Here is a 57,671-nt window from a genome sequence, read left to right as displayed (position 1 = left end):
CTCGTTTTATTCAGACAAATGTTAGCGACAACAAGCCGCGCTTTAAGTACGTTAAAGTCATTACATCGCACTGAAAATGAACTGCGCTATATGCCAGAAGAGTTTCAGGAATCTATTCAAAACGAGCTTGATTCATTAACGCATTATCACGAACAAGTGTTATTAAAATTTATTGGTAAAGCAAAGAAACAACAATCCGTTGAGATGCTTGATGAAGTTGAAACAGGTAAACAAGAATTGATTGATATCTTTATGGATTATCAAAATAAGGACGATGAGGAAGCATATAAAATATGGTTACACCTCTTCCCTCTTATTTCTTCAATTATTAACTACAGTGAGGAAGTAGAGCATTTAGATTTACTTGTGGATAGCTTCTACACATACCATAAACCAGAAAGCGAACTCCAAATCGAAGATAAAAAAGAAGACGAATAAAAAACAGCTCCTTTTACGCTAAAGGAGCTGTTTCTGTTATATGCTGAAGTTGATATAGATTGTAATAAAATCCCCTCTTTTTCATTAACTCTTCATGAGAACCCTTTTCTTTTATTTCACCATCTTCAACATAAATAATTGTATCGACATGCGTAATCGTCGCTAATCGATGTGCAATAATAATTGTTGTCCGATCTGCAGCTAACGTTTGCAGTGCCTCTTGAATATATCGTTCATTTTCTAAATCTAAAGCGGAAGTTGCTTCATCTAATATAAGTAAAGACGGATTCTTTAGAAAAACCCTTGCGATTGCTACACGCTGTCTTTGTCCACCAGATAATTTCACACCACGTTCCCCAACGACAGTACCATAGCCCTCTGGCAACTCTGTAATAAAATTATGAATTTGTGCAGCTTTGGCAGCTGAAATCACTTCCGCCTCTGTAGCTTTCGGATTGCCATATAAAATATTAGCCCCGATTGTATCGCTAAATAACAAATTATCTTGTAGCACAATTCCAATATGACTACGTAAATTTCTCATATTATACTTTCTTACATCTATCCCGTCTATATAAACTGCACCTTCAGAAACATCATAAAAACGCGGAATTAAACTAGCAAGAGATGACTTTCCTCCTCCACTTGCCCCTACAAGCGCAACCTTCTCTCCCGGGCGCATAGTTAATGACAGATTATGCAATATTTCTTTTTCATCCGCATTATAACGAAAAGAAACATTATCAAATATAACTTCCCCATTTAACCTTTTCGTTTGCACCGCATTTGGCACATTAACAATATCATATTTTTCATCCAACAATTCAAACACTCGATCCATCGAGGCGAAAGACTGTGTTAATGTTGTAGATGAATTAACAAGGCGGCGAAGCGGACTATATAAACTATCCATATATCCAACAAAAGCAACCATAGTCCCCAGTGTTAACGATCCTTGAATTACCTCATACGCCGCAAAACCAATAACAAGTAATGGCCCTAAATCCGTTAACGTATTCACTGCCGAAAACGTTCTCGCCGTCCAACTCGTATGAGTTAGTGCTTTCGTTAAAAATTCATTATTTCTCTTTTCAAACTGTCCTCTTTCATACTCTTCTAATGCAAAACTACGTGTCACTTGCATCCCTTGAATACGTTCATGTAAATACCCTTGCATAGTTGCTAACGCTTGTGAGCGCTCTTTCGTCAATTTTCGAAGGCGCCCGAAAAAATATTTCACTGCAACTACATAAATAGGTAAGATTAATAAAGCAACAAAAGTTAATTTTATATTCATAGAAAACATAACGATAATAGCAATAACAATTGTTGCAGTATCTAACCAGACATTCATAAGACCAGTAATTACAAAGTCCTTCGTTTGTTCTACATCATGGATTACACGTGAAATAAGCTCCCCTGTTTTTGTGTTCGAATAATAACGTAAGCTCAATTTTTGCAAGTGCCCAAAAATGTATTTTCTTAAATCGTATAGTATTGTATTGGCAATGCGCTGCGCGAAATATTGACGATAATATTCTATCGGCGGTCTTACTACTGCAAAAATAAAAAAAGCAATCCCAATTGCGGTTATTAATTGAGACGTTTTTTCTTGAAGCGATCCCGTGCCTTGAATAACATCATCAATAATATACTTTAATAACCATGGCATAATAAGCGGGATACCAAACTTCACAAGACCAATAATAATTGTAATAGCAATAAGCCATCGATACGGTTTAACAAATTGTAAATATCTTTTTATACCTTGCACATAATCCCCCCTCTAATAGGACAAACCTGCCGGGAAATCCCCTGCAGGTTTGTTTTAATTTCTGTACATTAAATATCTTTCGTACCACATATCTACGAAATCCGGTGCGAATGGACCTTTCCTTTGATGAATCCACTGTGTTAAATGTGCTACATTTCGTTTTAAAATTGTATCAATAACAGGTGGGTACTGCATGATTTGGCTATGCTTCTCATACTCATCTTCATCTAAAAGTGTATATGTCATATCCGGATACACTTTAATATCTAAATCGTAATCGATATACTTTAATGCCTCAGAGTCATATGCAAAAGGAGAACTTAAATTACAATAATAATATACTCCTTCTTCCCTTAGCATTCCAATCACATTAAACCAATAATTGGCATGGAAGTAACAAATCGCAGGTTCGCGAGTAATCCATGTTCGGCCATCTGATTCCGTAACTACTGTACGATCATTCGCTCCGATCACAAGGCTCTGCGTCCCTTTTAAAATCGTTGTCTCTTCCCACATTCTATGAATGGAGCCATTATGTTTATAACTATGTATTTGTACCTTTTCTCCTTCTTTGGGAAATCCCATATATGCTCCCTTCTTTCAACTGCAAATGCCATTCTTAAGTTGTCTTAACTACCCCTTGAACTGCATTCACTTTTTTTCTATTATAACTTTTTTGTCAAAATTTTAAAACTAAAGCGATAAGACACTTGTTTTCATGAGGAATATAATGAAGTTTGTATTATTGAATACCACATCACCAACCCTTTTAATAAAGGAAAATCCTCTATGAGTTAGCAATACGTATTTTAGAAGATTAAACGAAGATATAACAAAAAGAAAAGTCCCCCTCATCTCTGTTTAAGAAAGGACTTTCCCCTAAAATCAACAACATATCTCACCCTTAATTTGAAATTATTTTTTCGGTCTCAAAAGATTGAATCACATTATTCGTTTGCTGTTCAAATTTTTCATGCAAAAGTTTTAATGCTATTTCTGTTCTGTATATTTCTTGACGGATAAAATGCAATTCTTTTTTATCGCTCGTATCCCTTCCACTCATTTCAATTTGCTGATACTTCTCTAAATGTGATTGTAACTTTAAAAGCTCATCCATCGTTTCCAACTGCTCTCCTACCAACTTATCAAAATCGTTCATCACTTACCCCCTTTTTAATTCATTCATCAGTTATAATTCCTATTACATATTTCTAATCGTTAACTTCTTTCTCCTTTGACTACATTTGTTGACTTATTAGAAGTTATGTCGGTCATTATATTTTCATTACAATGACCCGCGCACAAAGAAAACACTTCTCTTGAGTTAGAGAAGTGTTTTTCTTCGTTACTGATTTGAGCTAGAAGATTGTGATTTTTTTGCAGCTGATTGTGCGTTTGCTTGTTTCACTGCATGCACATCTGTTTCAGTTGCAAACTCTGTACCATAACTAGCATTTGCACTTTGAGCACCAGAAGCTTGTGCTTTCTTTGCTTCTGATTGTGCGTTTGCTTGTTTTACTGCTTGTACATTTGTTTCAGTTGCAAATTCTGTACCATAGCTAGCATTTGTACTTTGAATGCTAGCACCAGAAGTTGCCTTATTATAACCTTGTTGTTTTTTACTCATCTTTCTCACCTCCACAACAAATAATGTAACCAATCTATCTAGAAACTATCCGTAATTTTCTTTTTTATAATTTCCGCATATATCTCTTATCACTCATTCAAACTACATATGATGGAGGTGGGAATATGTATACTGGACGTGATATGACTGAGCTAACTATGATTTCCAAAAATGAATGGAAAGAGGATGAATTAGCTTATTTTCATCATTCATTTCAGCAAATTATGCCTTATCTAAATGTAGAGGGACAAACGATTTATAAAGAAGTTGTGAAAGAAATCGAGTCACGGGGCGGATTATAAACGTGTGGATTTTCAGCCTCAAAATACAAATTTATTTTCAATATAAAAAACGTGTTCCAAAGTTCTGGAACACGTTTTTTATTATTTATTGCATTGTAATTTTCTCAACACACTTTTCGTAAATTGTACGATGTGATTTCGAGAAAGGTAACTGTTCAAACGCTTCTTTCGACACAAACTTTAGTGTATCCGTTTCGACAATATTCCCTGTTACTTTTCCGTAAAATATAAATATATCCCAAGTACGATGTGTAAAAGTATGTTGTACATTCATCGCGTATTCATCAATTGAAACAGAGAGATTAAAGCTCTCCTTCATATAATCCGTAAGCTGTTGTTTCTGATTACGAATACCTTCACCTAGTTCAATATTCGGGAACTCCCACATATTAGCCAGTAATCCTGTACTTGGGCGTTTATTAATTACGTAATGGCCATCTTCAGTTTGAAGTACTCCTGCAACGAGCGGTACCATTGTAGGTGCTTTCGCTTTACTCTTCACTGGTAGTTCTTTTTGAACACCTTCAGCATACCCTCTGCAATGTTCACGTACAGGACAAAGTAAACAAGATGGATTTTTCGGTATACAAATTAACGCCCCTAATTCCATCAAACCTTGGTTAAAATAAGATGGATTTTCTGTCGAAATAATTTCACGCACAATCTCTTCAAAAACTTTTCTCGTCTTCGGTTTTGCAATATCATCCCACACTGATAAAATACGAGATAATACGCGCATAACATTTCCATCAACCGCTGGCTCTGGTATGCCATATGCAATGCTTAAAATGGCACCTTTTGTATATGGTCCCACTCCTTTTAATTTTTCAATTTTCTTTACATCGCTCGGTACTGTCCCGCCGTATACTTCTTTTACCTCTTTTACTGCAGCATGTAAATTTCGTGCTCTAGAATAATACCCTAAGCCTTCCCATGCTTTTAATACTTCTTCATCCTCGGCAGTTGCTAGCGCTTCAAGCGTAGGAAACTTCCCCATAAAATTTGCGTAATATGGTTTTACAGCCTCTACCCTTGTTTGCTGTAACATAATTTCCGAAACCCAAACACGGTATGGATCTTTATTTTTTCGCCACGGTAAATCACGTTGTTCTTTTTCAAACCAACCAATTAAATCATTTTGAAACTGTTCTATGTTAAACTCATTTAATATTTCAAGTGTCAAACTTGATCCCCCTCATTTTTTTGCATATACGTACTATTATAAAGATTTTAGGAAAAAATTTAAGTAAGATGACATAGGAAATAGAAGGCAAAGGACTTGAGGTATCGAATAAAAAGAGTTACATTAATAAAAAACGGAGGTGGATTTCTATGGACACAGCCACTCACCTTGTTATGGGCGTTACTCTAGGCAGTTTGGCAACATTAGATCCAGCTATAGCACAAAGTGATATTGGACCACAAGCAGTGATGCTTGCAACAATTGCCGGTTCCAATATTCCTGACATCGATACAGTTTTAAAATTGCGTAATAACGCTAAATATATAAGAAATCATCGCGGGATTACTCATTCCATTCCTGCAGTGATTCTTTGGTCACTCCTTATAAGTGGTATCTCTTTCGCCTTCTTTTCAGACGCTCCCTATCTGCATCTACTACTTTGGTCATTTATTGCCGTCTTTCTTCATGTCTTTGTGGATATTTTCAATGCCTATGGTACACAGGCATTAAGGCCCTTCACAAAAAAATGGGTAGCGCTCGGCATAATTAATACGTTTGATACTGTCATTTTCTTTATCCATATACTCGCTATCGCCTGTATGCTTGTCGGAGCACATAAAGGCTATACTGCTTTAGCAGCGTATATATTAATGTTTGTTTACTACATCGGTCGCATTATGATGCATCGAAATATTAAAAGTGTAGTATACAAACGTTTCAAAAATGTAGAGAAAGTAATTATTTCTCCTTCTTACAAATTTTATCATTATCATTTAGCCATCGTTACAACTGAACATTACTACGTCGCAAGATGGCACCGCGGTAACATCCTTGTATACGATAAATTTAATCGCGTACCGTTCCCGAATACCGCCATTATGCAAGCTGCTGTGCGAGATGAAAATATATCTGCTTTCTTATCTTTCTCGCCTGTATATCGCTGGGATATTTTCGATTATGATAACTATTATGAAGTTCGATTTATTGATTTGCGGTATCGAAGTAAAGATTATTATCCATTCGTCGCAATCGTTCAGCTCGATCAAAATTTAAATATTATTAGTTCATATACAGGATGGATTTTCAGCGAAGAAAAACTTCGAAAGAAACTGGAATTGCTTCCACATTAAAAAAAGCGACCTACGTCGCTTTTTTTTAATGTTTCAAATGATCTTCTTGATTGATTAAATGGCTATACTTCGGATTATTTGTACGCATTTCATGCAGGCGCCCTCCATGATTATTAATCCATGTTCGTACCACTTGTTCAGCCATTTTCTCACCTTGGTAACGACCTGATTTAGCATAAGTTGTTTGGAAGTCTTCCCACATTAATTCAACCCATGCACGAGCTTGTGCGTAAGAAAGGTTATCATTTTTATCTAATAATTCTTTCGTTAATGTTTCATAAATATCATTCATGTTCTATTCTCCTTTTACCTATTTATCCCGATTGATGCGCGCTAATAACCCGTGAGGGATGAAAAAAACCACTGGTTAAAGTTTCACTTTATTCCCTTCATTTCTAAAGAATAGTTTCTTCAATTTTGCACATTCTATAATTGATACTTCTTAAAGAGGTATCAACTGATAATGAGGGGGCGTTCTTAATGGGTAGACAAGCCGAATTTTGGTCTGAGTCAAAAAACAACAGCAAAATCGAAGGTCAACCGAAAGCGAAATCACGCTTCGCTTCGAAACGACCTAACGGCACAATTAACACGCACCCACAAGAACGTATGCGTGCTGCAAATCAGCAGGAAGAGTAGTACAAATTAAATTCCTACACGAGGTGATAAAGATGAGCTACCGTGACCATTTAGATAGTCGTTCTGAATTATTTAACCATACGTGGACTCGTCCAAAACATGCGAAGGCGCAAGTTAATGGACAGACGCAACAAACCCAGTCTCTCATTATACTGGCAAACGAATGTAAAAAACGCCAATTTTAGAATCTCCTATCTCCTTTAACGCCTACCAAAGATGAAAACCAGAGAGATTCGCTCTCTGGTTTTTATTTTTCTTGTAGCAAGGAAATTGGTATTCCAATCTCTTCATTATCATGTTGCTTATATCCCCAAGCAAATACTCCATTGAAATACGTAATTTTAAATACCACACCAGGTTCTTCTACTAATTCATATGTCTCACCAATATGGAATTTATTTATATCTATCATATAAGCACGAGCCATAGCCATTTTTCTCATTAATACATCGAATTCATTTACAATTCCAAGTTGCTCAGCCTTTACTGCTTGCTCCTTCAAAATCCCAATTTCTTCCCTTAGCTCATGTGGCGTCATTTCACTGTAGCGTTTTGGCATACCCATTTTATTTCCTCATCCCTCTTCACGTTTTATTTGTAAAAAAGTCTCTATCTCATCAATAGAGAATCCTTTTCGATATAACGCTTGCTTCACCTTATTTTCGAATGTCCAACCATCATACTTCTTATATTTCTCATAATATTTATTCCCATGATAGTGTAACGCCTCTTGTTGCTGTTCGTCATCTTTTTCGTCTTTCAGTTCTTCCAAACAAATTTGAATCACATCTCTAGAATATCCTTTACGAACAAGCATTTCATCTAACTTTAGCTTCATTTGTAAAAATGAATGCTTTTGATAAGATTTTTTCTTCTTCTCTATAAGAACCAAAGCATTCTCAATTTGCTTCTCCTTTGGATACTCTTGTAAACTATGTGTAATGATTAAATCCTGAACACCTTTACTTAATAGCCCTCTCCTAATAACAGTTGGACCTTTTTGATTCACATTACTTTGCGTTCGCACGTATGAAATAGCGTACTCTTTATCATTAATATATCGATCATGTAATAATTTCGAAACGACTTCAGAGATGATGGCCTGTCCCACTTCTTTTTTTCGTAAGAAATCTTCTATTTCTTGTTTTGTTCTCATTTGATAGGATAAATAGGAAATTGCTTGTAAATATGCTTTTTGTACCTCTTCATTGTACAAAATATTCCCTAACGCTACTTCATCAATTTCTAAGCCTTTTTGTAACCCATGTTTCATTAAGATTGATTGATTCACACTAAACCCGTACTCTTCACCTTGACCTTTATCAATATAAATATTAAATCGTTCTTTCGATCGTTTTTGCACTTCTATTTTTGTAATGACAGTCATACTCTCACCTCTCTATTATTTTAACATAGTCAAGGAACGTTTTTGCTTTTCAAGAATATATATAATGAGGAGGAAATGATTGTGAAAATCGCAATTTCTGGTGGCTCTGGCTTTATAGGCACATACCTTTCTAGTTTTTTTATTCAAAAGGGATATACTGTTTACATTCTTACTCGAAAAAAAACTGCTGAAACTTCACACACTAACCTTCAATACGTACAATGGACACCGGATTTACAGACCTTCCCCCTCTCCTCTATCGATGTAGTTATTAATCTAGCTGGAGAGTCTATTAATAGTAGATGGACAAAGAAACAAAAAGAAACAATTTTAAACAGTAGGATTCAAACAACAAGAGGACTCATTAAACAATTACAAGCACTCGCAACAAAACCACACACATTTATTAACGCAAGCGCTATTGGATACTATGGAACATCTGAAACAGAGTCTTTTACCGAGCAACAAGAAACTTCCGGAAATGACTTTTTAGCAGAAACAGTATTTTTATGGGAGCAAGAAGCATCTAAAGCACGTTCTCTTGGAATAAGAACAATCTACTCAAGATTTGGAGTCGTATTAGGTGCAGACGGAGGAGCTCTTCAAAAAATGCTACTTCCCTATCAATTATATATTGGGGGTACAATTGGATCTGGAAACCAATGGTTATCATGGATTCATATAGACGATGTCGTTCGCATGATTGATTTCATCATACACAAGGAAGACATTGACGGACCTCTTAACATTACAGCCCCCCTACCTATAAGAATGAAGGAATTCGGAGAAAATATTGCAACTGTAATAGGAAAACCTCATTGGCTACCTGTTCCTTCATTTATGCTTCAAGCTTTATTTGGTGAGATGAGTATACTTGTACTAGAAGGGCAACATGTACTACCTATTAAAGCAATTGAATATGGGTATCAATACACATTTCCGACAGTAAACCATGCATTACAAAATATACTTTCGCATACAATGTAGTACTTCTAAAATACAGTTTTACAGGGAGTCTATCCCCTCCAAAACTTTCATTTTCTAGGATCCGGAGCATTACTACACAAATAACCTTTCAGTTACTTTCCCTTAAATTCCATTAACATTATAAAGTAACAGAAATGAGGTACCTATGAAAATATTACTCAAACAAGCCATTGTATATCCTATTACATCCCAAAAGTTTCAAGGCGATGTACTCGTTACAGGAGAACGAATTACCGAGGTCAAACCTTTTATTCAGCCTACTCAAGATATGACCGTTATAGATGCACGAGCCCTTCATCTCTTACCTGGATTTATTGATGTCCATACGCACCTTGGTCTCTATGACGAAGGCACTGGTTGGGCTGGTAATGATGCAAATGAAACATCTGAAGTTTCAACACCACATATCCGTTCTTTAGACGGGATCCATCCTTTTGATATTGCATTTCAAGACGCTGTACAAAATGGGGTTACGACCGTTCACGTTATGCCCGGAAGCCAAAATATTATCGGCGGTACTACTTGTGTAATAAAAACTGCTGGAACTTGTATTGATCATATGATTATTCAGGAACCTGCTGGTTTAAAAATTGCCTTTGGAGAAAACCCTAAAAAGGTCCATAGCAACGGCACAAAAGAATCAATAACACGTATGGGAATTATGGGGTTACTTCGTGAATCATTCTATGACGCACAACACTACGGGCATGAAGCTGATTTTCGAATGCTCCCTATTTTAAAAGCACTCCGCCGAGAAATACCGGTACGTATCCACGCTCACCGCGCAGATGATATCACTTCAGCTTTACGCTTTGCGACAGAATTCAATCTTGATTTACGTATTGAACATTGTACAGAAGGACACTTTATTGTTGAGGAACTTTCGAAACATAATTTAAAGATTTCAGTTGGTCCGACTCTTACACGGCGTTCGAAAATCGAGCTTAAAAACAAAACATGGGATACTTATCATATATTATCGAAAAGTGGCATAGAAGTTTCTATTACAACAGATCACCCTTATACACCAATTCAATATTTAAATGTTTGTGCCGCTATCGCTGTTCGAGAAGGATTAGATGAAAAAACAGCCTTGGAAGGAATAACTATTTTTCCAGCTCGTAATTTACGTTTAGAGGATAGAATTGGAAGCATTGAAGTTGGAAAAGATGCTGATCTCGTGCTATGGACTCACCATCCTTTCCATTATTTAGCCAAGCCTGTACTCACCATGATTGACGGAAAAATAATTTACAAAAAAAATAAAAAAAACTAGTTTATTTTTTTGACTAGATAAAGTATTATACGATTATAAACTGAATGAAACCATAATCAATTTGTGTCGTGATTATCATTTTCAAATTGATGAATGGGGAAGGCAAATGGTGCGCCACCAGCGTTATAAACTGGTTCTAGTGGGTTCGATTCCCACCCCGAAATTTTTTAAAGATCGATATAAAAATTTCGAGGGTGGGTGTTTTTTCGTCATGCTACCCTCGTGTGAGGAGGAGTTAGTGTGTTGAAAAAACGCGACTTACACGACAGCCACGTTCTATACGAGTTGATGGTGGATCCAGCTGTCTTCCCTTTTGTGCGTCAAAAGGCTTATTCTTATGAAGAATATTTATTTTTAACGAAACAAACAATTGAAGCCGAAGAGCGTGGAGAATTAATCTCACGCACAATTTTAGATGAATGGGGTAACCCTATCGGTACAATTACTTTATTTGATGTGCAAGAAAAAGCCGGATTCCTCGGAACCTGGCTTGGCAAACCCTATCATGGTAAAGGATATAATAAATTAGCGAAAGATTCATTTTTTAGCGAACTTTTCTACGAATTAGATATTGAAACGATCTTTATGCGTATTCGTAAAATAAATATCCGGTCTATTAAAGCTGCCGAAAAACTACAATATGTAAATCTAGCAAATGAAACAAGAAAAGCCGTTTATGATGAAATTAACGCGCATGAAGATGTATATAATTTATATGAAATTCCAAAAGATCAATATACACTTGCAACAATGCGAGATACAACGTTCCAAGAAGCACACCAATTAAAAGAAGCGTAATCTAAAAATTCAGAAATAATAATTAATCATTACTAGTTTGACATATATGTATATCACCCCATGTCTTTGGAAACGATAGATAGTGACTTTAGGACACGAGGTGATTTGTAATGGATAAAAAGAAACGTGATAAAGCAAAAAACACATTATCTAGTACACAAGAAGTTCTCTATCAACGAGAATTTCGAAAAGCAGATCGTGCAGCGGGCTATCGCTCAAAAAGCATTTAAAGTGAAACTGAATAATTAGAAGGTTTCCCCCCTAATTATTCAGTTTCATTACATAAGATTTTCCAGTGGATTGGCAAAAAAGGTTCCTTATAAATAAGGAACCTTTTTTGTGGACAACTTTATCCACAAAAATCGTAGAATTGTGCATAAATTCCAAAAGTATTTTACGAATTCATTTATTAAAATGAATTCTAAACGTGAGAATTGTGGATAATTTTCTAAAAATTGTGGATTATGTGGATATAGTTGTTAATATTCCGACTTTACTGTCTAATAGAAGCGCGATCCTTTGTGGATAAGTTAATAATTCACGTTTGCTTTTTTTACAACAATACAAAAACCCTCTTTAAATGCTTAAAAGAGGGGTTTCATATTAAGTAAAAGATTCGGCAAGAGCTGGTGATTTAATAGGTATATGATTCGGCTCTGCATAATTTTCTGCCAAAATTGTATCCACAATATGACCAGCTGGCTCAGGACGATAAATACTTTTCATTGCTTCTTTCATCTGAAGAAGCTTCATATCATCTTGTAATAACGCCTCTGTTTTTGCAAAAACTTCACTATCATCACGAATTACAACTGCTGCCCCTTTTTTTTCAAAATACAACGCATTTTCATTTTCTTGTCCTGGGACAGGTTTATATAAAATGACAGGTACTTGTAATGCTGCTGCTTCGCTTAATGTAATACCACCTGGCTTCGTAATCATACAAGAAGTAACACGGAACAACTCATCAATGTTTTCAACATAACCAAATACTTTTAAAGCATCAGAACTTTGTTCCTGTAGTTCCATTAAATCCTGCTTTAAAGCTTCGTTTTTCCCACAAACGACAACTACTTGTAAGTTTGGTACTGACATAAATGACTGGCATAGCTCTTTTACACTCCCTAGCACACCATGAGCACCTGCTACAATTAGTAATATCTTTTTATCCTTACATAACTGATATTTATTATATATAATTGCTGGATTTATCTTTAGCTCAAAACTGCTACGAATCGGAATCCCTGTTTCAACAATTTGCTCTGCAGGTACACCGATATCAACCATCACTTTTTTCACATGATCGGTTGCTACAAAATAACGATCTACTTCTCGATGGATCCATATTTTATGCACGCAAAAATCCGTTAATACGTTATAAACAGGAATAGAAATACCTATTTGCTTTTTCAATTCTGGTACAGCGATGATTGGAAAGGTATTAATAACAATATCCGGTTTCTCCACCTGTAATAGCGTCTTCAAACGCTTTCTCCCAAAATTCGCATACCAAGATGCTATTTTTTTATCATAAATTTTCTCTACACCATAATAAAACAAACGATATAATTCTTTTCCTACCGTATAGCTTTTTAAATATAAATATTTTGTAATATCGGTTATAACTGGATGCGATTCTCCAAACAAGTCGCATACAATTACATCTTTGATTCCTTTTTGACGAAAGGTTTGTTCTAATGTTTTTGCTACTTGCACATGACCGTTACCGTAATGTGCAGTTAATATTAAAACCTTGGGGTTTTTTATCAAACAAATCCACTCCTAGCTTTTTGTTTCTCCTTATTGCATATACGACAATAGGAAAAACATTTTCCTTAAACATTACATACTCGGATTCCAATATTCCCCTGTTAGCTATGTACCTGTCGTGGATATGCAAAGCATATAAGATTGACCCCTTAATCCTATCTGTGCTCATATCTTTACATTATACTTTCCTATAAGAGCTTTCGCAATAACTTACAAATGTTCTATATTTCATGATACTCACTCTTTTACTTCTTAATTCTTTTTACTATTTTGATTTCCCTTTACAATTATGTAAATTTCTCCGCCTATCCTTTACAAAAATATGGATATTCTCTCTTCAGTATACTCTTTTCTAAATATATACTCTAGATTTTATTATAAAGAAACAAAAAGTCTAATCCAATATTTGGATTAGACTGCTTTTAAAATATGTTTCGCATGCTCAACATTTTCTTCTGTCGGTGGATTCACATCTGCAAGTGGATACTTATGTCCAAGTGCCTCCCATTTATAAACACCGAGTTTATGATATGGCAACACTTCCACTTTCTTAACATTAGATAGACTTTGAATAAAGTTTGATAATTTTTGCAGATCCTCTTCACCATCGGTAACACCGGGAACCAATACATGTCTTACCCAAATTGTTTTCTTTCTATCCGATAAATAACGAGCAAATTGTAAAATGTGTTCATTTGGTTTCCCTGTTAATTTACGATGTTTCTTTGAATCAATATGTTTCAAATCCAATAAAACTAAATCTGTATACTCCATTAAAATATCTAGCTTATTTTGGAATTCTGGTTCTTCAGAATAACAACCGCCAGAAGAATCGATTGTTGTATGGATACCAGCTTCTTTGCACTTTTTAAACAACTCAATTAAGAAGTCTAGCTGTAATAGTGGCTCTCCACCGCTAACTGTTATACCGCCTCCAGAAGCTTCAATAAATGGAAGGTAACATGTCACATCCTGCATCACTTCTTCAACTGTTATCTCTTTACCTTTACCGATTTCCCACGTATCAGCATTATGACAATATTGACAACGTAATAAACACCCTTGTGTAAATATGACATAACGAATCCCTGGGCCATCAACAGTACCACAAGACTCTACAGAATGTATTCTTCCTTTTACCATGTTACTTCCTCCTTTATTGAAACAGCCTCCCTCCGCTATATATTAAAAGCGGAGGGACACTTTTTTCACTTACATGCTTTCATGCATTGTACGGTTAATTACATCAATTTGTTGTTCACGAGTTAATTTAATAAAGTTAACAGCGTAACCAGATACACGAATTGTTAATTGTGGATATTTTTCAGGGTGCTCCATTGCATCCATTAATGTTTCACGGTTAAATACGTTAATATTTAAGTGGTGTCCTTCTTTTATTGCATATCCATCAAGCATAGATACTAAGTTGCGTACTTGTACATCATCTTCTTTACCAAGTGCTTTTGGAATAATAGAGAATGTATTTGAAATACCATCTTGTGCATCTTCATATGGTAATTTAGCTACAGATAATAATGACGCTAATGCACCTTTTGTATCACGGCCATGCATTGGGTTTGCGCCCGGTGCAAATGGTTCTCCAGTACGACGTCCATCTGGAGTGTTACCAGTTTTCTTGCCGTATACAACGTTAGATGTGATTGTTAAGATTGACATTGTATGAACAGAATTACGGTATGTTTTATGTTTGCGAAGCTTGTTCATAAATGTTTTCACAAGATTTACTGCGATTTCATCTACACGATCATCATTGTTACCGTATTTAGGGAAATCTCCCTCAATTTCGAAATCAACTGCAATACCATTTTCATCACGAATTGGTTTTACTTGTGCATATTTAATTGCACTTAAAGAGTCTGCTACTACAGATAATCCAGCGATACCTGTTGCCATTGTACGAAGAACATTTGTATCATGAAGTGCCATTTCAATACGTTCATAGCTATATTTATCGTGCATATAGTGAATTACATTTAATGTATTTAAGTATAGACCAGCTAACCATTCCATTGTCATATCGAATTTACGCATAACTTCTTCATAATCTAATACTTCAGAAGTAATTGGTGCGTATTCAGGACCAACTTGTGCTTTTGACTTTTCATCTTTACCACCGTTAACCGCATATAGTAATGCTTTTGCTAAGTTTGCACGTGCTCCGAAGAACTGCATTTGTTTACCGATTCTCATTGCTGATACACAACAAGCAATACCGTAGTCATCACCGTAGTCAGGACGCATAATGTCATCATTTTCGTATTGAATTGCTGATGTTTTAATAGACATTTTTGCACAGTAGTTTTTAAAGTTCTCTGGTAATTGTTTAGACCAAAGAACTGTTAAGTTTGGTTCTGGAGCTGGTCCTAGATTATCTAATGTATGCAAGAAACGGAACGAGTTTTTTGTTACTAACGGACGACCGTCTAGCGCCATACCACCAATAGATTCAGTTACCCAAGTTGGATCTCCAGAGAATAGTTCATTATAATCAGGTGTTCTTGCAAATTTCACAAGACGTAATTTCATAATGAAATGGTCAACAATTTCTTGTGCTTCTTCTTCTGTTAAAGTACCATTTGCTAAATCTCTTTCAATGTAAACATCTAAGAATGTAGAGGTACGTCCAAGGCTCATTGCTGCCCCGTTTTGCTCTTTAATTGCTGCAAGATAAGCGAAGTATAACCATTGGAAAGCCTCTTGTGCATTTGTAGCTGGCTTAGAAATATCGAATCCATGAGAAGCAGCCATCTGTTTTAACTCTTGAAGTGCACGCATTTGCTCAGATAATTCTTCGCGTAAACGCATTGTATCTTCGCTCATTACACCGCCAGTTAAATTAAAATCAGCTTTTTTCGCTGCAATTAAATGATCTATACCATATAGCGCTACGCGGCGATAGTCACCGATAATACGTCCACGTCCATATGCATCTGGAAGGCCAGTAATAACACCTGATTTACGAGCCGCTTTCATTTCTGGTGTGTATGCATCAAATACACCTTGATTATGAGTTTTACGCCAGTCTCTGAAAATACTGCTAAGTTCTTTATCCATTTCATATCCATACGCTTCACAAGCTTGTTCCGCCATACGAATACCACCATATGGTTGTAAAGAACGTTTAAATGGTTTATCAGTTTGGAAACCGACCACTTTTTCAATATCTTTATTTAAATATCCTGGTTCATGTGATGTAATAGAAGAAACAATTTTTGTATCCATATCAAGAACGCCACCGTTTTCACGTTCCTTTGTTGTTAAATCCATTACTTGATCCCAAAGTTTTTTCGTTTCTTCAGTTGCTTCCGCTAAGAAAGAGTCTTCTCCCTCGTAAACGTTTACATTATTTAAAATGAAATCGCGAACATCAATTTCTGCTTTCCATTTTTCACCTTTAAAGTTTTCCCACGCATTTTTTACATTTTCTAATACTTGAGTCATCCTAATCTCCTCCATTTTTGATTAGTACAGGACTAAGATTTTTTATATAACAGCTTACACACTTAGAATACTACTTTTTTTCGGAAGTGGACGAAATAGTTGTGACATGTTTGTGAAATGTTGAACAAACTACTATACTCGTAGTGTTAACCTCGTTTAAAAGTCTTTATAATTAACCCTTCCTTTAATTGTATTTTTTTGGTATTCTTATATACGAGTCCTATTTTGTAATATAAGAACGATACCCATTGTAGATCTGTAATACTCTTATCTCCTAATCTGTTATAGTTTTTATAACAGAGCAAAAAAGTGTACATATGTTGTACACTTTTTTTGTTACCACTATAAAGTGAAACTTTAATCAGTGGGGGTTTTGTCCATCCCCCACTGATTATCAGCCCTCACCAATCGGACTTTTACGGACAGTTATCTCCCACCTAACTTCCTCGCATTCGCCGAATTTTGAGGTGTGAGTCTTACTGCCCGTTAAAGCGGGATAAAACATCTCTTTTTCTATTTCCATCGTAAAATCCACCACGACTGTTTGTTAATGCAATTAATTGCTCTAATCCTTCTATATGATCACCAATAATTCGAAGGACAGCTGGAGGATGACCTATTTTTGCGAAATGTTCACTGGGACGAATACGGTTCATCTTATCAACATCGATACGACTTACACAAGCGATTTCAAAACCTGAAAGTACAGCTTTAACTTGTGCTACACAAGGTGACAATAATGATTTATACCCTATTTCCTTCAAACAAGTACGACTAAACGCATTAGGTACAGCAATAAGAGAGCCTACTCCTAAATCTTTTCTATCACAAGCTAAATTTAATGCATATTTAAATGCTGTTACAAGATGAAGTGGTACTCTCAAATCTAAATAATGATTTAAATCATTTAATGCGACATCCGTTCCATCTGCAATAGCTTTTGCAAAGGGATATAGCTCACTAGCTGGAATAACAAAATCACCGTCTATAAATAAAACAATTTCTCCTTTTGCAAAATAAGTTCCAAGTGAACGCCCCACATCGTTTCCAAGTGCTTCTTTATACACAATTGTTGTTGCTCCCTTGTCTTTTGCAATTGTTGCCGTTTTATCGGAAGAACCATTTACAACAACGATGATTTCAAAAGGTTCAATTTTGCGAAGCTCTTCTATAACGTTTCCAATTGTTTTCTCTTCATCTTGTACAGGAATAATTACCGATAATTGCTCTCCTTTATACAACTTAGATGTAACGCCCCATCCTTGATAAAAATCTTCAAAATTTAAAGTATGATAGACACTCTCTCTTTTCCTATTTCCATCATAATATCCTCCGCGCCCATCGCTGCCTACTATCCGCTCTGCTACAGCTTCTATATGATCGCCTATCATTCGTTTTTCGGAATGAGAAAGATTTGTGCCGTATGCAGCATGCTCGAGTGGACGAAATTTATTCGGAGTAATAACGTCAATTGCACAATGACGACTAATTCTCCATTTACTTTGTGCTAGGCGTAGATGAGCCACAATAGGATTAACAAAACATTCGTATCCAATACTTTGCACGACTTCCTTCGTCAGCGCATGAGGTACAGATAATAAAGAATCAATTTTTAATTCTTCACGCTCTAACATTGCATTTAATATTTGGCGCCATACTGTAATAGAATGTGGTTTTTGTTTCTTTAAAAATAATGCGTCTAAATTATTTAAAGCGATGTCCGCCTGATCATGCAAAATCGGATTAAGGAATAATTGTAATTTTGAAGTTTGAATAGCAAAATCACCATCTACAAACAGTAACACATCACCTATCGCATGTTTCGCACCAACTGCGCGTCCAACGTCGTTACCAAGTGACTCTTTATGTTGGATTACTGTACATCCTAAGCTCTCAGCAATCGCTTCTGTACCATCATTACAACCATTTGCTACTACAATAATCTCTACTGGATTTAATGGTTTTACCGATTGAACCACGTCTGAAATCGTATCCACTTCATTATATACGGGAATAATAACTGATAACGACTTAGCCATTGTTTTCTTCACGAAACCATTTAATAGTTTCTTTCAATCCTTGTTCCCACGTTACTTTCGCTTGAAACTGAACAAGTTCTCTTAATTTCGTTACATCCGGCTTTCGATTTGGAATTTCTTCAAATCCATGTGGATATACTTCCTCAAATGGAACGTGCACAATTTTGGAAGAAGACTTCGTTATTTTTTTTATATCTTCCGCTACTTCCCTTATATTTTTTTCATTCTCAGAACCTATATTAATAATTTCACCATTTACCTTTTCATCCATTGCACGAATTGTTGCCTCGACCGCATCACTTACATACGTAAAGCAACGTGTCTGCTTTCCATCTCCATACACGAGAATATCGTCACCTTGCAAAGCCGCACGAATAAATCGTGGAATTACTCCTGCGTACGGACCACCTTTCGCTCTTGGACCATAAATATTAAAATAACGAACAATCGTTACAGGTAAACCTTCTAATGCGTACCCTAAACATAATGTTTCCTCTAACGTTTTACAAATTGCATAACTCCAACGTATTTTGGAAGTTGCACCGTATAAACGATCTCCTTCTTCAGAGAATGGAGGTTTTCCCTTTCCGTATACTTCCGAAGTAGATGCGAAAACTACTTTCTTTTTTCCGTTTAATGCCGCTTGTAAAATATTTCTCGTTCCATCGAAATTTGTTTCAATAAGCTCTACACTTTTTTCCATTGTAGTTTTGACTCCCAAAATCGCAGCTAAATGAAACACCACATCATGTTGATTTACTAATTCGTAAATTGAACTTTTATCTAACACGCTTATTGGAATAACTGGAATCTCTTTCATTAACTCATTATGATATTTATTTTTTCCTTTATAGAAGTTATCAACAATAGTGACTTCATAACCTCTTTTCACCAACTCTTCAGCTAAATGCGATCCAATAAATCCTGCTCCACCTGTAATTAAACATTTTTTACTCATACACTACCTTCTTTATAATTCCACGTGTATCTATTAATCGCTCAATTCCTTTAAAGAGCTTCCAATCGATACTAGAGTGATCAGTTACAATTAAAATACAATCTGCTTGTTTAATTCTTTGTTCATCTAATGGAATGGATTGATATAGTGTATCCCCAATTTTCGCTGAAGAAATATAAGGGTCATGATATTCTACCTTGTACCCTTCTTTTATTAATAATTGAATAATTGGCAACGCCGGTGATTCTCTCAGATCATTTACATCTTTCTTATACGCAACCCCTACAATTAACACCGTTGCGGGTGATTGCACCATACCTTTTACTTTCCCGATTATTTTCTCTGGCATTTCTTCATTAATTACATGTGCCGCCTCAATTAATTGACTAATTGCTCCACTCTTTTTTATTCTCCATTGAAAATATAAAGGGTCTACTGGAATACAATGTCCTCCTATTCCTGGACCTGGCCAATATGGAGTAAATCCAAACGGTTTTGTAGATGCAGCTTCAAGTGCCTCATAAAAATTAATATTCAAACTTTCACAAAGTATATTTAACTCATTTACTAATGAAATATTAACTAAGCGCTGAATATTTTCAAATAGCTTACACATCTCGGCCACTTTCGGAGAGCTAACTGGAACGATTACATCAAATATAGTGCTATACAAATCCTGTACTTTTTGTTTACACTGCTCGGTTTGTCCACTAATAACTTTTGGAATTGTTTCGACTGAATACTGGCTATTCGCTGGATCAATTCGCTCTGGAGAATACCCAATATAATAATCTTCTCCTACCTTTTTACCTGTTTGAGAAATAATAGGAATGATAACTTCCTCCAGTGTACCTGGATATGTGGAGCTTTCAAAAATGAAGGTTTGTCCTTTTTGAAGGTGTTGTTGTATATAACGGGAGGCTGAAACGAGGGCACTTAAATCGGGTTCTTTATTCTCATTAATTGGCGTTGGCACAGTCACAATAACATACTCACTATTTTGGAACTCCGTAACACCTTTATCTGGTGTATTTACTATTAATTTTCTCTCGTTCAATAAATTTTGTAATACGTTAGAAGAAACATCAGGAATATAACTTTCTCCTTTAATTATTGATTCTATCTTCCTAGTATCTTTATCTAATCCAAGTACAGCATGTCCTCTTTCTGCAAAAAGGACCGCTAAAGGAAGGCCAACATATCCTAATCCAATAATAGTTACTTTACTACTAGCGTCCATCTGTATTTTCTTCTTCCTTTCTCAATTGTTGAATTATATCTCTATCCCGCTCTCCATCTGTAAATCCTCCGCGTTCGTCCGTATATTGTAATAAATACGCAATCGCCTCAAGCTGATCACCAAAAATACGGTCAAATGCCGGAATACGTCCATTTACAAACCCATGTTGCTCTGGACGTATTCGATTTGTTTTTATAACATCTACAAATTCCACTGCTGTAATAGAGCATTCGTCTAAAATAGCTTTCATTTGAGCTAATGGTGGAATGATAAGAGAATCATATCCAATTTTCTCTATTACCTTTTTATGCATAGCATGTGGCACTGCCGTTAATGAGTTGTTCCATAAATCTGGTCGTTTCGCTACCAAATTCACGAAATATTTCCCCATACTAATTGGATCTGCCGGGTGAAACATATCTAACAAACATTGCAAATCATTTAACGCCACATCATTTCCGTCTTCAATAGCATGCAAAAATGGAATTAGCTTTTTTGCCGGAATAGCAAAATCACCATCAACAAATAAACAAATATCTGCCGTAGCATGCATAGCCCCTATCGCTCGTGCTACATTATGTCCAAGTGCCTTCGCGAATTCAACTACAATAACATTCTCTAGCTTTGCTTGTTTAATTGTCTCACCATCTGCTCCATTCGCAACAACTATAATTTCATCTACACCTGCTTTTTTCACTTCTTGTATGACAGATCTTATAGTCATTCTTTCTTCTGATACTGGTATAATCGCACTATATTTCGCCTTTTCTCCTTGTAATAAAACTGGTTTATACTTCCCTATAAACTCTCTATCCCTGTTCCCCTCCGAAAAACCGCCGCGTTTACCATATGTTTCGATTACGTATTGCAAAGCACGCAAATGATCACCCATAATACGACTAGTCGCTTTCGGATAAGGAGAACCAGGTGATGTACCAGTATGCACAGGACGAACCTTATTCGTGTGAATTACATCGACCGAAGCCATATCAACAATATCTACTCCTCTAGACATCGCCATCGCTTGAAATAATGCGGGATCTGCTAAATTCCACCATCCAAGTCTCTCGATAACTTCCCGGCTCATCGCATGTGGAATTGCGATTAAAGAACCAACAACAAGCTCCTTTTTATTCAAATAGCGATTCAACATATATTTTCCGACCGTCGTATAATGTGGTCTCATCTTTAAATAAACTGACCATGTTAAATTATTCACAACAATTTGATGCCCCTGCTGAATTCCTTTCACGAAACGTTGTAGCTCTTTACTCTCAATAACGATGTCACCATCTAAAAACAATACAATTTCGCCTTTTGCTTCCCTAGCTCCAATTGCCCGTCCAACATCATTGCCAAGCGAATGTTTATAATAAATCACATGGCAATGATGTTGGAATGCTATTTCTTTTGTCCCATCTGTTGATCCATTATCTACTACGATAATTTCATACGGTTTCAACTTCTTCACTTCTACTAAAACTTGAGATAAAGTACTTGCTTCATTATGCACTGGAATAACAACTGATACTCTCATACCTGTATCACTCTTACCCTTCCAAGCGAACATAAGCAATAATAGGAATACGTACAAGTACATCTTCCGGTGGTCCATAAGAAGGAGCTATACGAACACTTACTGCCCCGTCCGTCACAGATAAAAGAATACCTGCAACAATTTCAACAGCTGTCACAACTTGCACTAATTCACCAACATGGTTACGCAATTCATCAGTAAATAACATCTATAAGTCTCCTTTCTTACGCTTCTTTCATTGATATAATACTTGTAAATGGTAATAAAACTTCTGTTCCTATTCCTTCTTGCAGCGTTAAGAAATCATCACCAACTGCTACAATAACACCTGTTAACTGTCCAACTGTCACAGTAATTTCTACGTTTTTCCCTAAATATTGCTTTGCAATTTCTTTAAAAGGTGATGTATTGCATTCTTTTAAAATATTACAAATAATAGATTGAAATTGACTTGATTCTATAAATTCTTCCGTAGCTTGCTTAGAATTTCTTTGAATAAACTTCGCGAAGTTTTGTGAAAATAAAAGTCGTTCCACAGCAGGCAGTAACTTGTCATCTAAAAAATAACCTAATTGTCTATTAAACAGTCGGGATAATTTATGCCAATATTTTCTGAACAGACACATATGCTTCTTCTCCTCCTATTAATATTAAAGTATATAAATTTACATCCATACATCTTAATCTATACAATGCCTACTTTTTTTGTGATAGGTAAGGCATACATTTTCTAGAACATGTTAATTATTTTTGTATTATATAAATAATAAAAAGCAGATGGTTTCCCATCTACTTTTTATTTTATCCTTTAATTTTTGATTGTAATAATTGCAGCTACACTGTAATACACTGCTCGTGGCAATCCCCCTTTTCCATTTATTTCATTATCACACCGCACATATATTTCCTCCACACGAAAAAAACTGTCCAAAAGGACAGTCTTTTACACTTCTATATTTCTTAGCATCGTATAAATGTCGTTATTCACTTTACCAAATGATTTAATGTTGTTTTGAATGTTAGATAGTAAAACAACATACACACTTCCATTTTTACTAAATCCATTTAAACAATTCCACCCTGGCATTACACCGTGATTCGAATAACTTCCCGGATCTACATACCATCCAAATCCATAATCCTTTTTCACAGCTGTAAACATTTGATTATAACTCTCTTTTGAAATTAATTTTCCAGAGAATAGCGCTTCATTAAATAAATATAAATCATGTGCGCTTGTATATATATCACCGCAGCCATATAGCTGTGACATGCTCGGAATATTAGGTGTTGTCATATTATTATTTACTATTTTATAACCAGTTGATGGGAATCTTGTTTGTTCTAACGCTTTACCAAAACCAGAATGCTTCATACCAGCAGTAGCAAAGATATGCTGTTTAATATATTCTTCTAATGGTTGTCCACTTACTTTTTCAACAATGTAGGCAAGTATGGAGTAATTCGAATCTGAATACTTCCATTTCTCTCCTGGAGCCCCAATACGCTTTTGGTTTCCTATTCGCTTTATCAATTCCTCATGAGAAATATCATCTTTTCCCTGCTCATATTCAGGAATTCCTGATGTATGTGTTAATAAATGTTTTAGCTGAATACCATTACCTTGAGGAAAATCCGGAATATACTTCGCTACCGTATCCTCTACTTGTAATTTATTTTGATCTTTCAATTGCATAATAGCAGTCGCTACAAACGCCTTCGAAATAGAGCCAATATAAAAAGTTGTTTCTGAATTATTCGGTACTTGCTTCTCTTTGTTCGCCATACCGTATCCTTTATTTAAAAGGACTTTCCCATTCTTCACAATAACGGCTGTCCCACTAAAACCTGTGCCCTGCAAATATTGATCCAATTGAGCGTTCTCATTAATTTCTTGAGGTGGTCCTTCTGCCTGCTTCTCAATTACTTGTGCTTGCTTTGCTAGCTCTTCCTGTTCCTTCTGCTCTTTTTGTTTTTGAGCTTCTTGCCTTTTCATTTCTTCTTTCTGTTTTATCTCTTCTTGTTTCTTCATTTCTGCTGCTGCTTTTAAAGTTTCCTCTTTTTTATTATGTGCAACAATTTTTGCATACATGAAATATACAAGTGAAAATAATAGAACGAGAATGATTGCTCTTTTTATGTATACAATCGGGCGACGTGCTTTCCCATTAACAGTATTTTTTTCCTGATCCATGATTACCTTTTTCCCCTTATTTACCGATAATTTAATTCATCTACATAAGACTTTTTTCAAATCACTTCCGTAGATTATAGACACTCCATTCTATGTCATCCCTACTTTATCACGCACCGAACATATTACCAACCTATATGTACAAAAAAGAAAAAGAAAATTTACAAAAGTAAGATTCCCTTTAAAAATTCAAAATAAAAAAGAGGATATCCTACAAAAGACTGGTGTTATCAATCTTTTGGGATATCCTCTTATTTAAACTATTTATACGTGTTTTTTCATATCATCGGCAACAGATTCAACATTTGTACCTACGATAACTTGTACACTTGTATTACTTAATTTCATAACGCCCTTTGCTCCAGCACGTTTTAATGCTGGCTCATTTACTAAACCTGCATCCTTCACTTGTAAGCGTAGACGTGTTGCACAGTTATCAATAACTGTTAAGTTTTCTTTTCCGCCTAAAGCTGCTACGTAAGTTTCACCAATTGAACCTGCAACTGGTGCATCCCCCTCTTCAGCTAACTCATCTTCATCTTCACGACCAGGAGTTTTTAAGTCGAACTTCTTAATTAAGAAGTAGAATACTACAAAGTAAATTGCTGCGTAAATTAAACCGATTCCCGCTAATAATACTGGTTTTGTTGCAATACCAAAGTTTAAAACGTAATCGATTGCACCGGCACTGAATGAGAAACCATCATGAATGCCAAGTGTCGTTGTAATGAATAAAGAAAGACCTGTTAATACTGCATGAATACCATATAATACTGGTGATAAGAACATGAATGAGAATTCAATTGGTTCTGTAATACCAGTTAAGAATGAAGTTAATGCTAGACCACCTAACATACCTGTAACCATTTTACGTTTTTCTGGTTTAGCAGCCGCAATCATTGCGAAACATGCTGCCGGTAAACCGAACATCATGATTGGGAAGAAACCAGTCATAAACATACCTGCTGATGGATCTTTTGCAAAGAAGCGTGCGATATCACCATGAACAATATCACCCGCTGCATTTGTAAAGTCACCAAGTACAAACCAGAAGTATGTGTTCATTACGTGGTGTAAACCGATTGGAATTAATAAACGGTTTAATAATCCGAATAAACCAGCACCAACTGAACCTAAGTTCACGATGCCGTGTGCTACCGCATCAATACCACTTTGAATTGTTGGCCAAATTTGACCGAATACTAATCCTAAAAGAAGCATTACAATAGAAGTAATGATTGGTACGAAACGTTTCCCCGCAAAGAAACCTAACCATTCTGGTAATTTAATCTTATGGAATTTGTTATATAGTAACCCCGCAACAACCCCAGCAATAATACCACCAAGTATGGCCATATTTATTTTTGGCGTTAACGCCGCCGCTTTTGAAACTTTTGTCATTGTATCCGCTAATTTAGTTGGATCTGCTGAACCGACTAAATCCTGAACACTTTTTAATTTATCATTCAGCTCTGCTGCTGAATATGCCTTACTTAGAGCGTTCGTTGTATTTTGTAAAACAAGATATCCGATTGCCCCAGCAAGTCCTGCTGCTCCACTACCATCAATAGACAAACCGATCGCAACACCAATTGCAAAAATAAGTGCTAAATTATCAAAAATTGCTGCACCGGCCTGTGCCATAACAGGAATATTAAATACATCTTCTTGTCCTAAACGAAGCAATAATCCTGCTGCTGGTAGTACTGCGATTGGAAGCATTAACGCTTTACCAATACGTTGTAAAAACTGCAACATTTTAATTCCCCCTATCAAATTTATGAAATCGTTATCATTATAAGCACGCTTTAGAAAACGCTTTCTATTACATAACCATAATAACATATAGTTGTATAGATGTGTAGTTTTTATTTCCGAACTTTTTATGGATAATTTTTCTATTTACAAACTGTTATATAAAAGGAAATTTCTCCTTGCTATCTATACAATATACAGACAAAAAAAACTTATTATATCACAAATAACTTTCGTTTTATCATTCCACTTTTTCATGTTATTATTTATTTCCGAGCATATCGGGAAAAGTAAACTTAGTTAATTCGAAATAGGAGCGTTGGTACTATGCAGTGCATTGAAACAAACAACTTACAGCAGTTGTTAGAACAAGTAAAACCATATACGAAAAAAGGAAAACTTGCTACTTATATCCCCGAACTAGGAAATGCAGATCCAGATGATTTAGGGATTGCCATTTTCCATAAAGAAACAGAATATATCCATGCTGGCAACTCACAAACGCTATTTACTCTTCAAAGTATTTCCAAAGTAATTACACTTGCACTTGCCCTTTTAGATCGTGGTGAAGAATATGTATTTTCTAAAGTTGGAATGGAGCCAACTGGTGACCCTTTCAATTCTATTATTAAGTTAGAAACGACAAGTCCTTCCAAACCTCTTAATCCAATGATTAATGCAGGAGCACTAGCTATTACAAGCATGTTAACAGGAAAAGATAACGAAGAAAAAATGAAGCATATTCTTCATTTTGTACGTGAAATAACAGATAATCCTACTATTAATTATTCTTCTACAGTTGCCAATTCAGAGTTGGAGACTGCTTACTTAAACCGTTCACTTTGTTACTATATGAAACAAAACGGAATTATCGATTGTGATATTGAAGAACTTATGGACTTATACACTCGTCAATGTGCAGTTGAAGTAAACTGTATCGATTTAGCACGTATTGGCTTAATTTTTGCAATGGATGGATATGATCCATATAAAAAGAAACAGATCATCCCTAAACATATTACAAAAATTTGTAAAACATTTATGGTTACTTGCGGGATGTATAATGAATCTGGTGAATTTGCAATTCGTGTTGGAATCCCTGCAAAAAGTGGTGTAGCGGGCGGCATTTTCGGCTGCGTAAAAGGCGAAATGGGAATCGGTATTTTCGGACCGGCTTTAGATGCAAACGGAAATAGTATCGCTGGTTTTAAAATTCTTGAACTTCTTTCTGCTCAAGAAGGTTGGAGCATTTTTTAATCGAGAGTTATCCTGCTATACTAGCAGGATTTTTTTATTTCATAAAAAATTCAACTTCATCAGATATCAATACCCATACAAAAACAGTGCTGAAAGTTTCTTCTTTATTATGCATATTTGCTCCCCCCTCCCGAATAATATAGTACAACCTAGCGCTATAAGTGGAGGTGTGAAAGATGAAACTAATATTTCAAATGGAAAAACAACCTGTTCTTGAAAAAACAATTCTTCTTTTTATATTGAGTATTGTAGAAAGCTTGAAGCTAAAAGTTGTTTCACTCGACGAAGCTCACCGGTACATATTCAATTTAGAAGTACTTGAACTATTAATGGATCGGAACATCGATGATCAAGTACTTGAACTTATTCATTTCGGAATGGGACTTGAAGACATTCATCATGTACTTCCTGAAGAACTTGAGCATACTATCGAGGAATTAAAGTGGCTTTGCATCCAAGTGTTAAGTGAATACAGTATGCATGAAGAATCGGAACAATTAATTGAAGATATACGCTAAAAAGCACCTATATAGGTGCTTTTAATGTTTTTTTAAACTATTTTTATACGTTTCAATATTTACTGGTAGCTCTTCCTCTTCTAAAGTATGTTCATTTACATCTTTATGAATGAACGCACCTTTAGGTGGTTGATGATCATGCCCTTTTTTCTTATGATCAAATGCTTTCCCGCGTCCCATACGGATCCCCCCTTTCTTTAAAAGAAATCCGTATTAGTATGGAAAAAAGTACGTCGATATATGCAACCCCTTGCTGTATTTCCAAGGAAATACTCGAATCTTGTTTTCTATTCTCCTTACAACAACTGGTCTATCCCAATAAGAATCAATAACACGCCCGCAATAACCGTAGCCCATTTCCCTAAGTATTCAGCTAAAAATCTTTTACCAACATACGTAAAACCACTAATACAAATAAAACTAAAAACCCCAGAAATACATGCCGTAAGCCAAAGATTTAAATTTGTTACTCCAGCATCAAATCCACCTGCAATATTATTTATGGATAATGCAACTCCTAAAACAATTGCTTCAGAAAAACTAATTGTTTTAGAACCATCAAAATCTACTTTTTCTGGATCACGTAAAATCCCCATAAGTACACTACCATCTTTAGATCCTGCGGTGTCTTTTTGACTCAAGAAAGGCTGACATAAAATAAACACCCCAATGATTCCTAAAACACTTGCTCCAATAATATTTGCTATAAATTCCGAAATAAATAATGCGATCCAATTCCCAAAAAAGCCAGCTAGTAAAGTAAATAAAAATCCCAAAAATGCGATGATAAAATTGTTAAGCCACGAAATTCGAATTTTACGAATGCCATATGCAATCCCAACACCTGCATTATCTAAATTAGACGCAATTCCGATTAAAAAAATTGAAAATAAACCTGCCGTACTCATCGTACAGTCACCCCTTTTCTCACTTTTCAATGCATATTATGAAAATGTTGAGCAACTGTGCCTGTCTGTTTCATATACTTGTAATAAATGCTCAACATTTTTTCAACGATAGACAATAGAAAAGGAGTGCCTACATTATGCCCAATAAAAATCCAAATGAGCGGCTCGGTAAATTAATAAAGAAACTGGTAAAGGAGCGCGCTCTATCTATGCGCCAACTAGGAACACTGACAAATATTGATCCTGCAACAATTTCAAGAATAATTAATGGCAAACAACAACCGAAGCAAAACCATTTGCAAAAATTCGCAAAATGTCTGCAAGTTCCACCGCAATTATTACTTGATGAAATGTACCCTGACTCTCCACACATAAATAAGGAAAAAGCAGATATGTACACATCTCTCGATACAATTCAGCAAACATTACAATCCTCTAACCTATTCGACTTCGAGTACACAACAACTCGTGTGAAACAAGAACTTGAAAATTACGAGCGCTATGCTCAAACTACTGAAGGCGAAAAACGTATTCACGAGAGTTTCAAAAGTAAACTAGAACAAATTGATAGTGCCGGCCCTTTCATTGAACAATTAACAAGTATGTACCAACAATTTTGTACAGAAACCATTTCAAACGAAGAACGTGCAATTATCGGGGGGGCCTTACTATATTTCATTTTATCAACAGACATTATCCCCGATTATCTTTTTCCAATTGGCTATTTAGATGATGCAATTGCTGTTGAATTAGCGAAAGAGAAATTAATTGAAATAAAACGAAAAACATAGAAAAATAAAGAACTATTTCAGTTGTTGTTTATATTCAACTCTGAAATAGTTCACTAAAAAATCGTACAAGTACACCTGTACGATTTCAACATACTAATCTATTTTTTTGTATGACACCATTCATATATGAACGCTGTTATTACTTTTGTAAATTCAATTAACTGCTCAACTTCAACTTTCTCATTTACAGAGTGTGCTTCTTCTAGTGTGCCTGGTCCATAAATAATCGCTGGAATGTGGAACTCACTAAACCAACCGCCATCAGTTACCGTTGCTGACATATCTAAAATTGCATTTTTAGATAAAATAGATTCATGTACTGAACTTAGCGTTTTTACAGCAACATGTTCGCTATCTACTTCTAAAGAAGGAAAAATTTCGCCACGATCCACAATCATTGATTCTCCGCCCCACTTAAATTGTGGTGGATTTTCACTTAACCATGGATCTGCAGCTGCTACTTTCCCAATATACTCTTCAATTTCTTTTATTATTTGTTCATGTGTTTCATCTGGATAAAAATGTACGGTTATCCACAATCGGCACTCATCCGCAATAAATGCTGCATGCCGTCCGCCTTCAATAACAGCTGGATTAATTGTTGTTGTTCCAGATGGATAGCCTTCATATGTTTTCATGACTGCCCAATGACGCTCTAATTCTTGTAAACTTTGCACGATTTTCATCATTTTTTCAATCGCACTCGCTCCAAATAGACGTCCTCCAGCATGGATCATTTGTCTACGTGTTGCATCATGAAACGTTTGCGGGCTTTTCACAGTAATCCATCCAGTAATTACGCCGCCCTGTCCTTGCATATGTAAATCGCTCGTATCCACCACTACTGCAAAATCAGCATCGTAACCTCTTTTGCAGCATTGAAGTGTACCTGCTTCTCCAACTTCTTCTCCAATTACCGATTGAAAGATTAAATCTCCAGGTAGTTCAATGCCAGCTTCTTGTAAAAGCCGAATAGCAAATAACGCTCCAGCCAGCCCACCTTTCATATCTGCCGCACCGCGTCCAACTAACCAGCCATCTTTTATAAATGGATCAAATGGATTTGTTTCCCACGCCTCATCTCCCGACACTTCAGCTACATCCATATGACCATTAATAATAAGACTTTTATGTGTGTCACTTTCTATCCCTTTTTTTACCCCAACAACGTTCGGATCATTTGGATATACATCCCATTTATCAATACTAAAATTTCGTTTTCTTAAAAACTCTGCAACAAATTCTTGCGCCTCATTTGTATTTCTCGCCGGTGGTGCAGGTGTTTCAAAACGAATTAATGTTTTTGTAAGTTCTAGTAATTCTTCTTTCCTTGAATCTATTTGTTTTAACAACTGCGAAACTTCTGGATTCATCACTAATTCCCCTTTGCATACGTAGTACGTTTCCAGCTTTATTTTCACAAAAAAAGAGACTGTTTACAATTGTACAGTCTCTAAATTAAGCATAAGTTTCAAATATATTTATAAGCTTTCTGCTTCTGTTGTATTTACTTTTTCAACATTTTCTATTTTACTTCTCTTATTTTTGGTAGCACGGTAAAACAGTAAACAAATAATCATAAATGGAATACCACAATACAATGCCATTCTTTGTTCCGGAATAAAAGCCATACCAACGATTACTGTTAAATTTAATACTAACGCAAGAAGTGGGACAAATGGATACAATGGTGTTTTAAATTTCAAGTCCTTAACATCCCCGCCCTGCTTAATGTATGACCTTCTAGCTAATAAGTTAGATAGAGCAATAGATGCCCAAACTAATATTGCTCCGAACCCTGCAATTGAAAGAAGCCATAAATAAACTGTATCTTCCGCATAAATACCTGATAGTAATGAGAGACACCCTACAAACGTACTTACAATCAATGCATAAATAGGAACACCGTTTTTAGATAACTTACTAAAAATCGGGCTAATCATTCCTTGATTCGACATAGACCATAGCATACGGGAAGTTGCATATAATCCTGAATTCGCAACTGATAGTACCGCTGTAATAATAACGAAATTTATAATATCGGCCGCATAAGGAATACCAATTTTATCAAATACAACTACGAATGGGCTTTCTATCACTCCAGCTTGCTTCCAAGGAAATAGTCCCGCAAGAATAAAAATAGATAGTACAAAGAAAATAAGTATGCGCCAAACTGTATTATTAATTGCCTTCGGGATAGTTTTCTCTGGATTTTCACTCTCACCAGCTGCAATACCAACTAGTTCTGTTCCTTGGAAGGAAAAATTAACTGCAATCATCGTAATTAAAATGGCTGATAATCCATTTGGGAACAATCCACCATAATCAGTAAAGCTAGAAAACATCGGCGCTGGTTCATTTCCTTTCATATCTAGAAAACCAAACATTGCTGCCCCGCCCAAAATAATAAATGCAATGATTGTAATTACTTTAATACTTGCAAACCAGAATTCAACTTCCGCAAAACTTCTTGAAGATAACGCATTAATAGCAAAGAGCAACACTGCGAACACTACACACCAAATCCATGACGGTACATCGGGAAACCAGCGTTTCATCAAAATACTAACTGCAATTAATTCAATGCCTATCGTAGCGGACCAGTTTAGCCACGACATCCATCCCACTACATAACCCGCTGCAGGGGAAATGTGCTTTGTAGCATACGTTTGATAAGATCCTGCGTCAGGCATCGCAACCGCTAATTCTCCTAGACAGAGCATCGTTAAATACATAACAAACCCGCCTACAAGATACGCTACAATTGCTCCTCCAGGTCCAGCTTCATGAATCGTATAACCTGATCCTAAAAAAAGCCCAGTACCAATAACACCTCCGAGTGCAATCATAAATATGTGCCGACTTTTCAATTCCCTTTTTAATCCTTGGTTTTGATCCATTATATAAATCCCCCCTTTTCACTTTGCAAATCCATTTAATGTAAGAGTTTTAAAAATTCTTCATAGTAAAAATAATTATTTAAAAGAGCAAAAATACATATTACTTATATTAATCACTACCTGTTATTAAAAGGTCATCCCTCACTGTTATTAATAATTTTTGATCAGCGATAGCTTGTCCTTCTACCACTTCTAATGATTCGATATAACCACTGATTCCCACTTTAATTTCCACTTGCTGCTTATCTATTGTTTCAATTAACGCTAATTTTTCCCACTCATATACGTAAGAACTTTCAGTAACGAATAATTTCTCTACTTTCCCGTAACAAGGACTATACACACCTTCTATAACCATCTTCACTTTATAAATTCCTCCCTCTTATTAATTGGCACTGAAACGTTGCATAACCTATAAAGATTCATAATCCCCCTACTCTTTAAATTTAGAGATTTCAACTACTATTCATGCAAAATACGTACCAACCTCAACACCTATGTAAAATTGGGATTTCTTACGAAAAAAATCTACATAACCGCAAAATTTTTCTATCATTTGAAAAGTTTTAAGAGAAAATAGCAAAAAAATTTTGCGATTTTATAAGAATTTTAATAAAATTATAAAAAGTCAGTCTTCATAGGGTATAACGAGGAGAAGATAATACATGCATACAGAAGAAATCAATTTTAAAAAGATTATTGAAATGAATATGCTATATGAAACTTTACTTAATGAACTAGATATTGGGATTCATATTATTAATGAAGAAAGTAAAACGATTATCTATAACCGTAAAATGATGGACATTGAATCAATGGATCGTTCTGATGTGCTAGATAAAAATCCTTTAGAAGTATTTGCATTCGAAGAAAATAAAAATAGTACTCTTATAGAGGCGTTAAAACTTGGAAAAACAAACAAAAATATAAAACAAACTTATTTTAACAATAAAGGACAAGAGATTACGACGATTAACGATACTTTTCCTATAATAGAAAATGGAAAGATTAAAGGCGCTATTGAAATTTCAAAAGAGATTAGTCATTTAAAGCAAACAATGAAAACGAACCTTTCTCGCAAACAAAATATTAAGTTTACCTTCGATCACATAATTGGTGATTCTAGAGCTATTCAATCGGTCATTGCAGAAGCAAAGAGAGTAATACGTACATCCTCCTCCATATTTCTCATCGGAGAAACAGGGACTGGTAAAGAGCTATTTGCGCAAAGCATCCATAATGAAAGCCAGCGTTCAACAAAACCATTTATTTCGCAAAACTGTGCCGCTATACCAGAAACCTTAATGGAAAGTCTACTATTTGGTACAAATCGAGGTGCTTTTACAGGAGCAATAGATAAACCTGGTTTATTTGAAGAAGCAAACGGCGGGACTTTGTTATTAGATGAGATCAACTCATTAAGTCCAACACTTCAAGCTAAATTGCTGCGAGCTATACAAGAAAAAACAATACGAAGAATTGGAGGCACACAAGAAAAAGAAATTGATGTTCGTATTATAGCAACTATTAATGAAGACCCTCTTGAAGCCATAGCATACAATCGATTAAGGCAAGACTTATATTACCGATTAAGCGTTGTTACTTTATGTCTTCCACCTTTACGGGAACGAAAAGAAGATATTGTATATCTTGTTCAACACTTTATTGAAAAATACAATATCCAATTTGATCTTAGCGTAAAAGATGTAGATTTAAACGTAAATAACTTCTTCTATAAATACGATTGGCCTGGTAATGTGAGAGAACTAGAACATATAATTGAAGGCTCCATGAACTTAATAGAAGATGAGGATATCATTACAGCGTTCCATATGCCAACGCACTTTCGCGAACTAGCAAAAAAGGAACTCAATATGCAGACTCCGCTAACTAGTCACAATACTGATACACCACAGACTTTAAAACATATAATCGAAGAAATGGAAAAGAAATATATCTATCAAATTCTTAAAGAAAATAAAGGTAATATCTCACAAGCCGCAAAATTTTTAGGATTGAGCAGACAAAACTTACAATATCGAATTAAAAAACTGCATTTACACATATGAAATAAAGTGAAACTTTAATCAGTGGGGGTTTTGTCCATCCCCCACTGATTATTAGCCCACACCAATTGAGCTTTTACGGGCAGCCCGACTCCCACCTAACTTCCTCGCATTCGCCGAATTTCGAGGTGGAAGTCTTACTGCCCTCAAATAGCGGGATGAGTCTTTCTCCAAGCACAAGTAATCACTTGGAAAAATATGTTATAATATACATGTGACATGATAGAAAGGGGCGATATATATGAGTAATGATAACAAGTTAAAGTTATTACACTATTTAGGCCTTTTCCCTACCATCCTATGTATAATGCTATTCATTGATATGAGCAGCTTTCCTTATGCAAAGCTATTAGGCACAATTAGCGGCTCCTTTGCAGCTATTATGCTTGCTTCTTTTTGGAATTTGAAGCTACGTATGAAGAAAGAAAAATCTTCTTAATTTCAAAGTACAAAAAAAATCGAGCCTTATTAGCTCGATTTTTTTACTTATTATTAAAATTTAACACTCTCCAAATACAACCCGCTCGCCTCAGCCAGACAATTAATTTGATTACGTTGTTTTTCCTCTAAAATGTTTGGAATTGCGTCCGCCTCTAATTGTCCTAATCCAACTTCAATTAATGCTCCAACAATTTTTCGGACCATATTATGAAGGAAGCCGTTACCACTTACTCTAATTTGTACAAAACCTGCCTCTTCAGAAACATCAAGTGTGTACACTTCTCGAACCATAGACTTTTTCTTAGATTTCGCATTTGAAAAAGCAGTAAAGTCATGTGAACCAATTAAATATTGTGCTGCTTTCTGCATGCTCTCAACATTTAATTTTTTATTAACGTGCATGCTATATTTACGCATAAATGGATGTGTATGCTCTTCATTCCAAATTTTATATAAATATGTTTTCGCCTTAGAATTGTAACGAGCATGGAAGCGATCTGAAACTTCTTCTACACTCGTAATACTAATATCATTTGGTAAATATTGATTTAAATACTTTTTCACTTTATGTTCTACTAATTTCTCATCACTCTTAAAGTTAGCTACTTGATTCAAAGCGTGTACACCAGCATCCGTTCTACTACAGCCGATAATTTCAATTTCTTTTCCGACCATTTCAGATATTATACTTTCGATTTTCCCCTGAATCGTATTGTCATTATTGCCAAGACGCTGCCACCCTTTATAACGCGCACCGTCATATTGAATCGTCAATTTATAATTGTTCATTATATTCTCCTTACTTCCATTCGCTAAATAAAATATACCCTCACATAGCTCCTGCTTTGTGAGGGACATATCCTTATTGAATGTTACTTTCTGACAAGTTTCACTACATTTTCTACATGAGCTGTATGCGGGAACATATCAACTGGTTGTACATACTCCACTTCATAGCTCTCCATTAATGTTTCCACATCACGTGCTAATGAGGATGGATTACAAGACACGTAAACAACTTGTTTCGGTTTCACTTTTAAAATCGTTTCAAGTAATTTATCATCGCAACCTGTACGCGGTGGATCGACAACAATGACATCTGGACTCCAGCCTTCTTTCACCCATTTCGGTAACCATTGTTCCGCTTTACCAGCTTCATACTTTGCATTTGTGAATCCGTGGCGTTTTGCATTTTTCTTTGCATCTTCAATCGCTTCTGGAATTACATCCATACCACGTACTTCCTCTGCATCATTCGCAAGCCAAAGTCCAATCGTACCGACTCCACAATACGCATCCACAATCTTCTCGTTTCCTGTTAAAGCAGCCGCTTTCTTCGCTTCATCGTATAAAACAACCGTTTGTTCTGGATTTAATTGGAAGAATGCGCGTGCTGATAATTCAAATGATAAATCACCTAGTGTTTCTTGAATTACTTCTTTTCCAGCTAATTTAAATGTTTTATCACCGAAAATAACAGATGTTTTACGCCAGTTTACGTTTTGCATAATTGATTTAACACTTGGCATTTGTTTTTGCACTTCTGCAATAAATTGATCTTTATTTGGTAATTCTTCTTTTGTTGTAATAAGTGTGACTTGCACTTCCCCTGTTTGAACTGCAGTACGTGTCACAATTGTGCGTACTAAACCCTTTTGTTTTTTCTCATTGTAAATAGAAACATTTAATTTTTCTAATATACGTCTTACAACTTTTGTCGCTTCATTCGTTGCTTTATGTTGAATCATGCAATGAGAAATATCAATTAATTGATGTGAGTTTTGCTTATATAACCCTGTAATAACCTTTTCGTCTTTACGCCCCACTTGCAATTGACTTTTATTACGATAATGCCATGGATTTTCCATACCAAGCGTCGGGCGAATTTTTTCTTCCAGACTGTTATTCATGTACTTTTCGAATGCTTGTACAACGATATCACGCTTTTGATTTAATTGTTCTTTATAATCTAAATGCTGCAATTGACAGCCACCACACTCCTCATATACTGAACATGGTGCTTTCACACGATGTGGTGATGATTTACGAACTTTCTTCACTTTCGCTTCAGCGAAGCCACGCTGAATTTTCGTTGTTTCAGCAACAACTTCTTCTCCTGGTAATGCCCCTGGAATGAAAACAACTTGTCTCTTAAAATAACCAACGCCTTCTCCGTTAATCCCCAGACGTTTAATTGTCACAGGAAACGTTTGACCAACTTCCAACTTACTCTCTTGTTGCTTTTGTATCATTATTACACCTCTACTCTATACTTTTCCATAAATATAACGCTGCATAACTGCAATATGGTTCACACTCTTGTTTCACTTTTTCTAAAAATGCATCATCAGGCTTATTATCTAATTGAAATATACCTTGAAGTGCACGCCTAATCCCGATATCTGCTTCTGGAAACATGTTTTTCCGGCCAAGCCCAAACATTAAAAAGTTTTGCACTGTCCATGCTCCAATACCCCTTATTGGTAACAATTGTGCCGATACTTCTTCTTCTGTTTCGTTTTCTATCCTTGCTAAATCTAATTTACCGCCTGCAATATGTTTTGCTAATCCTACTATATATTCGGCTTTTCGCTGACTAAACTTCTGCTCTCTCAATTCCTCTATTGAAATATTCGCTACTGTTTCTGGTGTTGGGAAAAAGAAAACGCCGTTCTTCTCTGTCCCATATCGTTTTACAAATTGATCTGTTAGCACCGTAGCAAATTTCAAATTTATTTGTTGATGAATAATACAACGAAGAAGACAAGCGAAATAATCAAATTCTAATATAATTGGAGTATAAGCATATGTTTCAAACAGTGGACGTAATGATGTGTTTAAAAAATGATCTTGTATATTTTGAAACGGCTCATTCCAGTGAAAAATGGACCTCATTCGTTTCATTACTTTCTCTTGATATCCTGCCTGACTGGAAATCCAAAACTGTGGATTTTGAACAGTACCAATCCCTTGCAAACGAATAACAATTTGTTCTTCGTCTATAAAAAGCGGGACATAAATTATTTTCTCGTCTAATTGAATGACGTTTAACGGGTCGAAAGATAAACGCTTTAGCACTTCTTCAAAATGGTACGGATATTCTAACGTAACATGTTCGCTCCACATACGTTTCCCCATCCTTTTTACACATCATTATAGCATGAGAAAACCGCAAGCATACATGCTTACGGTTGATTGCTTTTTACTAAATCATCTAGGCTTTTAAAATGATACCCTTTCTCGCGCAAATCATCAATGATTTTCGCAAGTGCTTCTGCATTATCTTTTGATATTGCATGAAGTAACAAAACAGATCCTGGATGAATCATAGTCATTACATTATTATGAGCATATTGCCATCCTCTTTGCTGATCTACTTTCCAATCGAGAAATGCAAGCGACCAAAATACGTTATAATATCCCATCTCTTTCGTAAGAGCTAGCGTTCTTTCACTAAACACGCCTCGCGGAGGACGTACATATTTCACTTCTTTTTGCCCAGTCACTTTTTTAATTTCTTCCGTTACACTTGTTAATTCTTCACGAAGTTTCTCGTCATTCACTGTCGTAAAATCAGGATGACTCCAAGAATGATTCCCGATAATATGTCCTTCATCTTTCATTCTTAATAATAAATCTTTTTGCGTTTTTATATAGTGTCCCGTCACAAAGAAAGTTGCTGGTACTTTTTTCTCCTTTAATACATCTAAAATCTTTCCTGTATATCCATTTTCGTATCCATTATCAAATGTTAAATAAATATCTTTTTTCTTCGTATCTCCTAAATAAAACCCACCATTTTTTTGTAGTAATTCTGTATATAGTTTCCCTGCATCTGGCACCGTTTCATTTTTAGGACGTGGGATTCCCCAGTTATGTGGTGTATTCGTATAAGCAAATGTTGAAACTGGAACAAGTGCCATCATAATTGAAAAAATGAGACCTATATATAACCATTTATATTTCATAAATAGTCTCCTTTCCATATATAATCGTACCTGTAGTTTCTGTTTCCCTGCTTTCTTTCATGCTGAACATGTTTTTCTATATATACCAAAAAATGCACCTCGAATAATTCGAGATGCATTTCTCTTTACTTAAATACAGGTTCTTTAAAGCTCGCCAATTTTTCAAGTGATGTTTTATCAACATCAGCATGTAGACTTTTACCATGAGAATCCATCGTTACAACTGCTTTAAAACCATCGATACGTAAATGCCACATTGCCTCTGGGATACCGAATTGTAAGAAATCAACATCTTTCACTTCTTTAATACATTCAGCATAATATTGTGCTGCACCACCAATTGCATTTAAGTACACACCACCATGTTCTTCTAAAGCCGCTAATGTTTTAGCACCCATACCACCTTTACCAATTACAGCACGAATACCGAACTTTTTCATAATATCACCTTGATATGGCTCTTCACGAATACTTGTCGTTGGACCTGCCGCTTTAATTTGCCAATTGTCATTTTCATCTTTCACTACAACTGGACCACAGTGATAAATAATTTGTCCATTTAAATCTACTGGACAATCGTTATCCATTAAATGTTTATGAATTGCATCACGTCCTGTGTACATCATGCCGTTAATTGTAACAACATCCCCGACACGAAGTTCACGAATTTGCTCTTCTGTAATTGGAGCTTGTAATACGATTTCACGCTGCTCTGTTTGTTCTTGCGCAGCGTCTTGTTGAAGTGTATCTTCACCTTCTTGGTATAACCAATCCATAATTTCACCTGTTTCAGGATGAATTGTTACGCCAAGACGACGATATGCCCAACAATTATACGCAACAGATACGTAGAAGCTCGCTGGCAAACGATTATATACTCCAATTTTACAACCTAATAAAGTTGTTTCTCCGCCAAATCCCATCGTACCAATGCCAAGCTTATTTGCATTCTCTAATACATACTCTTCAAGCTTTTGTAATTCTGGAACTGAATTTACATCATCTAATGTACGGAATAATTGATTTTTTGCTAATTCGTAACCTGATGTGCGGTCTCCCCCGATACCGACGCCGATTACCCCTGCGCTACACCCTTGCCCTTGTGCTTGATATACTGCATGAAGAAGGCATTTACGAATTCCTTCTAAATCACGCCCAGCTCGTCCAAGTCCTTCTATTTCACAAGGCAAGCTATATTGAATATTTTTGTTCTCACAGCCCCCGCCCTTTAAAATTAAACGTGCATCAATGTAATCTTTTTCCCATTGTTCAAACTTAATAACAGGTGTACCTGGTCCTAAATTGTTTCCGCTATTGTCTCCAAAAAGAGAATCAACAGAGTTTGGACGAAGTTTACCATCTTTTGTCGCCCGCTCAAGCGCACTATAGATAGCTTCCTTCAGTTTTAATTGATTCACACCAACTGGTGTATAAATTTTAAACGTTGGCATCCCTGTATCTTGGCAAATTGGCGAGATATTATCATCTGCCATTTTAATATTATTCGTAATTGTGCCAAGTGCCATCGCCGAACGAGTTCCTGCATTTTCTCGTTCTTTCGCTTGTTGAATTGCGCGACGAACATCTTTCGGTAAGTTCGTTGACGTTTCAACAATTAGTTGATACATGCTTTCTTGAAGCTTTTCCATTGTTACTTCCCCCTCAATTGTGAACGCTACCAAAACGTTATGAAATGAAAATTCCATTGTTATACTCTTCAGCTTTTTATTTATCCCGCTATTTGCGGGCAGTAAGACTCCACCTCAAAATTCGGCTAGAGCAAAGAAGTTATGTGGGAGCCCTGCTGCCCGTAAACGCCCGATTGGTGAAGGCTAATAATCAGTGGGGGATGAACAAAACCCCCACTGATTAAAGTTTCACTTTATTTCACGCCATTAAAGATTAAATGAAATTTTTCACAACTTGATTATACCTTTTTTTCTATATTCCTTCTATTATCCGTACAGAAAAAGGCTGCCAATTTTGTAGTGGCAGCCTTTTTAATATATTATTCGTCTTTTTTAAATTGCTCACATTTCAGTTCTAATTCATCTAACATTGCAAGAAGACGATCTACATCTTCTAATTCTACCTCTTCTGGTTCAATCGTATCAATTACTTCAATGAACATATTTAAACGTTCTTTTAAATATACTAGTTGTGAATCTTTACCTTGAATTGCTTTTCCCATGAAGGCACTCTCCTTTTAATTCGAGTTGCTTTTATTATACCGCAAAAATGATTGCTATGGGCATGTAATTTCATCAATTTTGTCACAGTAATTCATTATAATGTAAGCCCTCTCTCTTTTTTCACAAAAAAGTTTCACTTTATAAAAAGCACATATTCTTCTATTATAGAGAATGGACAAATTGTTATTTCAATAGTCAAAGGAGTATTTCATATGACAATATCACAAATAATGAAGCCGATTACTCCTTCTTACGATCCATGGGAAGCGTATATGGACCTTGAAGAGTACGGCAAACTACTATTAACAAACGTTGAGTTTACAACGACGACGTTATGCAATATGCGTTGCGAGCATTGCGCTGTTGGTTACACATTACAGCCGAAAGATCCAAATCCGCTTCCGATGGAGCTTTTATTAAAACGATTAGATGAGATTCCTTATTTACGTTCTTTAAGTATTACAGGCGGAGAACCTATGCTTTCAAAAAAATCCGTCGACAACTATGTAACACCACTCTTAAAATACGCCCATGAACGAGGCGTTCGCACTCAAATCAACTCAAACTTAACTATAGATTTAGCACGTTACGAACAAATTATTCCCTACTTAGATGTATTGCATATTTCACATAACTGGGGAACAATTGATGATTTCGTTGAAGGCGGATTTGCAATGATGGAGCGTAAACCTACTTATGAACAACGTGCAAAATTATTTGAACGAATGATTACAAATAGTAAAGCTCTATCAGATGCAGGCGTTCTCGTATCAGCCGAAACTATGCTGAATAAACGAACTCTACCACACATTGAACATATTCACCGTCAAATTGTTGAAGAGATGGGTTGTAAACGACACGAAGTACATCCGATGTATCCGAGTGACTTCGCTAGCACACTTGAAATTTTAACAAAAGACGAAATTCGAAAGGCAATTGAACATTTATTAGAGATTCGTGATGAAAATGTATGGATGTTATTTGGAACATTACCTTTCTATGCATGTAGTGATGATGAACGCGATTTAGTTACACTAAAGAAATTACATGAAAGTAAAAATGTAACTGTACGTAATGATCCAGACGGTCGTTCTCGTTTAAATGTAAATATTTTCGATGGAAATATTATCGTGACCGATTTCGGTGATGTCCCGCTTCTAGGTAATGTACAAACAAATACACTACAAGAGGCTTATGACAAATGGTGTGACTCAAAAACAGCAAAATCATTAAGCTGTCATTGTCCTGCTGTGAAATGTCTTGGACCAAATGTTCTTGTGAAAAATAGCTACTATCCCCAAGAAGATTTCTTATCAAAAACATCAAACCTTATGTTATAAATAAAAAACGTCAGCCTGTGTGCTGACGTTTTTTATTTCATTGTGAATGCGATGAAGAAATAAATTTAAAGAATAAATGATCATGAATTGGAATAGCCGCTCCAATCCCTTGAGATGTAATGTTTTTCACGACAAGCCTTTTTTGATTTCCTTTTAACACAAGGTAGACTTCTCCAAACGTTACTTTTCCTTTTTCATTTACTGCTGGCGTATAAGCGTATAAATATCCGAGTTGACTTGGACTAATATTATAAACACGCTCATGCCCTGTACCATAACCAATTGTCGTTTTAAATGAAAGTGGTAATTGTACTTTTTCAAGCGCTTTTAGAAGCATCATTTTTTTCACATCTGTAGCATCTTTCATATCCGCTGTTAAATCGCCTTCGATTGTCTTTTGAGTTTCTTGCTTATAGCGAAGTGGATATAAGCGATTTCCTCCACGATTATCGTACACATTGCGATTCACCTGCTTATATTCCCAATTAATCGATGTGTCTATTGATTCATAATTTAATGCCCATTGCCCTAAATAAATTTTCGCCCGGTACCCTACAGCAAGTGGTGCATTTGAAATTGTCGTTTCATTAAACATCCGAATTAAATCTGGGTTTTCAATTTTGATATTTGCTGTTTTCAATAGTTCTTGCGCAAACTTACTTGGCTGTAAACGCGGCAAATCTTGCGCGTCATTTGGAAATGTATTATCTTTTGAAATATTTAAAACAGATGAAGGCATTTTTACTTCTACCGTTGTCTTTGCAAAGCTACTGTTAGGAAATAATAAAATAAACGAGACCATGGTTGAAAGACATATGCTGTATACTCGTTTCACCTGTCTGGCTCCTTCCTATGTAAAGGTATATAAATTACTGTATTTATCCCGCATTAACGGGGGATGGACACCCCCCACTAATTAAAGTTTCACTTTATTATTTTCCCTCTGAAGCATTGTTATTCCTATTTTTCATAATAAATAAAAACCAATTCCCATAATGACATACGCGGCTAATAAAGTGCCTCCTTCAAACCAGTTTGTATCCCCATCATTTGAAATAGCAATAGTTAAGAGAACAGCTGTGATCATAGAAACAAGTTCTGGTATTGTAAATACTAAAGGCATCTTTTGCGCAAAAAGCATCGAAAGAAGTACTAACACAGGAGCTACAAACATCGCGATTTGTAATGTAGAACCTACTGCAATTTCCACTGCGATATTTACTTTATTTTTATATGCCATAATAATCGCAGATGCATGTTCTGCTGCATTGCCAACAATTGCAACGATAATAACCCCTATAAATAACTCTGACCAGCCAAATGACTTTGCGACCGTTTCAAAAGTATGTACGAGGGCCTCTGACACATAAGCAACTGCAAGTGTTGCTATCGCTAAAACGAGTAGCGCTTTACCTTTGGACCACTCTGGCTCTTCCTCATGCGCTACTTCATCACTTTTATGTTGATATACACCACGGTGCGTAACTAACTTAAATAGCAATGCAGCAAGGTACATAATAATCATGATAATAGAAACGCCAATACTTAATTGATACGTCTTTCCAGCATCCATCTTCATTGAAAAAATCTCTGGAATAACAAAGGCTACGACAACAGCAAATATTAATAAAGCTGAATTATGTCTTGCATCATAAACATTGAAACTTTGTCTTTTATACTTAAGGCCACCTATAAAGAAGGATAACCCTCCTACCAGTAATAAGTTTCCAAGTACAGAACCAGTTAAGGAAGCTAAAACAACTTCCGTTAATCCTGCCTGAAGTGCAAAAATTGAAATGATAAGTTCAACGGCATTACCGAAAGTTGCATTTAATAAACCACCTATTCGAGGCCCAGAAACGATTGCTAAACTTTCTGTCGCCCTCCCCATAAAACCAGCTAATGCAATAATAGTAATGCAGTATACAGCAAACATAATAGTTTGTGGCCAATGAAGTGTTTTTCCGATTACAGAAAGTGGTACACCTATAAGCGCTACTATAAGAAATATTTTATTAAACATGCTTTTCATCCTTCCATCGTATGTATTTCTCCTCGATATTATTATTATTCATCTCCTAACTTGTCCGATTTCATCACAATTACGTTTAAAAAATCGGATTGAAGAAAACAGTATGAAAGATATTTAAATTATCTTGTTCAGACAGAAAAAATTACGAATTATGAAAAGAGGCTAAAAATATGCACTTAAAAGAAAAAATCGCAACTATTATTCAAGGTCAACGTACTGGTGTATTATCTACTGTACGTAACGATAAGCCACATAGCGCCTTTATGATGTTTTTCCACGAAGATTTTGTACTATATGTTGCAACAGATCGAAATTCAAAAAAGATAACAGATATCGAAAAAAATTCCAATGTACATGTACTACTTGGACGCGAAGGAAAGAAATTAGATGAAGATTACATTGAAGTTGAAGGTATAGCTTCCATCGAAGAAGATCAAACATTAAAAAACAAATTTTGGACTAATAGCTTAAAACGCTGGTTACTCGGTGCGGAAGACCCTAATTACGTACTAATAAAAATCAATCCCGATACAATTTATTACATCGATGGTGCTGGTACGACCGAGCCCGAGTTTTTACGACTATAAAATAAAAACAAGCCCCCTTAGGTGGGCTTGTTTTGTCGAAAGGTTCTTCTGAAAAAAACAATAAAATAGGTGGAACTTTCTAAAGATTCTGTTATATAATAGCAGTAACTTAAATAAACTGTATTAAAACAGATTGAGGGGAGAAATAAAAATTGATGAAAAGAGAAGAACGAAAAAACATGATTGAGTTTATTGAAAAGAAAAAAGGGATTGAACGTGACGAATTATTATTTATGACGGATGATGAAGTAGAGCATATTTATAATGTAACGTACTTTTTATATGAAGAAATAGCAGAGTAGTATAATAAACCCCCACCTTATTAAAAATATACGGCGGGGGTTTATTTCGTTATTTATCCCGCTATTTGTGGGCAGTAAAACTCCCACCTCAAAATTCAGATGGAGCAAAGAAGTTAGGTGGGAGTCGGGATGCCCCCCCACTGATTATTAGCCTTCACTTTATACATGAGAATGATTTTCATGTATAATAATGTAAGATTGGAGGAATTTCACTATGAGTTCATGGCTATTATTCGCACTATTATCAGCAATTGCTGCTGCCCTCGTATCTATTTTTGGAAAGATTGGCTTAGATGGAATCGATGCCAACGTTGCAACAACGATTCGCTCTATTATTATGGCATTATTTATGGTAGGAGTTATTATTATACAAGGTAAATTTCAAAATATCGGTGATGTCCTCCTAAATAAAAAAGCACTGCTATTTATCACATTAAGTGGAATCGCTGGTGCTTCGTCATGGCTATTTTATTTTCTTGCATTAAAAACAGGAAAAGTTTCACAAGTAGCACCTATCGATAAATTAAGTGTAGTATTTTCCATTATTCTCGCGATGATTATATTAGGTGAAAAGTTAAACTTTATGACTGGTATTGGTGTAGTCTTTATTACAGCTGGTGTATTATTTATTGCTTTCAGCTAAAAAACCGCTATTATTAGCGGTTTTGTCTTTTCCTTATGTAAATCCACACAATCAATGTTACAATTGCCGAAACTAATAAAATCCATATTCCATAATGATGTAAACTATATTCAACAAAGCGCCACTTCTCTCCCAGTTTCCAACCTAGGCCAATAAAAACACTTATCCAAATTAGTGCACCACCGTAAGCATACAAACAAAATCGCCACAATGTTAAATTTGAAACTCCAGCAAAATATGCTGTTAAATGACGTACTCCCGGTATAAAGTAGCCAATCATTAAAAGAAATGGACCGTATTTTTCAAATAAATTATGTGTTTTTTCAATATGATGTTCCTTAATTCTAATTTTCGGACCATATTTTTTTAAAACAGGGAGCCCAAGTTTTAAACCTAATATATAACTTAATGTAATGCCAAGCATTGCACCTGCCATTCCACTTAAAAAAGCAGCTGTTCCTGACATAACTCCTTTTGAAATGTTATAGCCAATAAAAGTCAATAAAAACTCATCCGGTATAGGTAATCCAACAATCCCGCCAGCTAAAGCTATAATAATTCCAAAATATCCATAATGTGCGATTAACTCGCCAATATGTTGTTCCATTCGGAAGACACATCCTATACACGATCGTTATTCCATATTGTGCCCATTCTATCTTTAAGACAAACATGGTATACATATTCACTATACATTGTTTTTATAATGAACTCTACTTCTATTCCATTCCTTAAACAGAGATTTAATCAGTGGTTTTTTATCCATCCCCACTGATTATTAGCCTGAACCAATCGGGATTTTACAGGCGGCAGGGCCCCACTTAACTTCCTTGCATTCGCTAAATTTTGGAGTAGGAGTCTTACTGCCTATAAATAGCGAGATAAAAAATAAAAATTCATAGGCTTATTTTTTTGTTACAATAAAGGAAAGTTACTTTTTGCAACGGTTTAACTCTCAGGAAAAATGATATATCTAGCAAAAACATAGTTTGGTCTATATAATGCAACTTCTACCTATTAGAGTAACATGCACCCTTTTACATACAACATCATTTTTCTAAATTATACAGGGGGAACGAACATGACCATTGAAAAACAATTTATCCAAAAGATTTACTATAAAACATTTTTAACAGAAGACTCTTCCATTCCGGTAGCGGAAGTACTCGGTGAAGCATATATAAATGAATCAAAAAATGAATTCTCCAATATATCTAATATTCGCTTCGCACAAGGTGAAGTTTATTTTCAAACTAACGACTTTGAAGCCGCTATATTCAAATGGGAGAAAGTAAATAATGAACTTGCTCTCTGGGCTATGAAGAATATTGCAGATGCTTATTTCGAATTAGATTTCTTGCCAAAAGCAGAAGAAATTTATACATCTATCCAAACAGAAGATACAACTCTTACGATGGAAGTTTCCCTACAACTTCTTTCTCTTTATATAGAGCAAAATCGTTTAGGACTAGCATTTAAGACGATTAGCGAAGCTGTTGCATTTCAACCAGACTATCCAAATATTACTGCAATTGCTCGATCGTTCTATGAAAAACAAGAAGATTGGAATAACGCTATTGAACTCGCTGTTCAAGAAGGAATTCGAACAAAATCATTACACTGGTTCGATACTTTAATCAATTATGTGAACAGAGGCTTTACTAAAAAAATTAAACCTGAGTATTTCTATGAATCTTTAAAAGCCTTATATACAATTGATCAAGTTCAATTTAAAGGACTTGTTATTTCACTTTGGAACAGCTATGAAAATGAATCATTCCATCTACCTTGGATTCAAACAATAAATCACCTATTCTTACATATTGAAGTAGATGCTAATGACGATTGGAATGAAATTTCTACTCGCTATCAAGAGACGTACTTCGAATTGATTACTGGACAACATTTCATGCACGAATTACAAGGACTTGTACCAGATTTATTAACAAATTGGTTTAGTTTAACGAGAGCGGAAGATTCTTTACTTGTCTCCGCAGCAGTATTAGCATGGAATGAAGTTTCACCGACAACTCTAGAATCATTACTCGTAAAAAGCGCAGGTGCCTTACTTTCAAATGCATCAGCTCATGCAAATGTTGATATAGCAGACGTATCAGCATTATTTGAAACGATTGCTGTATGGGCTGAGAAGAATGATGTAGATTTAGGTCATCAATTCACACTACTTGTTCGTGAGTTATACGATTTAAATGTTACACAACTTCTAGTAGCAGGAGCTAGCGATTATGATAAATCAGCCTTTATTAACTCTATACTAGGAGAAAATATATTAAATGAAGCTATAACAACTTCAATTACATTTAAAGATGATAGTCAAACTGAAATAACTGAGCTTACAGAACTAGATATACGAAATATACCAAACTTTGACGAACTTCATAACATACTAGCGGTACCTTCTCAGTCAGAACTAGAAAGAAAATGTATTGAAGTTAAATTACCAAGTAGATTTTTACGAAAAAATAAGTTTTCATTCCTTGTCACACCTACTGTGCATGGACAACTTGACAAAAACAGCTCTCACTTTGAATACTTACAGGCAGCAGATAGTCTCATCTATGTACTAAATTCAGCTTCACCATTACATGATGAAGAGCTCGATACATTATTATATATTCGTGAGCAAGTACCAAATTTACAAATTCAATTCGTCTTACAAACAATTGATACGAATACTAGTGAAAATATCACGAACAGCATTAAAAAGAAAATACTCGTACATTTCCCAGAAGCACAATTTTTCCCTTACTCTCCTTCACAAGAGAGTAGTGAACAGCTAGGTAACGTAACAGATTCTATTCTTTCTAACCTTACTCAGCGTAACGTGGAAAAAGAACGCATTGAAAAATTATTATGGTTTATCCAAAAAACAATTGCATACCTTGTAAATGAACGTGTGGAATTAGAAAATACGTTAGTGAAATCGGTTCGCTGGAATAAACATATTTTAGTAAAACTTGATGGTTTTATTAATAATCTTACTGCCATTCAAAAAGATAAAATTCGTTCTATTACAGAATCTTATCTCTTAACGAAAGAAGAGATTACGCAGGATATACATTCTCAAATTCCTGAATTGTTGCAGAGTTGCTCTGACCTCGTTCAAGAAGATAGTGATTTCAAATTGGTCCATGAAGAACTAAATGTAGCAATGAATGAAAGAATTCAAAAACATGTACAGCAAATGCTTCTTCCTAAATTTACTCAATCTATTCAAGAATGGATTGAAACTGCTCATAATGAATTCATTCAAGCTCAGGCTTATTTAGATGAAATGGGCGATACCTTTAATAAGCTCTATGAGGAAGAGCGTATTAAACTTCCTTGTGATTTCAAATTACTAGATGACTGGGATAGAGATGTTGCAAGAATGACGAATAGAATTACAGTAGCTAACATCAATATTTTATTACGCTTTACACCGACACAATTTTTCTTAAAGAGTGCAGGGAAATTATTGGGTAATATGCAAAAAAATCAATCTATGCTATCAAATAAATATAAACAATATATTGAAACAGAAGATTATACAGAAGTTGCTCAGATGATTTCAAAACAATTCTTCCTTCAATTTGAAATATTTGAAGGTGCGCTAGAACGGGATATCATGATGTTCTTTAAAGACCCCCTTAGCATATTGAAACAAACCGTAGAAGCGGCTCAACTTGAAATACAAGAAGATGAGCAAACATTAACAAAGCTAAGAACGAACCCAGAAACTTATCATGATCCTTTAACACTCTTTAAATTGCAATTGTTACAACGAAAATTCATGTTAAATATCGACCAAAACAATGAAAATATTGCTTCACAAGAAACAATAAATAAAACACCAACTGTTTAAATAAGAAAAACCAAGCAACTAATTCGCTTGGTTTTTCTTATTTCTAATTTACAATTTTCACATGTTCAAATGGATAATATATCGTCATGAGCTTTCCTAATACTTCTGTTCTATCAATGAGCCCTAAGCCGTTCCTACTATCCCTACTAACTAAACGATTATCTCCCATCACAAAAATTTTATTTTTAGGAATTGTAATCGGTCCAAAATCTTCAGTTAAATTGATAAGTAATTTTTCTGCCTGTTTTTTATTATTCTTTAAATACTCTTCGTTTTTCACTTGATGATTAACATATAATTGATCATTCTTCATCTCAATTACATCTCCTGGCAATCCAATAACTCTCTTCACGTAGAAATTATCTGTCTTCACGACAATAATATCCTCTCTCTCATAACTTTCAAATCTCTTTGCAAGTTTATTAATAATTACTTTATCTCCATCTTGTAACGTCGGCCTCATCGATGCTCCTTTTACAGTCGTAGGAAAAAACAAAAAGATTTTTGCCAAAAACACCAATAAACATGCAATTGCAATTATTTCAAAGAATTCACGCAAACGTTTTTTCTTTTGCATCATTCCACCATCTCATCATCTTTTTATTTTTATTATAAGTACTCCGACTGGTGAATTTCCACAAAATTCTGAATTACAACATTAGAATATTACAAATATAAAAATAATAATCCCTATAAATTCACTATTTTTATATACTATATTTCCCATATGAAATCCATGCTTAGAAAGTATAAAATACTGCACAAATTAAACAAATAAATATAATAGCATAGCAATAAAAAAGATACTCTCAAAATAGTCTATTAACTATTTTTGAGAGTATCTTTTTATAATCCTACATATACAATACACATCTGCGCTGCGACATATGTAAACCAAATCCAAAGTGGTTCATACTTCAGTTTGCGCCCTCCGATATCTGTCACGCCGATAATAAAATCAGAAATCACAAACAGTAAACCACCAAGTGCTGGTATCCACCATATTCCTATATTCTCGTAATATAAGGCGAATGCAAAACATGCCATTCCTCCAACCCACAAACCGTAAATTAGAGCCCCTATTGTAAAAAGTTTGTCTTGTTTTTCATTTCGAATAAAGAAAAACCACCCTATAATTAGAAAGAGTCCGTATACGAGTAAACCGATCCAAAAACCATTCCATGAAATACCTGTTTGTAAAAATGCTTTCACATAGAAACAATGTGCAAGAGCGAAAGTAACCATTCCTCCAATTAATCGATGACCAATTGGAATTAATCCTGCCATAAATAAATCCCCTACAGTTGATAAAGTCATACCGAGTGCAACCCACATACTGTACTCAACCGATGGATCTTGTAACCATATCCAAATTGCACTTCCTGTTAAAGAAAAACTAAGAATAAGACGAACCGCTAAAGGTAACGGCATATTCTTTCTCGTTCTTTTCGTCTGTCCTATTGCATAAATTGCTCCCATTAAAAAAAGAATAATTTGCCCGACTAACACAATGTAAAGTACATTCATAATATGTTCTCCTCAATAAATACTTTTTCTATCTTTTTTTCGTTACATATAGCACGTTTTCCTTTTTCTATGTAAAAAAAGAAGAACAATACTGTTCTTCCATTTTAATCGTTTTTCTGTTCTCTATGCTACTTGTTTTTCCTGCTCAACTTTCTTTTTAACCGGGTTACGATTTACTACAATAATTCCCGCTGCGACACATGCTAAACCAAATAGTACAAAGGAATGAATTGCTTCCCCTAAAATCAGACTTGATAGTAGCACACCAAACACTGGTATAAAGAACATATACATCGAGACTTTCCCTACTTTGTTATACTTCATAATTGTATTCCATATACAGAATCCCGCTGCTGATAAGAACGATAAATATATGAGCATAAGTATTGCATGTAGATTAAATGCGAATGGCATCATTCCAACTTGAAATGTACCTATACATAGCAATCCAATTGATCCGAAAATCATCTGATATGCTGTCATATACCCAATATCTAATGTTTTACTACCTTCTTTCGCTAATATGTTTCCATACGAATACATCATGGCTGCCCCAAGAAGTAATAGGCTACCTATTCCAAAATGAAATGATAAACTTCCATCACTCGGTACATTCACTAAAATCACACCGCAAAAGCCGATAGCTACTCCAATTACTTTTCTCCTATTTAGAGCATCATCTTTATATGAAAAGTGTGCGAGTAAAATTTGAAAGAATGATGATGTTCCTGAAATAATCGCTCCTTCAATTCCTGAGCTGTAACTCATTCCAATATAAAAACATATATATTGAAGAAAAGTTTGAAACAAACCAATTTGAACTAACTGCTTTCCTGTTCCTTTTTTGAACTTCATATCTTTTCCTAACGCTTTAAAAAATAATAAGAGCATTACACCAGATAAGAAAAAGCGATAGCCAGCAAATAATATTTGTTCCCCGACTTCTTGTGGCTGAATTCCAAGTTCGGCATAGCTTAATTTAATAAAGGGAAATGCGCTTCCCCATAAAAATGTTGCTACTATTGCAGTAATAAACACGCCAATCGGATGGGTAAAAAATTTCTCTGTCTTCAACTTGATGTCTTCCTTTCCGACCTTTTTATGAACAATATTCATATATACCAAAGGAAATGCGAAAACACAAGTTTTCAGTTTATACTAAAACAAAAACATATCATCTAAGAAAAACATATGCTATACTATAGAATAATTACAACATAATAACTATTAAAATCAGATTCAACAGAAATGCTGCTATCCATTATGGATGGCAGCTTTCGTCGTTTTATAGGGGTTTCGATTTTGATTCTTTTTCTCAATAAGAATTCGGAAGGAGCGAGTATTAATGAACGCAGAAGTAAAAACATTACAAGCAAAAAAAGATATTTCTCATCCCTCTTTATGGGATACATTAAAGAAACATTATGAACTTATATTTGCAATCGCATCTGGTATTTTTATTTTAGCTGGTTGGTTATTCACAAAAAATGATGCAATAAGTGCAGGTATTACTTTCTATATCCTTGCTTATGTAATTGGAGGATTTGCAAAAGCGAAAGAAGGTATTGAAGACACAATTGAAGAGAAAGAGCTAAATGTTGAAATGCTCATGATTTTTGCAGCTATCGGTGCCGCAGTTATCGGTTACTGGGCAGAAGGTGCTATTTTAATCTTCATCTTTGCATTAAGCGGCGCAATGGAATCTTATACATTAAGCAAAAGCCAAAAAGAAATTTCAGCGCTTCTTGACTTGCAACCTGAAGAAGCTTTGCGTATTTCAAACGGAATTGAGGAACGTATTCCAGTTAGACAATTACAAATTAACGATATTATTTTAATTAGGCCAGGTGAGCGTGTTCCTGCTGATGGCACAATTCATAATGGTGAAACAAATATTGATGAAGCAGCTATTACAGGAGAACCTATTCCGAATGAGAAAAAATTCGGCGATGAAGTATTTGCCGGCACTGTAAATTTACGTGGTGCTATCGAAGTTAAAATTACGAAGCCGAGCGATCAAACATTATTCCAAAAGATTATTCGTCTCGTTCAAAGTGCACAAAGCGAAAAATCACCATCACAACTATTCATCGAAAAATTTGAAGGAACATACGTAAAAGGTGTACTACTCGTTGTTGCGCTTATGATGTTCGTTCCTCATTTCTTACTTGATTGGAGTTGGAATGAAACGTTTTATCGCGCTATGATCTTACTTGTAGTCGCTTCTCCTTGTGCTCTAGTTGCAGCTATTACACCAGCAACTTTATCAGCAATTTCAAACGGAGCGAGAAACGGTATTCTCTTTAAAGGTGGTATTCATTTAGAACGTCTAGCTTCAGTAAAGGCGATTGCCTTTGATAAAACAGGAACATTAACACAAGGAAAACCTACTGTAACAAATGTATATGTTCGAGAAGGCATAGCAGAAAGTGAAGTACTTTCTATTACAGCAGCGATTGAAAGTCACTCTACACATCCTTTAGCAGAAGCGATTGTTAAATATGCAAAACATGCTTACGACATTACGATAAAAAAACCAGAAAACGTTGAAGATGTAACTGGTTTTGGATTAAAAGGAATATTAGAAAACAAAGCTTATAAAATTGGTAAAGCTGATTTTATCGGAGAAGAAATAAAGACATTTCATAATGGCATTTCTGCTTCACTTGAAAAAGAGGGGAAAACTGTCGTTTATATTAGTGATGAGGATGGTATTCTTGGACTGATTGCTTTAAAAGATACTCTTCGCCAAGAAACGATAGCGGCTATTCGTGATTTGCAAAGCATTGGTGTCGAAGCAATCATGATTACTGGTGATAATGAAGAAACAGCAAAAGCAATTGCCAATGAAAGTAATATAAAAGAATATTACGCATCATGTTTACCGGAAACAAAAGTTGAAACGATAAAGCAGTTAAAAGAAAAGTACGGCATAGTCGCCATGGTTGGAGATGGTATAAACGATGCACCTGCCCTCGCTACTGCTAGTATTGGTGTTGCAATGGGTGAAGGAACAGACGTAGCATTAGAGACTGCAGACGTTGTTCTTATGAAGAATGAATTATCTCGACTTTCCCAAGCTATCCGTTTATCAAAACGAATGAACCGTATTGTGAAACAAAACGTAATCTTTTCGCTAGCTGTAATTGCAATGCTTATTTGTTCAAATTTCTTGCAATTTTTAGCTCTTCCATTCGGTGTCATTGGACATGAAGGAAGTACGATTCTTGTCATTTTGAATGGTTTACGATTATTAAAAGGAAATAAATAACGGGTCCCTGATAAAGGACCCGTTTTTTTTAATGGTAACTATTATGACCGTTCGCACTACTGCTCGTTTTATGCTTTGGATGCGAACTGCTCTTTTGTTTATTGTTGCTTTTATTATTGTGGTTCTTTTTATTATTACTCATGAAATATCCCCCCTGTTCCTTTTTATTATGGAACAAGAGCTCATTTTTCATTACGGGAATTATTGTCACCCGTTCTATAATGATGGAGTAAACCATTAATTTCACCGCCAAGTAAAATTACCCACGCAGTTAAGTAAAACCATAACATTAAAATAATGATACCACCGAGACCACCATATGTATTAGCGTAATTTGCAAATTTATCTACATAATAGGCAAATGAGTACGATACCACAATCCATCCTACAGTAGCAAATATTGCCCCCGATATGACTTCTCTTCGCTTTAATTTCCGATCAGGCGCAAACGTATATAAAAAGCTAAACAAAGCGAACAAAACGAAGAAACTCGCTACTAAACGCGTAATACTCCAAACATAAGAAAAACTATCCGATAAACCAATTGCTTTAAACACAGCTGCCCCAATCACTTGTCCAAATACTGGGACGATTAGTGCAAACACAATCATAAAAATTATCGCTAACGTAAACACGATAGATAAAGCTCTTGTTTTAATAAAGGAACGGGTTTCTGTTACATCATAAGCGCGGTTAAAAGCGTTCATAACCGCATTCACCCCGTTTGAAGCAAACCATAACATCGATAGTAAACCGAATGATAATAAACCACCATTTTGTTCGTTTACAACTTTATCTACGTTTACTTCAATTAAGTTCATCGCATCTTCTGGTACGTACGGTTCTAATAAATTGAGCACACTTTCTGTTTGAAGGTCAATAAAGCCAAGAAGCGTAATTAAGAAAACAAGCCCAGGAAAAATCGCCAGCAAGAAGAAATAAGCGAGCTGTGCTGCCAAGCCCGCTACGTCATCGCGCATCGTCCGATCATATAAATCTTTTCCAAACGAATAAGTGCGATTTCTTCTCACCTTTTCTAAAATTTTTCTCATATATGTTTAAACGCTTTTCTTCTCTTCTTTATCTTGCTTTAACTCAATGTACGCTTCAGTTTTTTTTTCCTCTGCATTTGAGTCTTTCATAAATAACTCACGTGCTTCTTTCATACCGCCATCTTCAGCAACTACCGGCTCTTCTTCTGCTTTAAGCTCATCTACCTTTGGAGATACAGCTTGAATTTCAATCGTTTCTGGCTTTTCTTCTCGCTCAACTTTTCTCTTACTAAAAATTTCTTTCGTTTCTTTTAACGTTTCTACAACAGACGGCGTCAATTTTTTGATTTCTGCTACTTTCGCTTTCACTACATTGAAATCAGCAAGCTCGCGTCCTTTATCTGTAACAATTTGCACTTTTTCTTTGATTTTCGCATTTTCACCAATTTCAATCATCTTTGTTTTTGCTTTTTCTGCCGTATTTTTTACTTTTTCACGGTTTTCTTTCTTTATCATAGATACAGCTACACCTGCAACTACACCAATCGCAATGTTTCGAGCAATATTATTTTTCTTTGCCATATTCCTTCACCCTTTCATTTCTTATATTAGAAAGTATTACTTTCTAAGCTTCCTCATATTCCTTGTTCATTTCGAATGAAAGCTACTAGCTTTACACACCCTTCTGTTACAAGGTCATACACTTCTTGGAAGTTCCCTGTAAAGTAAGGGTCAGGAACGTCTGTCCAGCCACCGTCTGGAACAAAATCGGACAGTCTACCAATATAGCCTCCAGTTTTACCAAAACTTTTTAAATCCGCTATATTCTTGTTGTCCATGGCAATAATATAATCAAACTTTGTTAAGTCTTCTTTTTCTACTTGCCGTGCTTTAATTCCTTCAAAAGAGACTTCATTTTCTTTTAAAATTTTTTGTGTTCCTTTATGTGGTGAATGACCAATATGCCAATCTCCAGTTCCTGCAGAATCAATGACAATTTTCTCTTCGAGTCCCTCTTTTACGACAAGATCTCGAAAAATTGCTTCTGCCATTGGAGAACGACAAATATTCCCAAGACAAACAAACAATACTCGGACCATATTTTTGTTTCTTCCCTTCTTGGTGCATTTCTTACTATATACTTATATAGTATAAACAACCAATTATTAATTATAAAGGAAATCCCTACTAACTTAATAGGATTGAAAAGTTTCATTAACGAAAATGATAAAAAAATGTTAAGATAACCTTATGTTATTTTAAAGGGGGACACTTCGGTGGATTTATCCGTAAAATCAGAAGCAAACGTTGAATATATGGTAGAAGCTATTAAAGAAAAATTACGCATGGTTAATGCTGGAGCAATGAGAGCTGCTAGTTTTAACGAAGAAATGTACGAGGACTTACGTGACATTTATGAGCACGTTATGAAACGTGAAACATTCAGTATTAGTGAAATGCAAGCTATTACTGAGGAATTAGGTACATTAATTAAAAAATGACAAAGAGCCTCACTTATTTGGTCTTATCCCTGTCAAGTAGACAGTATTAAAAAGACTAAGCAGCCATCGAGAC

At 35.3% G+C, this 57,671-nt stretch carries 60 protein-coding genes (1 of these 60 running past the window's edge); 21 read left to right on the top strand and 39 right to left on the bottom strand.

Features of this window, described 5'->3' with window-relative positions; all coding sequences use genetic code 11:
* Positions 1-438 carry the end of an FUSC family protein gene (locus tag CQZ94_RS23980; protein ID WP_000765794.1) on the top strand. 651 nt of this gene lie to the left of the window's left edge, so only the last 438 of its 1,089 coding nucleotides appear in the window; its start codon lies off the left edge, out of view; it ends in the stop codon at positions 436-438.
* Between the two features lie 13 nt (positions 439-451).
* Here the strand turns inward: CQZ94_RS23980 and CQZ94_RS23975 are convergent, their stop codons facing one another.
* From CQZ94_RS23975 to CQZ94_RS23960, 4 genes are all read right to left on the bottom strand, one after another.
* Positions 452-2,212 (bottom strand): ABC transporter ATP-binding protein, encoded by a 1,761-nt coding sequence (locus CQZ94_RS23975; protein WP_105587388.1) that lies wholly within the window; start codon positions 2,210-2,212, stop codon positions 452-454.
* Between the two features lie 54 nt (positions 2,213-2,266).
* Positions 2,267-2,797 (bottom strand): nucleoside tri-diphosphate phosphatase, encoded by a 531-nt coding sequence (gene ntdP, locus CQZ94_RS23970; RefSeq protein ID WP_000506627.1) that lies wholly within the window; start codon positions 2,795-2,797, stop codon positions 2,267-2,269.
* A 319-nt stretch (positions 2,798-3,116) separates the two neighbouring features.
* Positions 3,117-3,371, bottom strand: a complete 255-nt coding sequence (locus CQZ94_RS23965) for a YgaB family protein (RefSeq protein ID WP_105587387.1) — start codon at positions 3,369-3,371, stop codon at positions 3,117-3,119.
* Between the two features lie 186 nt (positions 3,372-3,557).
* Complete coding sequence (locus tag CQZ94_RS23960) at positions 3,558-3,839, bottom strand: gamma-type small acid-soluble spore protein (protein ID WP_105587386.1); 282 nt, start codon at positions 3,837-3,839, stop codon at positions 3,558-3,560.
* Positions 3,840-3,964: 125 nt separating this feature from the next.
* On the opposite strand from CQZ94_RS23960, the gene CQZ94_RS31320 reads away from it, so the two are divergent.
* Positions 3,965-4,141, top strand: a complete 177-nt coding sequence (locus tag CQZ94_RS31320; RefSeq protein ID WP_002091123.1) for a hypothetical protein — start codon at positions 3,965-3,967, stop codon at positions 4,139-4,141.
* An 85-nt stretch (positions 4,142-4,226) separates the two neighbouring features.
* Here CQZ94_RS31320 and mutY read toward each other — a convergent pair whose 3' ends face one another.
* The gene (gene mutY / locus CQZ94_RS23950) at positions 4,227-5,324 is read right to left on the bottom strand and encodes an A/G-specific adenine glycosylase (RefSeq protein ID WP_105587384.1); all 1,098 of its coding nucleotides are present in this window, start codon (positions 5,322-5,324) and stop codon (positions 4,227-4,229) included.
* A gap of 149 nt (positions 5,325-5,473) precedes the next feature.
* On the opposite strand from mutY, the gene CQZ94_RS23945 reads away from it, so the two are divergent.
* Positions 5,474-6,454 (top strand): metal-dependent hydrolase, encoded by a 981-nt coding sequence (locus CQZ94_RS23945; protein ID WP_105587383.1) that lies wholly within the window; start codon positions 5,474-5,476, stop codon positions 6,452-6,454.
* Positions 6,455-6,479: 25 nt separating this feature from the next.
* On the opposite strand, the gene CQZ94_RS23940 is transcribed toward CQZ94_RS23945, so the two are convergent.
* Positions 6,480-6,746 carry a YfhJ family protein gene (locus tag CQZ94_RS23940; protein WP_105587382.1) on the bottom strand — a complete coding sequence of 89 codons (267 nt, stop codon included), beginning with the start codon at positions 6,744-6,746 and terminating at the stop codon, positions 6,480-6,482.
* A 188-nt stretch (positions 6,747-6,934) separates the two neighbouring features.
* Here CQZ94_RS23940 and CQZ94_RS23935 point away from each other — a divergent pair, with 188 nt between their 5' ends.
* Together CQZ94_RS23935 and CQZ94_RS23930 are read left to right on the top strand one after the other, a co-directional pair.
* Positions 6,935-7,093, top strand: coding sequence for a small, acid-soluble spore protein K (locus CQZ94_RS23935; RefSeq protein WP_002113845.1), 159 nt, complete (start codon positions 6,935-6,937; stop codon positions 7,091-7,093).
* Between the two features lie 32 nt (positions 7,094-7,125).
* Positions 7,126-7,278: a YpzG family protein gene (locus tag CQZ94_RS23930; RefSeq protein WP_002174744.1), complete on the top strand. Its 153-nt coding sequence runs from the start codon at positions 7,126-7,128 to the stop codon at positions 7,276-7,278.
* Positions 7,279-7,340: 62 nt separating this feature from the next.
* Here CQZ94_RS23930 and CQZ94_RS23925 read toward each other — a convergent pair whose 3' ends face one another.
* Complete coding sequence (locus tag CQZ94_RS23925) at positions 7,341-7,658, bottom strand: YfhH family protein (RefSeq protein WP_105587381.1); 318 nt, start codon at positions 7,656-7,658, stop codon at positions 7,341-7,343.
* A gap of 9 nt (positions 7,659-7,667) precedes the next feature.
* A complete protein-coding gene (recX, locus tag CQZ94_RS23920; RefSeq protein WP_105587380.1) occupies positions 7,668-8,480 on the bottom strand; it encodes a recombination regulator RecX in 813 nt (270 codons plus the stop codon).
* An 81-nt stretch (positions 8,481-8,561) separates the two neighbouring features.
* On the opposite strand from recX, the gene CQZ94_RS23915 reads away from it, so the two are divergent.
* From CQZ94_RS23915 to CQZ94_RS23900, 4 genes are all read left to right on the top strand, one after another.
* Complete coding sequence (locus CQZ94_RS23915) at positions 8,562-9,467, top strand: TIGR01777 family oxidoreductase (protein WP_105587379.1); 906 nt, start codon at positions 8,562-8,564, stop codon at positions 9,465-9,467.
* A gap of 145 nt (positions 9,468-9,612) precedes the next feature.
* Complete coding sequence (locus CQZ94_RS23910; protein ID WP_105587378.1) at positions 9,613-10,743, top strand: amidohydrolase; 1,131 nt, start codon at positions 9,613-9,615, stop codon at positions 10,741-10,743.
* A gap of 240 nt (positions 10,744-10,983) precedes the next feature.
* Entirely contained in the window at positions 10,984-11,541 is a 558-nt protein-coding gene (locus tag CQZ94_RS23905) for a GNAT family N-acetyltransferase (protein ID WP_105587377.1), read from the top strand.
* A 110-nt stretch (positions 11,542-11,651) separates the two neighbouring features.
* Positions 11,652-11,771, top strand: a complete 120-nt coding sequence (locus tag CQZ94_RS23900) for a YfhE family protein (protein WP_000358484.1) — start codon at positions 11,652-11,654, stop codon at positions 11,769-11,771.
* A 373-nt stretch (positions 11,772-12,144) separates the two neighbouring features.
* On the opposite strand, the gene CQZ94_RS23895 is transcribed toward CQZ94_RS23900, so the two are convergent.
* The 11 genes from CQZ94_RS23895 to nagE form a co-directional block, all read right to left on the bottom strand.
* Positions 12,145-13,311: a diglucosyl diacylglycerol synthase gene (locus tag CQZ94_RS23895; RefSeq protein ID WP_105587376.1), complete on the bottom strand. Its 1,167-nt coding sequence runs from the start codon at positions 13,309-13,311 to the stop codon at positions 12,145-12,147.
* A gap of 411 nt (positions 13,312-13,722) precedes the next feature.
* Positions 13,723-14,454, bottom strand: coding sequence for a pyruvate formate-lyase-activating protein (gene pflA, locus CQZ94_RS23890; RefSeq protein WP_105587375.1), 732 nt, complete (start codon positions 14,452-14,454; stop codon positions 13,723-13,725).
* A gap of 69 nt (positions 14,455-14,523) precedes the next feature.
* Positions 14,524-16,773 carry a formate C-acetyltransferase gene (gene pflB, locus CQZ94_RS23885; protein ID WP_105587374.1) on the bottom strand — a complete coding sequence of 750 codons (2,250 nt, stop codon included), beginning with the start codon at positions 16,771-16,773 and terminating at the stop codon, positions 14,524-14,526.
* A gap of 476 nt (positions 16,774-17,249) precedes the next feature.
* On the bottom strand, positions 17,250-18,812 hold the full coding sequence (locus tag CQZ94_RS23875; protein ID WP_142395925.1) for a glycosyltransferase family 2 protein: 1,563 nt from the start codon (positions 18,810-18,812) through the stop codon (positions 17,250-17,252).
* A complete protein-coding gene (locus CQZ94_RS23870; protein WP_105587371.1) occupies positions 18,805-19,770 on the bottom strand; it encodes an NAD-dependent epimerase/dehydratase family protein in 966 nt (321 codons plus the stop codon). The genes CQZ94_RS23875 and CQZ94_RS23870 overlap by 8 nt, the downstream gene beginning before the upstream one ends.
* Positions 19,763-21,010: a nucleotide sugar dehydrogenase gene (locus tag CQZ94_RS23865; protein ID WP_105587370.1), complete on the bottom strand. Its 1,248-nt coding sequence runs from the start codon at positions 21,008-21,010 to the stop codon at positions 19,763-19,765. The genes CQZ94_RS23870 and CQZ94_RS23865 overlap by 8 nt, the downstream gene beginning before the upstream one ends.
* Entirely contained in the window at positions 21,000-22,547 is a 1,548-nt protein-coding gene (locus CQZ94_RS23860; RefSeq protein ID WP_105587369.1) for a glycosyltransferase family 2 protein, read from the bottom strand. The genes CQZ94_RS23865 and CQZ94_RS23860 overlap by 11 nt, the downstream gene beginning before the upstream one ends.
* 13 nt (positions 22,548-22,560) lie before the next feature.
* Positions 22,561-22,755, bottom strand: a complete 195-nt coding sequence (locus tag CQZ94_RS23855) for an LSm family protein (protein ID WP_105587368.1) — start codon at positions 22,753-22,755, stop codon at positions 22,561-22,563.
* A gap of 16 nt (positions 22,756-22,771) precedes the next feature.
* Complete coding sequence (locus CQZ94_RS23850; protein ID WP_033715617.1) at positions 22,772-23,173, bottom strand: LSm family protein; 402 nt, start codon at positions 23,171-23,173, stop codon at positions 22,772-22,774.
* A 317-nt stretch (positions 23,174-23,490) separates the two neighbouring features.
* Positions 23,491-24,741, bottom strand: a complete 1,251-nt coding sequence (locus tag CQZ94_RS23845) for a serine hydrolase domain-containing protein (RefSeq protein WP_105587367.1) — start codon at positions 24,739-24,741, stop codon at positions 23,491-23,493.
* 264 nt (positions 24,742-25,005) lie between these two features.
* The gene (gene nagE / locus CQZ94_RS23840; protein WP_070138700.1) at positions 25,006-26,499 is read right to left on the bottom strand and encodes an N-acetylglucosamine-specific PTS transporter subunit IIBC; all 1,494 of its coding nucleotides are present in this window, start codon (positions 26,497-26,499) and stop codon (positions 25,006-25,008) included.
* 324 nt (positions 26,500-26,823) lie between these two features.
* Here nagE and glsA point away from each other — a divergent pair, with 324 nt between their 5' ends.
* Positions 26,824-27,753 (top strand): glutaminase A, encoded by a 930-nt coding sequence (glsA, locus tag CQZ94_RS23835; RefSeq protein ID WP_105587366.1) that lies wholly within the window; start codon positions 26,824-26,826, stop codon positions 27,751-27,753.
* Between the two features lie 176 nt (positions 27,754-27,929).
* Positions 27,930-28,271, top strand: coding sequence for a DUF3969 family protein (locus CQZ94_RS23825; RefSeq protein ID WP_000766602.1), 342 nt, complete (start codon positions 27,930-27,932; stop codon positions 28,269-28,271).
* Between the two features lie 21 nt (positions 28,272-28,292).
* On the opposite strand, the gene CQZ94_RS31315 is transcribed toward CQZ94_RS23825, so the two are convergent.
* On the bottom strand, positions 28,293-28,451 hold the full coding sequence (locus CQZ94_RS31315) for a hypothetical protein (protein WP_000532411.1): 159 nt from the start codon (positions 28,449-28,451) through the stop codon (positions 28,293-28,295).
* Positions 28,452-28,567: 116 nt separating this feature from the next.
* Positions 28,568-29,179 (bottom strand): manganese efflux pump, encoded by a 612-nt coding sequence (locus tag CQZ94_RS23815; protein ID WP_105587365.1) that lies wholly within the window; start codon positions 29,177-29,179, stop codon positions 28,568-28,570.
* 137 nt (positions 29,180-29,316) lie between these two features.
* Between CQZ94_RS23815 and CQZ94_RS23810 the strand changes: the two genes are divergently transcribed.
* The gene (locus tag CQZ94_RS23810; RefSeq protein WP_105587364.1) at positions 29,317-29,970 is read left to right on the top strand and encodes a helix-turn-helix domain-containing protein; all 654 of its coding nucleotides are present in this window, start codon (positions 29,317-29,319) and stop codon (positions 29,968-29,970) included.
* Between the two features lie 98 nt (positions 29,971-30,068).
* On the opposite strand, the gene CQZ94_RS23805 is transcribed toward CQZ94_RS23810, so the two are convergent.
* From CQZ94_RS23805 to CQZ94_RS23795, 3 genes are all read right to left on the bottom strand, one after another.
* Positions 30,069-31,391 (bottom strand): acetylornithine deacetylase, encoded by a 1,323-nt coding sequence (locus CQZ94_RS23805; RefSeq protein WP_142395924.1) that lies wholly within the window; start codon positions 31,389-31,391, stop codon positions 30,069-30,071.
* Between the two features lie 60 nt (positions 31,392-31,451).
* Positions 31,452-32,873 (bottom strand): amino acid permease, encoded by a 1,422-nt coding sequence (locus tag CQZ94_RS23800; protein WP_105587362.1) that lies wholly within the window; start codon positions 32,871-32,873, stop codon positions 31,452-31,454.
* A 106-nt stretch (positions 32,874-32,979) separates the two neighbouring features.
* The gene (locus CQZ94_RS23795) at positions 32,980-33,234 is read right to left on the bottom strand and encodes a biotin/lipoyl attachment domain-containing protein (RefSeq protein ID WP_070140760.1); all 255 of its coding nucleotides are present in this window, start codon (positions 33,232-33,234) and stop codon (positions 32,980-32,982) included.
* Positions 33,235-33,535: 301 nt separating this feature from the next.
* Between CQZ94_RS23795 and CQZ94_RS23790 the strand changes: the two genes are divergently transcribed.
* Both CQZ94_RS23790 and CQZ94_RS23785 read left to right on the top strand, forming a co-directional pair.
* A complete protein-coding gene (locus CQZ94_RS23790) occupies positions 33,536-34,939 on the top strand; it encodes a sigma-54 interaction domain-containing protein (protein WP_105587361.1) in 1,404 nt (467 codons plus the stop codon).
* A 238-nt stretch (positions 34,940-35,177) separates the two neighbouring features.
* Positions 35,178-35,375, top strand: a complete 198-nt coding sequence (locus CQZ94_RS23785) for a hypothetical protein (RefSeq protein ID WP_105587360.1) — start codon at positions 35,178-35,180, stop codon at positions 35,373-35,375.
* A gap of 53 nt (positions 35,376-35,428) precedes the next feature.
* Here CQZ94_RS23785 and truA read toward each other — a convergent pair whose 3' ends face one another.
* The 6 genes from truA to CQZ94_RS23755 form a co-directional block, all read right to left on the bottom strand.
* Entirely contained in the window at positions 35,429-36,166 is a 738-nt protein-coding gene (truA, locus tag CQZ94_RS23780) for a tRNA pseudouridine(38-40) synthase TruA (RefSeq protein WP_105587359.1), read from the bottom strand.
* A gap of 83 nt (positions 36,167-36,249) precedes the next feature.
* On the bottom strand, positions 36,250-37,629 hold the full coding sequence (gene rlmD / locus CQZ94_RS23775) for a 23S rRNA (uracil(1939)-C(5))-methyltransferase RlmD (RefSeq protein ID WP_105587358.1): 1,380 nt from the start codon (positions 37,627-37,629) through the stop codon (positions 36,250-36,252).
* Positions 37,630-37,639: 10 nt separating this feature from the next.
* The gene (locus tag CQZ94_RS23770) at positions 37,640-38,503 is read right to left on the bottom strand and encodes a DNA-3-methyladenine glycosylase family protein (protein WP_105587357.1); all 864 of its coding nucleotides are present in this window, start codon (positions 38,501-38,503) and stop codon (positions 37,640-37,642) included.
* A gap of 59 nt (positions 38,504-38,562) precedes the next feature.
* Positions 38,563-39,345 (bottom strand): delta-lactam-biosynthetic de-N-acetylase, encoded by a 783-nt coding sequence (gene pdaA / locus CQZ94_RS23765; RefSeq protein WP_105587356.1) that lies wholly within the window; start codon positions 39,343-39,345, stop codon positions 38,563-38,565.
* Positions 39,346-39,470: 125 nt separating this feature from the next.
* Positions 39,471-40,994: a class I fumarate hydratase gene (gene fumA, locus CQZ94_RS23760; RefSeq protein ID WP_105587401.1), complete on the bottom strand. Its 1,524-nt coding sequence runs from the start codon at positions 40,992-40,994 to the stop codon at positions 39,471-39,473.
* 359 nt (positions 40,995-41,353) lie between these two features.
* Positions 41,354-41,536: an SE1561 family protein gene (locus tag CQZ94_RS23755; protein ID WP_002010264.1), complete on the bottom strand. Its 183-nt coding sequence runs from the start codon at positions 41,534-41,536 to the stop codon at positions 41,354-41,356.
* 213 nt (positions 41,537-41,749) lie between these two features.
* Here CQZ94_RS23755 and yfkAB point away from each other — a divergent pair, with 213 nt between their 5' ends.
* A complete protein-coding gene (yfkAB, locus tag CQZ94_RS23750; protein WP_105587355.1) occupies positions 41,750-42,877 on the top strand; it encodes a radical SAM/CxCxxxxC motif protein YfkAB in 1,128 nt (375 codons plus the stop codon).
* Positions 42,878-42,914: 37 nt separating this feature from the next.
* On the opposite strand, the gene CQZ94_RS23745 is transcribed toward yfkAB, so the two are convergent.
* Entirely contained in the window at positions 42,915-43,712 is a 798-nt protein-coding gene (locus tag CQZ94_RS23745) for a YfkD famly protein (RefSeq protein ID WP_105587354.1), read from the bottom strand.
* A gap of 132 nt (positions 43,713-43,844) precedes the next feature.
* Complete coding sequence (gene cax / locus CQZ94_RS23740) at positions 43,845-44,900, bottom strand: calcium/proton exchanger (protein ID WP_142395922.1); 1,056 nt, start codon at positions 44,898-44,900, stop codon at positions 43,845-43,847.
* A gap of 179 nt (positions 44,901-45,079) precedes the next feature.
* Between cax and CQZ94_RS23735 the strand changes: the two genes are divergently transcribed.
* From CQZ94_RS23735 to CQZ94_RS23725, 3 genes are all read left to right on the top strand, one after another.
* Positions 45,080-45,496, top strand: coding sequence for a pyridoxamine 5'-phosphate oxidase family protein (locus tag CQZ94_RS23735; RefSeq protein ID WP_002010256.1), 417 nt, complete (start codon positions 45,080-45,082; stop codon positions 45,494-45,496).
* A gap of 155 nt (positions 45,497-45,651) precedes the next feature.
* Positions 45,652-45,798: a BH0509 family protein gene (locus tag CQZ94_RS23730; protein ID WP_000817786.1), complete on the top strand. Its 147-nt coding sequence runs from the start codon at positions 45,652-45,654 to the stop codon at positions 45,796-45,798.
* A gap of 214 nt (positions 45,799-46,012) precedes the next feature.
* Positions 46,013-46,441 carry an EamA family transporter gene (locus tag CQZ94_RS23725; RefSeq protein WP_002115869.1) on the top strand — a complete coding sequence of 143 codons (429 nt, stop codon included), beginning with the start codon at positions 46,013-46,015 and terminating at the stop codon, positions 46,439-46,441.
* A 13-nt stretch (positions 46,442-46,454) separates the two neighbouring features.
* Here CQZ94_RS23725 and CQZ94_RS23720 read toward each other — a convergent pair whose 3' ends face one another.
* Positions 46,455-47,048: a DedA family protein gene (locus CQZ94_RS23720; RefSeq protein ID WP_105587352.1), complete on the bottom strand. Its 594-nt coding sequence runs from the start codon at positions 47,046-47,048 to the stop codon at positions 46,455-46,457.
* A gap of 474 nt (positions 47,049-47,522) precedes the next feature.
* On the opposite strand from CQZ94_RS23720, the gene CQZ94_RS23715 reads away from it, so the two are divergent.
* On the top strand, positions 47,523-50,306 hold the full coding sequence (locus CQZ94_RS23715) for a tetratricopeptide repeat protein (protein ID WP_105587351.1): 2,784 nt from the start codon (positions 47,523-47,525) through the stop codon (positions 50,304-50,306).
* A gap of 43 nt (positions 50,307-50,349) precedes the next feature.
* Here CQZ94_RS23715 and lepB read toward each other — a convergent pair whose 3' ends face one another.
* From lepB to CQZ94_RS23700, 3 genes are all read right to left on the bottom strand, one after another.
* On the bottom strand, positions 50,350-50,886 hold the full coding sequence (gene lepB, locus CQZ94_RS23710; protein WP_105587350.1) for a signal peptidase I: 537 nt from the start codon (positions 50,884-50,886) through the stop codon (positions 50,350-50,352).
* Positions 50,887-51,152: 266 nt separating this feature from the next.
* A complete protein-coding gene (locus CQZ94_RS23705) occupies positions 51,153-51,833 on the bottom strand; it encodes a lysoplasmalogenase (protein ID WP_088031669.1) in 681 nt (226 codons plus the stop codon).
* 123 nt (positions 51,834-51,956) lie between these two features.
* Entirely contained in the window at positions 51,957-52,907 is a 951-nt protein-coding gene (locus CQZ94_RS23700; protein ID WP_105587349.1) for a DMT family transporter, read from the bottom strand.
* 271 nt (positions 52,908-53,178) lie between these two features.
* On the opposite strand from CQZ94_RS23700, the gene CQZ94_RS23695 reads away from it, so the two are divergent.
* Positions 53,179-55,104, top strand: a complete 1,926-nt coding sequence (locus CQZ94_RS23695; protein ID WP_105587348.1) for a heavy metal translocating P-type ATPase — start codon at positions 53,179-53,181, stop codon at positions 55,102-55,104.
* Between the two features lie 182 nt (positions 55,105-55,286).
* Here the strand turns inward: CQZ94_RS23695 and CQZ94_RS23685 are convergent, their stop codons facing one another.
* The 3 genes from CQZ94_RS23685 to CQZ94_RS23675 are packed head-to-tail and all read right to left on the bottom strand — an operon-like array spanning position 55,287 to position 57,196.
* A complete protein-coding gene (locus tag CQZ94_RS23685) occupies positions 55,287-56,156 on the bottom strand; it encodes a YihY/virulence factor BrkB family protein (RefSeq protein WP_105587346.1) in 870 nt (289 codons plus the stop codon).
* A gap of 6 nt (positions 56,157-56,162) precedes the next feature.
* Positions 56,163-56,678, bottom strand: coding sequence for a DUF4075 domain-containing protein (locus CQZ94_RS23680; RefSeq protein ID WP_105587345.1), 516 nt, complete (start codon positions 56,676-56,678; stop codon positions 56,163-56,165).
* Between the two features lie 53 nt (positions 56,679-56,731).
* Positions 56,732-57,196 (bottom strand): low molecular weight protein-tyrosine-phosphatase, encoded by a 465-nt coding sequence (locus CQZ94_RS23675; RefSeq protein WP_105587344.1) that lies wholly within the window; start codon positions 57,194-57,196, stop codon positions 56,732-56,734.
* A 177-nt stretch (positions 57,197-57,373) separates the two neighbouring features.
* Between CQZ94_RS23675 and CQZ94_RS23670 the strand changes: the two genes are divergently transcribed.
* Positions 57,374-57,598, top strand: coding sequence for a DUF1128 domain-containing protein (locus tag CQZ94_RS23670; RefSeq protein WP_002010236.1), 225 nt, complete (start codon positions 57,374-57,376; stop codon positions 57,596-57,598).
* The last annotated feature ends 73 nt before the right edge of the window (positions 57,599-57,671 follow it).

The organism is Bacillus sp. MYb209 (assembly GCF_002975175.1).
GTDB lineage: Bacteria > Bacillota > Bacilli > Bacillales > Bacillaceae_G > Bacillus_A.
Note: the sequence above shows the minus strand (reverse complement) of the source record. Positions and strands in the feature narration are given on the sequence as shown.

Bases quoted from the DNA above. Each gene is read 5' to 3' on its own strand.
- CQZ94_RS23685 (WP_105587346.1), bottom strand. From the start codon at position 56,156: ATGAGAAAAATTTTAGAAAAGGTGAGAAGAAATCGCACTTATTCGTTT.
- nagE (WP_070138700.1), bottom strand. From the start codon at position 26,499: ATGTTGCAGTTTTTACAACGTATTGGTAAAGCGTTAATGCTTCCAATC.
- CQZ94_RS23945 (WP_105587383.1), top strand. From the start codon at position 5,474: ATGGACACAGCCACTCACCTTGTTATGGGCGTTACTCTAGGCAGTTTG.
- CQZ94_RS23930 (WP_002174744.1), top strand. From the start codon at position 7,126: ATGAGCTACCGTGACCATTTAGATAGTCGTTCTGAATTATTTAACCAT.
- CQZ94_RS23860 (WP_105587369.1), bottom strand. From the start codon at position 22,547: ATGAGAGTATCAGTTGTTATTCCAGTGCATAATGAAGCAAGTACTTTA.
- CQZ94_RS23715 (WP_105587351.1), top strand. From the start codon at position 47,523: ATGACCATTGAAAAACAATTTATCCAAAAGATTTACTATAAAACATTT.
- CQZ94_RS23675 (WP_105587344.1), bottom strand. From the start codon at position 57,196: ATGGTCCGAGTATTGTTTGTTTGTCTTGGGAATATTTGTCGTTCTCCA.
- CQZ94_RS23865 (WP_105587370.1), bottom strand. From the start codon at position 21,010: ATGGACGCTAGTAGTAAAGTAACTATTATTGGATTAGGATATGTTGGC.
- CQZ94_RS23855 (WP_105587368.1), bottom strand. From the start codon at position 22,755: ATGTTATTTACTGATGAATTGCGTAACCATGTTGGTGAATTAGTGCAA.
- CQZ94_RS31320 (WP_002091123.1), top strand. From the start codon at position 3,965: ATGTATACTGGACGTGATATGACTGAGCTAACTATGATTTCCAAAAAT.
- CQZ94_RS31315 (WP_000532411.1), bottom strand. From the start codon at position 28,451: ATGGGACGCGGGAAAGCATTTGATCATAAGAAAAAAGGGCATGATCAT.
- CQZ94_RS23725 (WP_002115869.1), top strand. From the start codon at position 46,013: ATGAGTTCATGGCTATTATTCGCACTATTATCAGCAATTGCTGCTGCC.
- CQZ94_RS23925 (WP_105587381.1), bottom strand. From the start codon at position 7,658: ATGGGTATGCCAAAACGCTACAGTGAAATGACGCCACATGAGCTAAGG.
- CQZ94_RS23785 (WP_105587360.1), top strand. From the start codon at position 35,178: ATGAGTAATGATAACAAGTTAAAGTTATTACACTATTTAGGCCTTTTC.
- CQZ94_RS23910 (WP_105587378.1), top strand. From the start codon at position 9,613: ATGAAAATATTACTCAAACAAGCCATTGTATATCCTATTACATCCCAA.
- CQZ94_RS23730 (WP_000817786.1), top strand. From the start codon at position 45,652: ATGAAAAGAGAAGAACGAAAAAACATGATTGAGTTTATTGAAAAGAAA.
- CQZ94_RS23845 (WP_105587367.1), bottom strand. From the start codon at position 24,741: ATGGATCAGGAAAAAAATACTGTTAATGGGAAAGCACGTCGCCCGATT.
- CQZ94_RS23720 (WP_105587352.1), bottom strand. From the start codon at position 47,048: ATGGAACAACATATTGGCGAGTTAATCGCACATTATGGATATTTTGGA.
- ntdP (WP_000506627.1), bottom strand. From the start codon at position 2,797: ATGGGATTTCCCAAAGAAGGAGAAAAGGTACAAATACATAGTTATAAA.
- CQZ94_RS23875 (WP_142395925.1), bottom strand. From the start codon at position 18,812: ATGGCTAAGTCGTTATCAGTTATTATTCCCGTATATAATGAAGTGGAT.
- CQZ94_RS23705 (WP_088031669.1), bottom strand. From the start codon at position 51,833: ATGAATGTACTTTACATTGTGTTAGTCGGGCAAATTATTCTTTTTTTA.
- fumA (WP_105587401.1), bottom strand. From the start codon at position 40,994: ATGGAAAAGCTTCAAGAAAGCATGTATCAACTAATTGTTGAAACGTCA.
- CQZ94_RS23770 (WP_105587357.1), bottom strand. From the start codon at position 38,503: ATGTGGAGCGAACATGTTACGTTAGAATATCCGTACCATTTTGAAGAA.
- recX (WP_105587380.1), bottom strand. From the start codon at position 8,480: ATGACTGTCATTACAAAAATAGAAGTGCAAAAACGATCGAAAGAACGA.
- CQZ94_RS23755 (WP_002010264.1), bottom strand. From the start codon at position 41,536: ATGGGAAAAGCAATTCAAGGTAAAGATTCACAACTAGTATATTTAAAA.
- CQZ94_RS23680 (WP_105587345.1), bottom strand. From the start codon at position 56,678: ATGGCAAAGAAAAATAATATTGCTCGAAACATTGCGATTGGTGTAGTT.
- truA (WP_105587359.1), bottom strand. From the start codon at position 36,166: ATGAACAATTATAAATTGACGATTCAATATGACGGTGCGCGTTATAAA.
- CQZ94_RS23810 (WP_105587364.1), top strand. From the start codon at position 29,317: ATGCCCAATAAAAATCCAAATGAGCGGCTCGGTAAATTAATAAAGAAA.
- pflB (WP_105587374.1), bottom strand. From the start codon at position 16,773: ATGACTCAAGTATTAGAAAATGTAAAAAATGCGTGGGAAAACTTTAAA.
- pflA (WP_105587375.1), bottom strand. From the start codon at position 14,454: ATGGTAAAAGGAAGAATACATTCTGTAGAGTCTTGTGGTACTGTTGAT.
- CQZ94_RS23815 (WP_105587365.1), bottom strand. From the start codon at position 29,179: ATGAGTACGGCAGGTTTATTTTCAATTTTTTTAATCGGAATTGCGTCT.
- rlmD (WP_105587358.1), bottom strand. From the start codon at position 37,629: ATGATACAAAAGCAACAAGAGAGTAAGTTGGAAGTTGGTCAAACGTTT.
- pdaA (WP_105587356.1), bottom strand. From the start codon at position 39,345: ATGAAATATAAATGGTTATATATAGGTCTCATTTTTTCAATTATGATG.
- yfkAB (WP_105587355.1), top strand. From the start codon at position 41,750: ATGACAATATCACAAATAATGAAGCCGATTACTCCTTCTTACGATCCA.
- CQZ94_RS23935 (WP_002113845.1), top strand. From the start codon at position 6,935: ATGGGTAGACAAGCCGAATTTTGGTCTGAGTCAAAAAACAACAGCAAA.
- CQZ94_RS23825 (WP_000766602.1), top strand. From the start codon at position 27,930: ATGAAACTAATATTTCAAATGGAAAAACAACCTGTTCTTGAAAAAACA.
- CQZ94_RS23695 (WP_105587348.1), top strand. From the start codon at position 53,179: ATGAACGCAGAAGTAAAAACATTACAAGCAAAAAAAGATATTTCTCAT.
- CQZ94_RS23850 (WP_033715617.1), bottom strand. From the start codon at position 23,173: ATGTGTCTGTTCAGAAAATATTGGCATAAATTATCCCGACTGTTTAAT.
- lepB (WP_105587350.1), bottom strand. From the start codon at position 50,886: ATGATGCAAAAGAAAAAACGTTTGCGTGAATTCTTTGAAATAATTGCA.
- CQZ94_RS23900 (WP_000358484.1), top strand. From the start codon at position 11,652: ATGGATAAAAAGAAACGTGATAAAGCAAAAAACACATTATCTAGTACA.
- CQZ94_RS23965 (WP_105587387.1), bottom strand. From the start codon at position 3,371: ATGAACGATTTTGATAAGTTGGTAGGAGAGCAGTTGGAAACGATGGAT.
- CQZ94_RS23940 (WP_105587382.1), bottom strand. From the start codon at position 6,746: ATGAATGATATTTATGAAACATTAACGAAAGAATTATTAGATAAAAAT.
- CQZ94_RS23735 (WP_002010256.1), top strand. From the start codon at position 45,080: ATGCACTTAAAAGAAAAAATCGCAACTATTATTCAAGGTCAACGTACT.
- CQZ94_RS23870 (WP_105587371.1), bottom strand. From the start codon at position 19,770: ATGAGTAAAAAATGTTTAATTACAGGTGGAGCAGGATTTATTGGATCG.
- glsA (WP_105587366.1), top strand. From the start codon at position 26,824: ATGCAGTGCATTGAAACAAACAACTTACAGCAGTTGTTAGAACAAGTA.
- CQZ94_RS23790 (WP_105587361.1), top strand. From the start codon at position 33,536: ATGCATACAGAAGAAATCAATTTTAAAAAGATTATTGAAATGAATATG.
- cax (WP_142395922.1), bottom strand. From the start codon at position 44,900: ATGTTTAATAAAATATTTCTTATAGTAGCGCTTATAGGTGTACCACTT.
- CQZ94_RS23960 (WP_105587386.1), bottom strand. From the start codon at position 3,839: ATGAGTAAAAAACAACAAGGTTATAATAAGGCAACTTCTGGTGCTAGC.